Source organism: Comamonas endophytica, assembly GCF_023634805.2.
In the GTDB taxonomy this organism is placed as follows: domain Bacteria; phylum Pseudomonadota; class Gammaproteobacteria; order Burkholderiales; family Burkholderiaceae_C; genus Comamonas; species Comamonas endophytica.
The window spans coordinates 1,910,526-1,967,079 of the sequence record NZ_CP106881.1 but is presented as its reverse complement, the minus strand read 5'-3'; the positions used below and the strand labels follow the sequence as shown (position 1 = coordinate 1,967,079).

The following is a 56,554-nucleotide window of genomic DNA, read 5'->3' as shown; positions in this document are numbered from 1 at the left end:
CAACGACCCGGCCTATATCGTCGCGCTGAACCTGGTGTCGCGCTCGCCGAACTGGCTCACGGCCATCGGTGCCAAGCCGATGTACCTGGGGCTGGACCTGCGTGGCGGCGTGCACTTCATGCTGCAGGTCGACATGCAGGCGGCGCTGACGAAGAAGGCCGAGTCCTTCACCGGCGACCTGCGCACCGGCCTGCGCGACCGCAACGTGCGCCACGGCGGCGTCACGCGCGAAGGCCAGAACATCGATATCCGCCTGCGCGACGAAGCCTCGCTCACGACCGCGCGCAACCTGATTTCCGACCAGTACCCCGACCTGCAGGCCACCAGCCAGCCCGACGGCGAGGGCTTCCGCCTGCGCGCCTCGATCCGCCCCGAAGCGCTGCGCAAGGTGCAGGAGCAGGCGCTCAAGCAGAACATCGTGACGCTGCACAACCGGATCAACGAGCTGGGCGTGGCCGAGCCCGTGATCCAGCAGCAGGGCCTGGACCGCATCGTGGTGCAGCTGCCCGGCGTGCAGGACACGGCCAAGGCCAAGGATATCCTGGGCCGCACGGCCACGCTGGAAGTGCGCATGGTCGACGAATCCAGCGAGGCGCGCTCCGCCGAGCTGGGCTCGGGCCCGGTGCCCTTCGGCTCGGAGAAGTACCTCGAGCGCAGCGGCCAGGCCGTGATCGTCAAGAAGCAGGTCGTGCTCACGGGCGAGAACCTGACCGACGCCCAGCCGGGCTTCGACAGCCAGACGCAGGAGCCGACGGTGAACCTGACGCTCGACGCCAAGGGCGCGCGCATCTTCAAGGACATCACGCGCGAGAACGTCGGCAAGCGCATGGCGATCGTGCTGTTCGAGAAGGGCAAGGGCGAGGTCGTGACCGCGCCGGTGATCCGCTCCGAGATCAGCGGCGGCCGGGTGCAGATCTCGGGCCGCATGACGACCATGGAAGCCAACGACACCTCGCTGCTGCTGCGCGCCGGCTCGCTGGCCGCGCCGATGGAGATCATCGAGGAATACACCATCGGCCCGAGCCTGGGCGCCGACAACATCGACCGCGGCATCAACTCCGTGGTCTGGGGCTTCGTCGCCATCGCCGTGTTCATGTGCATCTACTACCTGATGTTCGGCGTTTTCTCGACGGTGGCGCTGTCGGTCAACGTGCTGCTGCTGCTGGCCATCCTGTCGATGCTGCAGGCCACCCTGACGCTGCCCGGCATCGCCGCCATGGCGCTGGCCATCGGCGTGGCCATCGACTCGAACGTGCTGATCAACGAGCGCATCCGCGAGGAACTGCGCGCCGGGGCCTCGCCGCAGGCCGCGATCAACGCCGGCTACCAGCATGCCTGGGCCACCATCCTTGACTCCAACGTGACCACGCTGATCGCCGGCCTGGCGCTGCTGGCCTTCGGCTCGGGCGTGGTGCGCGGCTTCGCCGTGGTGCATTGCATCGGCATCCTGACCAGCATGTTCTCGGCGGTGTTCGTCTCGCGCGGCCTGGTGAACCTCTGGTACGGCAACCGCAAGAAGCTCAAGCAAATCTCCATCGGTCAGATCTGGAAGCCCGAGGACGCAACTGAAATGCGCTCGGTCGCGACCAAGAAGTAAGGAGGAAGAGCATGGAATTCTTCCGCATCAAAAAAGACATCCCGTTCATGAAATACGCGTTGATCCTCAACGCGATTTCCCTGCTGACCTTCGTGCTGGCGGTGTTCTTCCTGTTCACGCGCGGGCTGCACCTGTCGGTGGAGTTCACCGGCGGCACGGTGATGGAGGTGGCCTATGTGCAGAGCGCCGACGTGGGCAAGGTCCGCGAGACGGTCGCGGGGCTGGGCTACACCGAGGTGATCGTGCAGAACTTCGGCACTTCGCGCGACGTCATGATCCGCCTGCCGGTGCAGCAGGGCGTCACTTCGGCGCAGCAAAGCGAGCAGGTGCTGGCCGCGCTCAAGGCCGCCGACCCCGAGGTCACGCTGCGGCGCACCGAGTTCGTCGGCCCGCAGGTCGGCGAGGAGCTGGTGCACAACGGGCTGATGGCGCTGGGCATGGTGATCCTGGGCATCGTGATCTACCTGGCCTTCCGCTTCGAATGGAAGTTCGGCGTCGCGGCCGTCATCGCCAATCTGCACGACATCGTCATCATCCTGGGCTTCTTCGCCTTCTTCCAGTGGGAGTTCTCGCTGGCGGTGCTGGCCGGCGTGCTGGCGGTGCTGGGCTACTCGGTCAATGAGTCGGTCGTGATCTTCGACCGGATCCGCGAAGCCTTCCGCAAGTTCCGCAAGCTCAGCACGCCCGAGGTCATCGACCACGCGATCACCTCGACGATGAGCCGGACCATCATCACCCACGCTTCGACCGAAGCCATGGTGCTGGCGATGTTCTTCTTCGGTGGCCCGAGCCTGCACTACTTCGCGCTGGCGCTGACCATCGGCATCCTGTTCGGCATCTATTCCTCGGTGTTCGTTGCCGCCGCCATCGCCATGTGGCTGGGCGTCAAGCGCGAGGATCTGGTGAAATCCCCGAAGAAGGACCACGACGCGAACGACCCGAACGCAGGCGCTGCAGTGTAAAACGGGGGACCATGGTTTCCCCCGTCCCCTCCCCCGCCACGCCTGCTGCCGTTCCCGCAGCCGGGCTGGTGCGCCAGGCGCGCCGGCAGCTGGCGCGGGATCTCGCGCTGTCCCTGCCGGACCTGGCGGCGCGGATGGATGCCTTTCTCGGGCACCTTGCCGACCAGGTCGCCACCCAGCGTGAAATGCAGGCCCACCGCGCGGCGCTCGAGCGCTGGCGCGCGCACCAGGCCGACTGGATCGAGGGCTGCCGCAGCGCGCTGGAAGCCGCGCTGGAAGCTTCGGCCCTGCCCGCCGCGTCCATGCGCGCCAGTGCTGCGCTGCCTGACGCCTTCGAGCTGCTCAGCGACGACGCGGTAGAAAACCAGATCCAGGCGGCGCGGCTCGCACTGGCGGCCGACGAGCTCGCCGGCAGCAGCTTCGAGGCGCTGCGCCTGCGCAGCCAGTGGCTGCAGCACCAGGAGCTGGCGGCGGACGACCTGCTGCGGCCCGAAACCTTCTGCGAACTGCTGGTCGAGCAGTGGCGCCTCTCGGGCCTGCCGCGCTCCGACCTGCAGGGCGTGACGGCGCCGCTGCAGTCGGCGCTCGGCGAGCTGCTGCAGGCCGCCTATGAATCGCTGCACGCGCTCTATGACCACGAGGGCGTGCCCCAGCCGCGCGAGCTGGCGGTGCTGCGGCGCAATACTGACACCCCCCAGCCCTCGCAGCCGATGCCCCTGGTGCCCGCCAAGGCGCCCGCCTCCCATCCGCTGCTGCGCGCGCGCCACCGCGCCCAGGAGGTGGTGCAGCAGCTGCGCCACCTGCTGGCGCCGGGCGCGCGTGCCGCGAGTGCACCGGGTTCGCCCGTGCCCGGAGCCGCCGCGCCGGCACCGGTGCCGGGTGCCCCCACGCCGGCCGATCCCGGCCTGCTCCAGGCGCTGGCCCGGGAGGCGCCGGCCGAGGCCTCGTGGCATGCGGACCTGTCCGCGGGCACTGGCGGGGCCGCGGGCGTGGAGCTCGGCCAGCTGGCGCGCGCGCTGCGCCAGCGCTCCAGCAGCTGGAAGCAGCAGGCGACGGCGCCCAGCGACCGCGCGGCCATCGAGATCGTGGCGCTGATGTTCCAGAGCATCCTGGCGCAGGACCGCATTCCGCCTTCGGTGCGGGTGTGGTTCGCGCGCCTGCAGCTGCCGGTGCTGCGCGTGGCGCTGGCCGAGCCCGAGTTCTTCAGCAACCTGCAGCATCCGGCGCGCCTGCTCATCGACCGCATGGGCGCCTGCGTGCTGGGCTTCGATGCCGCCACCATGGGCGGCAGCGAGCTCGAGGCGGAGATCGCCCGCATCGTGCAGACCATCGAGCAGTTTCCGGAAACCGGCCAGCGCGTGTTCCAGCTCGCGCACGAGGAGTTCGAGAAATTCCTGGCCGGGTACCTGACGCAGGAGCAGTCCAAGGCGCGGATCATCTCGGTGGTGCAGCAGATGGAGGAGAAGGAAACGCTCACCATCCAGTACACGATCGAGCTGCGCCGGCTGCTCAAGGACATGCCGGTGCGCGCCGAGTTGCGCAACTTCCTGTTCCGCGACTGGGCCGAGGTGCTGGCGCTGTCGGCGGTGCGGGTGGGCGCGGCCCATGCCCAGACCCAGGCCTTCAAGCAGGCCGCCAGCGACCTGGTGTGGGCCGGCAGCGCCAAGCCCACGCGCGAGCAGCGCGCGCAACTGATCCGCAGCCTGCCCCAGTTGCTGCAGTGCCTGCGCGACGGCCTGACGCTGGTCGGCATGCCCGCGGGCACCCAGACCGAGCAGCTCAAGCGGCTGACCGATACCCTGGCCGAGGCCTTCGTCGCCAAGACCGCAGCCATTGCCCCCGAAGAGCTCGAGGCGCTGGCCCGGCGCCTGAGCCACCTGGAGGATTTCATGGCCGCCGACGGCCTGCCGGAGGGCACGCCGCTGTCGGCGCACAACATAGAGATCCTGCTGGGGGTGGAAATCGCCGGCCTGCAGGTGCTTGGCAACAGCGCGCAGCCGGTCGACCCGGCCCTGCTCGAATGGGCACGCACGCTGCAGCCCGGCAGCTGGTTCACGCTGGACCACAACGGCGCCAGCCTGCAGGTGCAATATGCCTGGCACAGCACCCAGCGCCAGCTGCACCTGTTTGCCACGCTGGACGGGCAGAGCTATCTGATGCCGTTGCAGCGGCTGGCCAGCTATCTGCAGTCGGGGCTGCTGGTGTGGCATGACGCGGAAGGGGTGACGCTGAGGGCAACGCGGGATGCGCTGGAGAAGATTGAAGCCAATCCGGAGAGATTGCAGAGTTAAAGAGCACCTACGGGCTATGGGCGGCGCATCGAAGGATCTACGGCCAAATCTTGAGCGCAGGCTGTTCATGGTTCGACAGGCTCACCACGAACGGTTTTAGACCGTTCGTCCTGAGCTTGTCGAAGGATGAACGGCCTGCCCTACAGAATCACCCCCGCTCCATCCTTTGGAACACGCCCCCCGCCAGCCTTGCCACCCGCCCCGCGAGCTCCAGCTCCAGCAGCGCCGCCTGCAGCTGCGCCGCGCTCCAGCCGGTGCGCGCCACCAGTTCGTCGAGCCCCAGCGGGTCATACCCCAGCGCCGCCAGCAGCGTCCGTTCGGCGGCCGTTTCCGGCGGACCTGCAGGCGCCTTGGCCGGAGCCGGGCGCTGCGGTGCCAGGCCCTGCAATTCCTCCAGCACGTCCTGCGCCGTCTCGACCAGCTTGGCGCCCTGGCGCAGCAGCGCGTGGCAGCCCTGCGACTGCGGCGCGTGGATCGAGCCGGGAATGGCGAACACCTCGCGCCCCTGCTCCGCGGCCAGCCGCGCGGTGATCAGCGAGCCCGAGGCCAGCGCCGCCTCCACGACCAGCGTGCCCTGCGCGAGCCCGGCGATGATGCGGTTGCGCTGCGGGAAATGCGCGGCCAGGGGCGGCGTGCCCAGCGGGTATTCGCTGACCAGCAGCCCGGCGCGCACGATGCGCTGGGCCAGCGCGGCATGCCGGCGCGGATAGGGCTGGTCCAGCCCAGTACCCCAGACAGCAATGGTGGCCGGGCCCGCATCGGGCGCGCGGGCGGCGCGCAGCGCTCCGGCGTGCGCCGCGCCATCGATGCCCAGCGCCATGCCCGAGACGATGCACAGTCCGGCCGCGCCCAGCTCGTGCGCCAGGCGCTCGGCGTCGAGCAGGCCCTGCGCGCTGGGGTGGCGGCTGCCGACCATGGCCAGCGCACGCTGCTGCGGAAACAGCGCCTGGCCCGGCGCAAAGGCCGAAGCCGGGCCGGCCACATACAGCAGCAGCGGCGGGTCCTCGGTGGCCAGCAGGCTGGCGGGATAGCGTGGATCGCCCATGGCGACGACCGCATGCGCCAGCCCGGGCGGCGGCGCCTGCAGCCATTGCCAGCAGGTGTCGATGGCGGCGCGCTGCGCGGGCGATACGGCCAGCAATGCCGCGCGTTGCGCGGGGTTCAGCAGCGCGCCCAGGTCCGCAGGAGATTGCTCGAACAGCGCCTGCACCGAGCTGCCGCAATGCCTGAGCAGGCGGCGTGCCAGCGCGCGGCCGATGCCCGGCGCCAGCGTCAGCCTGAGCCAGGCCGACAGCTCGTCCCGGTCCAGGCCCTGCGCTTGCATGGATGGCCGATCAGTGCGGCGTCACCAGATGGTCGCCGACCACGACGGGACGGCGCACCTCGAGGATCAGCGCGTAGGACACGCGGTCGAAGCTGCGGAACACCATCGCCAGGCCATTGTGCTCGCGCGGCAGCTGCACCTGCGGGCGCTCGGCATCGGTCTTGTCCTGGATCACATCGCCCTGGGTCACGATCTGCAGCACCTGGCCTGGGGCCATTGCATCGCGCGTGCCACGGTTGATGGCGATGACCTGGTTCTGCGCCGCGAAGCGGATGGCGGTGTCGCCATAGAGGGAGACCACGCGCGCATCGACCTCGCCGGCGGGCGCATGCGGCACATAGTTGGAAAAGCTGCGCGCGGGCGCCGGCAACAGCCGGTCGCCGGCATAGATCTCGCTCCTGGCATCGGTGATGTCGATGGTCGCCGGCACCTGGGTCTCGCGGACCTCGCCCTTGGCGTCCTGCACGCTGACCAGGGTCTCGCCCTCGACCAGTTCGGCCTGGCCCATGTACTGCGCCTCGTAGCCGAGGATCTCGCCGTTGTCCGGATCCTTGAGCTCGCGCACATCGCGGAAGACGCGCCAGGCGCGCGTTGCGGGCGAATCGGGCTGCGGCACCAGGCCGGTGCTGCCGCGCACATAGGCGCGGTCGCCGCTGGCCATGATCACGCGCTCGTCAGTCGTGGCGATGATGCGCGGCGCCTGCGCCAGCCGCTGCGCATCGACCACCAGCGGCTGCACCAGGAAGGGTTCGATCAGGTGCGCGGGCAGCGTCGGCAGGGCCATGTTGGCCAGGCTCTCGCTGCGCACGCGCGGCGACAGGCGCACCGTGGGCAGGCCCTGGGACCCATCCCTGGCTCCCATGCGCAGCCGGGCGTAGCCATTGCTCTTGTCGAGGTAGAGCACCTGGCCCGGGTAGATCAGATGCGGGTTGGCGATCGATGCGAGGTTCATGCCCCAGAGCTCGGGCCAGCGCCACGGCCGGCGCAGGAACATGCCGGAAATGCCCCAGAGCGTGTCGCCGCGGCGCACCATGTACTCGTCCGGCGCGGTGGGAGACAGTTCGCCGAGCGGCACGCCCTGCTGCGCCACCTGCTGGGCGGTGGCGCGCTGCACCGGCGTCACCGGGTAGTTCTGGGCGTGCAGCACGGGCAGGGCCGCCAGCAGCAGGGCCCCGGCGCTCCAGCTCCGCGCATTGGAAAATGCCGTCATCTCGCTCCCTCTTCTGGTCTGGCCGCAGCATGGCAACACGTAACAAAGCATCAAGGATTCTCGGCGCAAGGCCTTGATCAGGCAATGATTATTGGAGCGCCGCCCAGCGAATGAACGCAAAAGTGGCGAAAATAGCGAATCATTTTTTGGGCTGCCATGGCAATTCTTCCCATCCTCTGCTACCCCGATCCACGCCTGCACAAGGTGGCCCAGCCGGTCACCGTGGTGGATGAGCGCATCCAGGCCCTGGTGGCCGACATGCTCGCAACCATGTATGACGCCCAGGGCATCGGCCTGGCGGCCACGCAGATCGACGTGCACGAGCGCGTGGTGGTCATCGACGTCTCGGAGGATCGCGACCAGCCGATGGCGCTGATCAATCCCGAGATCGTCTGGGCCAGCGACGAGAAGCAGACCGGCGACGAAGGCTGCCTGTCGGTGCCGGGCATCTATGACGGCGTCGAGCGCTCGACCTCCGTCAAGGTGCGCGCGCTCGACGACAAGGGCCAGATGCGCGAGATCGAGGCCGAGGGCCTGCTGGCCATCTGCATCCAGCACGAGATGGACCATCTGATGGGCAAGGTGTTCGTCGAATACCTGTCGCCGCTCAAGCGCAACCGCATCAAGACCAAGCTGCTCAAGCAGCAGAAGCAGGACCGTCAATGACGCTGCGCCCGGTGCTGGCCCTGTCGGCGCGCTGGGCGTTCTGCGGCATGCTGGCCCTGGGGCTGACCGGCTGTGCCGTTGCCGAATGGCAGAAGATCGGCGCCCCGCGCGCCGAGGTGCTGCAGGACATGGGCCGGCCCACCCTGTCCTATGCGCTGCCCGGCGGCGGCGAGCGCCTGCTCTACAGCGGCCAGCCCGCGGGCCAGTTCGTCCACCACCTGGATTTCGATGGCCAGCAGCGCCTCGCGCGCGTGGAGCAGGTGCTGACCGTGGAGCAGTTCCACCGGCTGCGCAATGCGGTGGACACGCGCGAGACGGTGCTGCAGCAGTTCGGCCCGCCCGCGCTGGTCGAGGGGGTGGCCAGCTTCAAAGGCGACATCTGGACCTACCGTTTGCGGGAAAATGGGGCCTCGCGCCAGGCCCATGTGCACATCGACCCCGCGGGCGTGGTGCGCCGCGTGATGTTCACCGACGAAGTATTCAACGACCGCGACCCTTTCGATTGAGCCGCGGCGCCCTTTTCCCTGTGATTGCATGAATGTCATCTTTGCCGGTACGCCGGAATTCGCCAGCGTGGCCCTGCAGCGTCTGCTCGACGCGGGCTTTCGCGTGCCCCTGGTGCTGACCCAGCCCGACCGCCCCGCGGGCCGCGGCATGAAGCTGCAGGCCTCGCCCGTCAAGCAGTGCGCGCTGGCGCACGGCATCGCGGTGAGCCAGCCGCGCAGCCTGCGGCTCGACGGCAAGTACCCCGAAGACGCGGCCGAGGCGCAGGCCGCGATCGCCGCCGCGCAGGCCGATGTCATGGTCGTGGCGGCCTATGGCCTGATCCTGCCGCAATGGGTGCTCGACGCGCCGGCGCGCGGCTGCCTGAACATCCACGCCAGCCTGCTGCCGCGCTGGCGCGGCGCCGCGCCCATCCACCGCGCGATCGAGGCCGGCGACAGCGAGACCGGCGTTACCATCATGCAGATGGATGCCGGGCTCGACACCGGCGACATGTGCCTGGTCGAGCGCCTGCCGATTGCCGCCACCGACACCACGGCCAGCCTGCACGACGAACTGGCCACGCTGGGCGGCCGGTTGATCGTCGAGGCCCTGGAGATGAGCGCCTGCGGCGGTCTGCCGCGCATGCCCCAGCCCGCCGCGGGCGTGACCTACGCGCACAAGATCGAGAAGGCCGAGAGCTGGATCGACTGGCGTCAGACGGCTGCGGCCATCGACCGGCGGGTGCGCGCCTTCACGCCCTTCCCCGGCGCCGCCAGCCAGTGGCAGGGCGAGACCATCAAGTTCTGGGAAGGCCGGCCCGAACCGCGCGTGGGCGACGCCGCGCCCGGCACCGTGCTCGCGGCCGACGCCGAGGGCGTGGTCGTTGCCTGCGGCGAGGGTGTCATGCGCTTCAGCCAGCTGCAGCGCGCGGGCGGCAAGCGCCTGGCGGCCGCCGATTTCCTGCGTGGCTTTGCGCTGCCCGCCGGCGCGCAGCTCGAAGCCGCGCCATGAACCAGCCCGCACAAACGCCCACCCGGGTGGGCGCCCTGGCGCATCGCGCGCTGGGCATGGCGCGCGAGCCGGCCTTCCGCCTGGGCATGCGCGACCTGAGCGGCGTCTCGCTGGGCATTGCCGCCTGGGCGCTGGTCACGGGCGTGGCCATGGTCAAGAGCGGCATGTCCGTGTCCATGGCGCTGTTCATGTCCTTCGTGGTCTACGCCGGCAGCGCCCAGCTGGCGGTGCTGCCGCTGATGATCGCCGGCGCGCCGCTGTGGGTGATCTGGTTCACGGCCTTCTGCGTGAACCTGCGCTTCGTGATCCTGAGCAGCATGTGGCGCCAGTATTTCGCCCATCTCCCGCGCCGCCACCGGCTGGCCATCAGCTATTTCAGCGGCGACGTGATCTTCGTCGCGTTCTTCAAGCGCTACACGGGCGGCGAGCGCAACCCCGAGCAGGTGCCCTATTTCTGGGGCGCGGCCGCGACCAACTGGGGCGTCTGGCAGGCGTTCTCGGTGGCCGGCATCTTCCTTGCCGACCAGGTGCCGCTGTCGTGGGGCCTGGGCTTCGCTGGCGTGCTGGCGCTGCTGGGCGTGCTGTATTCCATGCTCAACGACCGCACCACCTGGGCCGCCACCGGCGTGGCCGCTGCCGTGGCGGTGGCGGCGTTCGCGCTGCCGCTCAAGCTCAATATCCTGGCGGCGATCGCGGCCGCCGTGGCCGTGGGCCTGATGCTGGAGAACACCGAGCGCCGGCTGCGCGAGTGGCGCGCGGGCCCGGCCACGCTGCGCGCGCCCGATCCGGCGCGCGGCGAACGGAACCCGGTGCTGCCGCTGGAAGAGGAGCAACGCCCATGATGGATTCCTGGTGGCTGTTTGCCCTGAACTGCCTGGGCCTGGGCGCGATCACGCTGATCACCCGCGCCTTCTTCATGTTTCCCGAGCGCGAGGTGCCGATGCCGCACTGGCTCAAGCGCGGCCTCAAATACGCGCCGCTGGCGGCGCTGGCGGCGGTGATCGCGCCGGAGCTGGTCATCACCCAGGGGGCGCTGATCGGCACCTGGCTGGATGCGCGGCTGCCGGCTTTCGTCTGCGCCACGGCCTATTACTTCTGGCGGCGGGGGATCCTGGGGACGATCGTCGTGGGGATGGCGGTTTATTTGCCGTTGCATATTGGCCTTGGCTGGTAGGACGCTGTAGGCCGTAACACCATGAAGAACCTGAATTGCGCCTCGAAGCGCCCTTCGACAAGCTCAGGGCGAACGGTGTGAGAGAGCTAGCAGGCAGCAAGCAGATAGCAGGCAGAAAGCGCAGCGGTTACTCACCGTTCGTCCTGAGCCTGTCGAAGGATGACGGGCCAAATCGACAGCAATCGCGCGCCCTACAATAGCGGCGCTCTTTCAATCCCACTCGCCCCCCAAGGCCACCCGCTCCCATGAACATTCTCCGCTTCTCCGACCTGTGCGACCAGGGCAAAGCCCAGGGCCAACGCGTCTTCATCCGTGCCGACCTGAACGTCCCGCTCAACGACGCGGGTGACATCACCGAAGACACGCGCGTGCGCGCCTCGGTGCCCTGCATCGAAATGGCGCTCGAGGCCGGCGCGGCCGTCATGGTCACCAGCCACCTGGGCCGCCCGACCGAAGGCCAGTTCCAGCCCGGCGACTCGCTGGCACCGGTGGCCAAGCGCCTGTCGGAGCTGCTGGGCCGCGACGTGCCGGTGGTGGCCGACTGGGTCGATGGCGTGCAGGTCGCGCCCGGCCAGGTCGTGCTGCTGGAGAACTGCCGCGTCAACGTCGGCGAGAAGAAGAACCAGGAAGCGCTGGCGCGCAAGCTCGCTGCGCTGTGCGACATCTTCGTCAACGATGCGTTCGGCACGGCGCACCGCGCCGAGGGCACGACCTACGGCATCGCCCAGTACGCGCCCGTGGCCTGCGCCGGCCCGCTGCTGTCGGCAGAGATCGACGCGCTGCAAAAAGCCCTGGCCGCGCCCGCGCAGCCGCTGGTGGCCATCGTGGCCGGCTCCAAGGTCTCGACCAAGCTGACGATCCTCGAAGCGTTGTCGCACAAGGTGGACCAATTGATCGTCGGCGGCGGCATCGCCAACACCTTCATGCTGGCCGCGGGTCTGAAGATCGGCAAGTCGCTGGCCGAACCCGACCTCGTGCCCCAGGCCAGGGCGGTGATCGACGCCATGGCCGCGCGCGGCGCGCAGGTGCCGATCCCGACCGATGTCGTCGTGGCCAAGACCTTTGCCGCCGACGCGCCCGCGACCATCAAGGCCGCCACCGACGTGGCCGATGACGACCTGATCCTCGACATCGGCCCCGAGACCGCGGCCCGCCTGGCCGGGCAGCTCAAGGCCGCCGGTACCATCGTCTGGAACGGCCCGGTCGGTGTGTTCGAGTTCGCGGCCTTCGAGAACGGCACGCGCACGCTGGCCCAGGCGATTGCGCAATCCCCGGCCTTCAGCATCGCCGGCGGCGGCGACACGCTGGCGGCGATCGCCAAGTACGGGATCGAAGACCAGGTGGGGTATATCTCGACCGGTGGCGGCGCGTTCCTGGAAGTGCTGGAGGGGAAGAAGCTTCCGGCGTTCGAGATTCTGGAAAAGCGCGCGAACGGCTGATTGCGCGCCGGTTTCCAGAGCAGCGGTCCGTCATCCTTCGACGCGGCCGGCCAGGCAGGCTCAGGACGAACGGAAGTTTGACCGCTCGCCCTGCGTAGTAACCGTTCGCCCTAGGCGGGCCCCCCTGAGCTTGTCGAAGGGTGGACGGCCTGCCCACAAGTTTTTCTGTGCCCTGCGAGAAGGCCCCGCTGGTTCTTGCGTACAGGCCCTTCACCCTTCGACGGCCTCGGGGGGGCCCGCCTAGGGCGAACGGTTTCGGGTCGTAGCCTGTGCTTGCTCTTCCATCAAGCCCGTCCCCGCACGGGCTTTTTGCATGGGCCCTTCCCCTGACCCCGTGCCTTAAAATCGCGCCCCATGACTTTCCTCGACATGCTGCGCAACGCCGGCTCGCAAAACCAATCCATGCTGTGTGTGGGTCTCGATCCCGAACCCGAGCGCTTTCCTGCCGCGATGCGAGGCGATGCCTCGAAGATCTACGATTTCTGCGCCGCCATCGTCGACTCCACCGCCGATCTGGTGAACTCCTTCAAGCCGCAGATCGCCTACTTCGCCGCCCACCGCGCCGAGGACCAGCTCGAACGGCTGATGGCCCACATGCGCGCCGTCGCGCCCCATGTGCCGGTGATTCTCGACGCCAAGCGCGGCGACATCGGCTCCACGGCCGAGCAGTACGCCAAGGAGGCCTTCGAGCGCTATGGCGCCGATGCCGTCACCCTGTCGCCGTTCATGGGCTTCGACTCGGTGGCGCCCTACCTGAAGTACGAGGGCAAGGGCGCCTTTCTGCTGTGCCGCACCTCCAACCCCGGCGGCGACGACCTGCAGGCGCGCACGCTGGCGGACGTGCCCGGCACGCCCAAGGTGTTCGAGCATGTGGCGGCGCTGGCCCAGGGCCCTTGGAACCTCAACGGCCAGCTCGGCCTGGTGGTCGGCGCCACGCGCCCGCACGAGATCGAGCGCGTGCGCGAGATCGCCCCTACGCTGCCGCTGCTGATCCCGGGCGTGGGTGCCCAGGGCGGCGATGCCGTGGCCACGGTGAAGGCCGGGCTGCGCACGCATGGCAGCATCATCGTCAATTCTTCGCGCGCGATTCTCTACGCGTCTTCGGACGTCGACTTCGCCGAGGCCGCACGCGCCCAGGCGCTGGCCACACGCGAAACGCTGCAACAGGCAGCGCTCGAAGCACAACGCTGACCGGACACCCGGCCATGCAGATCAAATGGCTGGAAGACTTCCTGATGCTGGCCCAGGAGCGCAGCTTCACGCGCGCGGCCGAGCTGCGGCATGTGACGCATCCGGCCTTCGGGCGGCGCATCCGCGCCCTCGAGGCCTGGAGCGGCACGGCGCTGGTCGTGCCCGGCAGCAGCCCGGTGCGGCTCACGCCCGCGGGCGAGGCCTTCCTGGAGACCTGCGCGCTGACGACGCGCACGCTGGCGCAGTCGCACGAGGAGCTGCAGGCGATTGCCGGGCGGCAGGCGCAGTCCATCCTGCTGGCGACAGGCCGCACGCTGGCGCGCACCATCGTCGCCGACTGGCTGCTGCGCCTGGGCCCGCTGCTGCAGACCAGCCCGCTCACGGTGTACACGCGCACGCTGCATGAGGCTGTGACCATGCTGGAGCAGGACGAGATCCACTTCTCGCTGATCTACCACCACCCGGCCATCGCCGTGCGCTGGGACGCGCGCCAGTTCAGCTACGTGCAGATCGCCAGCGACCGGCTGGTGCCGGTGTCGCGCGCCAACCCCGAGGGCCAGGCGCGCCACAGCTTCGCCGCGCCCGGCAGCGTTCCTTACCTGGCCTATCCGCACCGCATGGCGCTGGGACGCCTGCTCGAGGACCACCTGTCGCAGAACCCGAATGCGCCGCGGCTGCAGCGCATCCTCGAATGCGACTCGGCCGATGCGCAGTACGAATACGTCCACAAGGGCCTGGGCGTGGCCTGGCTGCCGTGGTCGATGGTGCATGCGGACTGCAAGGCGCGGCGCCTGGCGCTGGCCGGCGGGCGCAACATGGAGGTGCGCTTCGATGTGCGCATGTACCGCGCCAAGCGGCGGCTGAGCCCATCGGCAGAGGAATTCTGGAGCCGCGTGACGGAACGATGACAGGGCTCTGGTCGTGCCATAAAGGCACGTGCTGGTGCCGCGATGGCACCAAACCATAGCGCTGGAGTCCTAACAATCGGGGTTATTCAGAAAAGGAATCGCCCCATGCAAAATCGTTCTATCCTGCGCCGCACCGCCCTGGCTTGTGGCGTTGCCCTTCTGGCGGCGGGATCGGCCTTCGCCGATGCGTCGTACCCCAACAAGGCCATCACCATGGTCATCGGCTACCCGCCGGGCGGCAGCACCGACCTGGTGGGCCGCATGGTCGGCACCGAGCTCGCCAACCGCCTGGGCCAGCCCGTGGTGATCGAGAACCTGGGCGGCGCCGGCGGCGCCATCGCGGCGCAGAAGGTCGCCAAGGCGGCACCCGATGGCTACACCATCATGGTCGGCGCCAACAACGAACTGGCGATCGCGCGCCTGATCAACAAGAGCCTGAAGTACACCATCAAGGACTTCACCGCGATCGGCATGGTGGCCTCGCAGCCGCTGGTGCTGGTGGCCTCGCAGAAGGCCGGCGTGAAGAACACCGCCGAATTCATCGCCGCCGTGTCCAAGGCCCCGGGCCAGACCAGCTACGGCAGCTCGGGCGTGGGCACCTCGCTGCACCTGGCCGGCGAACTGGTCAAGGAACAGGGCGGCCTGCAGATGATGCACATCCCCTACCGCGGCGTGGCGCCCCTGACCACCGACCTGGTCGGCAACAACATCGAGTACGGCATGTTCGTGCTCTCCAGCGGCCTGCCGCAGATCCAGTCGGGCAAGGTGATCGCCCTGGGCACGACCGAAGCCAAGCGCTCGCCGATCACGCCGAACATTCCCGCGCTGGCCGAGAACCCGGCCTTCAAGAACGTGGACATCAGCGTCTGGTTCGCGCTGATGGCGCCGGCCAACCTGCCCAAGCCGGTCCAGGACAAGCTGAAGAAGGCCCTCACCGACACGCTGGCCTCGCCCGACTTCCGCAAGAAGCTGGCTGCCACGGGCTCGGTGGTCTCGGACCCCAAGCTCGACTCCGACAAGTACATCGCGTCCGAGATCGCCAAGTACACCAAGATCGTCGAATTCGCCAAGATCGAAGAGTAAGCATGAGCACACTGCAATTTGACCTGCCGGCCCCGGACATCAGCGCCTGGCGCGCGGGCAATACCGGTACCGAGGGCGTCTGGCGCTTCGACTCGGGCGTGCCCGGACGCAACGTGATGATCACCTCGCTGGTGCACGGCAACGAGCTCAGCGGCGCCTGGGCCGTCAAGGGCCTGCTCGAGGCCGGCCTGCGCCCGCAGCAGGGCACGCTGACGCTGGTGTTCGCCAACCTGCAGGCGTTCGACCGCTTCGATGTGAATTCGCACGATGCGTCGCGCTTCACCGACGAGGACCTGAACCGCCAGTGGAGCGACGAGCGCATGGACGCGGCCGACAGCAACGAGCGCCGCCGCGCCGCCGCGCTGCGCCCCTTCGTGCGCCAGACCGACTGGCTGCTGGACCTGCATTCGATGCACGAGCCCTCGGCGCCGCTGCTGCTGACCGGCGTGCAGCCGCGCAACCTGCAGCTGGCCAAGCAGATGGGCGCGCCCACGCACATCGTGATCGACGCGGGCCACAAGGACGGCACGCGCCTGCGCGACTACGGCCGCTTCGGCCTGCCCGACGAGGAAGCCGGCGACTCGCGCACGCTGCTGATCGAATGCGGCTTCCACGGCGATCCGGCCAGCCGCGGCGTGGCGCAGGACCAGTGCCTGCGCTTCCTGCTGGCGTCCGAGATCATCGACGAAGCCGAGGCCGAGCGCCTGCTGCCCGGCTGGCGCCTGCCCGACCCCGCGCCCCAGATCGCGCTGACGGTGACCGGCCCGGTGGTGGCGAAGAGCGCGAATTTCCGCTTCAACGCGCCCTTCACCGGCCTCGAGCACTTCCCCAAGGCCGGCACGGTGATCGGCGACAACGACGGCGAGCCCGTCGTGACGCCCTATGACGACTGCGTGCTGGTGATGCCTTCGGTGCGCCAGGCCCTTCCCGGCGTGACCGTGGTGCGCTTCGCGCGCTCGGCGCCGCTCTGACCAGTCCGCCCGCCGCTGGCGGCCGCCTGTGCATAACTCCTGCGGCTTCCCTGCGCGGGACGAAAAAAGGCCCCCATGCCGCAAGCATGGGGGCCTTTGCATTGCATTGCGCCGCGCCGCTGGGCGCGCCCCGCTAGGTGCGCCCCGCTAGGTGCGCCCCGCTAGGCGCGCCCCGCTCAGCGCACCGTCACCGTCATCGGCTTGCCGAAGATGGTGTAGCTGTAGGTGCCGTCACCCATCCTGTAGCTGTAGCCCGGCAGCACGGTGGCCGTGCCGGTGGCCGTGAAGGTCACCCGGCCGTCCGCCGCGACGCTGTGCGCAGGGGAGCCGTCCAGCACCACCAGCTGGTTGCTGGCGGCGGTGCTGGTGGCGCCGACCTGCGTGGTCAGCGTGAGCGCCGCGCTGAACGGGCTGCCGGCCGTGGCGCTGGCCGTGGCGGCCGTCGCGATGGCTACCGGGAAGTCCTTGGCCAGGTACGCGTGGTCGGTGGTGATGCCGTGCGTGCCGTAGCTGTAGAAACGGTAGAAATCGTTCGCGTTGTTGACCGTCCACGGCCAGAAGGTGATGCCGCGGTGCTTGGCGGCTTCCATCGTCGGCTGCTTCAGGACCTGGTACGCCGGGTTGTAGGTCGACGAATACAGCTGCGTGGAGTTGAGGATGGTGCGCACGCCGGCGCCGACATCGCCGTTGTCGAGATTGGAGTTGAGGAAGCCGCCGCTGATGTCCGGCAGCGTGGTGCCCATGCGCTTGAGCTGGTCGCCCAGGAAGGAGATGGTGACCACCTGGTCCTTCACGCCAGCCTGCTCGAGCTCCTGCTTGAGCAGCGGCACGATGCCCGCGGAAGCGCTCTTGAGCTCGACAATGTGGCTGAGGTTGCGGCCCTTGAATTCCGTGAAGAACTCCTGCAGCGTGGGCACCGAGTAGCCGCCCGGACGGGTCTTGAGCGCCTTGACCTCGGCCAGCGTCATCTCCTCGATCTTGCGCGGGCCGCCGTCGGTGGTGCGCTCGACGGTGGTGTCATGCATGATGACCAGGTGGTTGTCCACGGTCATGTAGATGTCGTTCTCGATGCCATCCGCGCCCACGGCGGCGGCGGCCCTGGCGCCCTCGAGCGTGTTCTCGTCGGCGAACTGGCCCGTGAGATTGGCCCGGTCCCCGGGCATGCCGCGGTGGCCGATGACCAGCGGCTTGCGCAGCAGCGTGCCGGCGGGCAGCTTCTTCAGCACCGCGCTGTAGATGTCGGCATGCGCCGTCACCACGCCGTTGACGCCGGTGGTCAGCACTTCGGCGGCCGCGGCGGCATTGGTGGCCGTCGAGCTGGCCCAGGGCGTGATCAGCAGGCGCTGCAGATGGGCGACCGTCGTGCGGTTGGTCATGGTGGCCGGCAGCACCGCGATCTTGGCCTTGGCGCGGTTGGTGGCACTCACGACCTGCAGGATGTCCTGCGAGGTGTTGCCCAGGAATGCGGAACCCGAGAAGTCCACTGCTGTGCGCACTGCGGGGATGGCGGTGCGCGCACGCGCCAGCAGTTCGATGTCGCCGGACAGCAGGGTCACGTCGCTCAGGTCGTTGTCCACCGCGAAGGCCGCCAGCGCGCGCACCGTGGCGTCGTCGGCGATGCGCAGCACGGGGATCGTGGCGCGGTCGGCCGGGGCAAGGTATTGCGCCAGCGAACCCAGGCTTTCGCCGTTGGCGCTGCGCAGGTTCAGGGTGGCGTCGATATGGAACAGCGCGTTGCTGGCGCCGCTGCCGGCCAGCCGGGTCTGCGCCGTCATGGACTGCACCAGCGTCGGCGCCATGGCTGCCAGTGTGCCCGTGTCCTGAACGGTGATTACCTTGCTGACGTCGGGCAACGCCGTCAGCTGCTGCGTCACCTTGATGCTGTCGACGCGCATGATCGCGCCGGCCGTCTGCAGGCCGATGCCGCCCTTGGCCATGGCGGCGTCGAGCGCCATGTCATGCATCAGGGTGTTGTCCAGGTACTGGCGCACGCGGTTGCCGTGGACGATCACGGTGGCGGTATAGACCTTGGCCGGGTCGATGGCCTCGCTGTACGCCTTGGTGCCCGCGACGGTCCAGGCGCCGCCCTTGCGCAGCGCGAACTCGGTGCCGTTGCTGGCCGTGGCATCGGCGCGGATGGCGAACTGGTAGTAGGGCTCGTGGGGAATGGCGCTGTCCGCGCTCGAGGTGCGGTACATCACGCTGCCCCAGCGGCCGGTGTTGTTGGGCGACTCGAGCGTGAACTGCACGTCGATGCGGTAGTTGCCCAGCTCCTGCAGCGAGGCCGGCAGCGCCACCGCGGTCATCTGCGTGCTGTGGGCGCGGCCGTCGATGTACAGGCTGCCGTTACGCACCGACACCGTGCCCTTGTTGGCCGCCAGCGTGGTCCAGCCGGCGGGCAGCGCCGACAGGCCTTCGAAGCTTTCGTCGATGTAGACCTCGGCCACGGGATCGGGGGTCTCGGGCGTGGGCTCGCCGGGCGCCGGGGTTTCGGGCGTGGGCGCGGGGGTCACGGGAATTTCGGGCGTGGGCAACGTGGGGGTCGTGGGATCGGCCGGGACCGAAGTGTTGTCATCGCCGTCTCCGCCGCAGGCTGCCAGGCTGATCGCCAGGACGGCTGCCGCCACTGTCTTCGACTTGTTCATCGTATTCTCGGGTTGGGGAAAAACCTGAATCTACGCCCCGTCCATGACAGGCGTGTGGCGCGCGGGTGACAGATCGCACGCGAAAGTTCCCTGCCCCCTGTGGATGAAAATGTGGACAAGTCCGAATGGCGTCAGCGCAGCCGCGCCGGCGACAGTCTTTCGGCCTGCACGCCCTGGGCCTGCAGTTGCATGTCCAGCGCCTCGCCCAGCAGCAGGTTGCGCGCCAGCAGGCCGGCGGCGTAGGCGGTCTGGATGCCATAGCCACCCTGTGCCGCCAGCCAGAAAAAGCCCGGCCGGCCGGGCTCGGGCGGCGCGTCCCAGCCGATCACCAGCTCGCCATCGGCCACGAAGGAGCGCAGGCCGGCCCAGGTATGCGAGGGCCGGCGGATCTGCAGCGTGGTGTATTGCTCGATGTGGAAAATTCCCGTCGCCACGTCGATTTCCTCGGGCACCACGTCGTGCGGCGTGGTCGGGTCGGCATTGGCCGGCGAGCCCAGCATCTGCCCCGCATCGGGCTTGAAATAGAAGCTGTCGTCCACCCCCATCACCGCCGGCCAGTGGCGCGTGTCCACGCCCGCGGGCGCGGCGAAGGTGAAGGCGCTTCGGCGCTTGGGCACCAGCCCCAGCGGCGCGATGCCGGCCAGCGCCGCCAGCGCGTCGGCCCAGGCGCCCGCGGCATCGACCACATGGCGCGCCGCGATGCGGCTGCCATCGGCCAGGTCGATCCGCCAGCAGCCCTGGGCCGGGTCCGGCGCCAGCGACACGACCTCGGCAGCGCAGCGCAGATGCCCGCCTTGCAGACGCAGGCCGCGCAAGAAGCCCTGGTGCAACCCATGCACCTCCATGTCGCGCGCGTTCTCGTCCAGAAAGCCGGCCTCCACCACCTGCGCGCGCAGGCAGGGCACCAGCGCCAGCAAGCCATCGCGCTCCAGCCAGCGCACGGCTTGCGAATGCAGCCGCGCCTCGGCATACGCCGCCTCGAGCTGCGCGCGCTGGTCGGCGCGCGCCACATACAGCGCGCCGCGCGGGCTCAGCACCGGTCCGGGCATGAAATCCGCGGGCGGGGAGGAATAAAAAGCGCGGCTGGCGCGCGTCAGCGCCTGCACCTGCGAGGGGCCGTAATGCTCGAGAAACAGCGCCGCCGAGCGTCCCGTCGAGTGATAGCCCGGCTGGCTCTCGCGCTCGAGCACCAGCACCGAGGCGCGCCCGGCCAATTGCCAGGCCACGGACGCGCCCGCGATGCCGGCGCCGACCACCACGAAATCAATGGGTGCCATGGAATCTCCTTGGCGGGAAAACTCTGTCCATTGACTATGGTTGTACGCGGGGGCCGGCTTGCCTGTCGGTGCGGGGGTGCGGGGCAAGCCAGTGGTGATCCTGCGGCAGGACGTTCGCATACCCGTTCGTCCTGAGCTTGTCGAAGGATGAACGGCCCGCCCTCTAGTGAAGGGCAGGACGTCCATGGTTCGACGGGGCCGCCCAGGCAAGCTCACCACGAACGCAACAACCGTTCGTCCTGATCCTGAGCTTGCCGAAGGACGAAGGATGACGGCCAGCCCTCCAGAAAGGCCCCCGCCCTACCCCAGATACCTCTTCAAATAATGCCCCGTATGGCTCCCCTCGTGCGCCGCCAGCTGCTCCGGCGTGCCCGTGGCCACCACGTTGCCGCCGCCCGCGCCGCCCTCGGGGCCCATGTCGATCAGCCAGTCGGCGGTCTTGATCACATCGAGGTTGTGCTCGATCACGACGATGGTGTTGCCCGCGTCGCGCAGTTGGTGCAGCACCTTGAGCAGCAGGTCGATATCGGCGAAGTGCAGGCCCGTTGTCGGCTCGTCGAGGATGTAGAGCGTGCGCCCGGTGTCGCGCTTGCTCAGCTCCTGCGCCAGCTTGACGCGCTGCGCCTCGCCGCCCGACAGCGTGGTCGCGCTCTGCCCCAGGCGGATGTACGACAGCCCCACGGCCAGCAGCGTCTGCAGCTTGCGCGCGATCGCCGGCACGTCCTGGAAGAAGGCGTATGCATCCTCCACGGTCATCTGCAGGATCTGCGCGATGTTGCGGCCCTTCCACTGCACCTCCAGCGTCTCGCGGTTGTAGCGCTCGCCGTGGCAGACATCGCAGGGCACGTAGACATCGGGCAGGAAGTGCATCTCGACCTTGACCACGCCATCGCCCTGGCAGGCCTCGCAGCGCCCGCCGGCGACGTTGAAGCTGAAGCGCCCGGGGCCGTAGCCGCGTTCGCGCGCGGTGGCGGTCTCGGCCATGAGATCGCGTATCGGCGTGAACAGGCCGGTGTAGGTCGCGGGGTTGCTGCGCGGCGTGCGCCCGATCGGCGACTGGTCCACATTGATGACCTTGTCGAAATACTCGATGCCGACCACCTCGTCATGCGGCGCGGGCTCCTCGCTGGCGCGGTAGAGCTGGCGCGCGACCTCGGCGTACAGCGTGTCGTTGACCAGCGTGCTCTTGCCCGAGCCCGAGACCCCGGTCACGCAGGTCAGCAGCCCCACGGGAAACTCCACCGTGACGTTCTTCAGGTTGTGCCCGCGCGCGCCGACCACGCTGATGGCCTGCAGCGCGCCCTGGCGCGCGACATGCTCGGCCTGGCGCTCGGCGCGCCGCTGCGCCGCGGCGGAGACCGGAAAGCGCGATTTGGCCGGCGCCGCCGCGGGCTCGGCCGACTTCACCACCGGCAGCCAGGGCGTGCGCCTTTTGGGCACCTCGATGGTCTGCGTTCCGGCCAGATAGCGCCCGGTGGGCGAATCGGGGTTGGCGCGCACCTCGTCATAGCTGCCCTGCGCCATGACGCGCCCGCCGTGCAGCCCCGCGCCCGGGCCCATGTCGATGATCTGGTCGGCGGCGCGCATCATGTCCTCGTCGTGCTCGACCACGATCACGCTGTTGCCGATGTTGCGCAGGTGCTGCAGCGTGGCGATCAGCCGGTCGTTGTCGCGCTGGTGCAGGCCGATGCTGGGTTCATCCAGCACGTACATCACGCCCGTGAGGCCGCTGCCGATCTGGCTGGCCAGCCGGATGCGCTGCGCCTCGCCGCCGGACAGCGTCTCGGCGCTGCGGTCCAGGCTCAGGTAGCTCAGGCCGACGTCGTTGAGAAACATAAGCCGCGCGGTGATCTCGCGCACCACCTTGTCGGCGATGTCGGCCTTCGCGCCCTGCAGCTTCAGCTGCGCGAACCAGGCATGGGCCTCGGCCAGCGTCGCGCGGCTGACCTCGTAGATCGCGCGCTGCTGCTCGCCCTCGCCGATGCGCACCCAGCGCGCCTCGCGCCGCAGCCGCGTGCCCTCGCAGTCGGGGCAGCAGCGCGTGCTGCGCAGGCGCGCCAGGTCGTCGCGCACCACGCTGGAGTCGGTTTCGCGGTAGCGCCGCGTGATGTTGGGGATGACGCCCTCGAAGGGGTGGTGCTTGATCAGCGGCTGGCTCTTGTTCTTGCCGCTGTCGGTGAAATAGGCAAAGGCGATGGCCTCCTCGCCCGAGCCCCAGAGCACGGCGTTGCGCACCGGCTCGGGCAGCTCCTCGAAGGGCTGCTCGATGTCGGCGCCGTAGTGCTTGAGCACGCTTTCCAGCAGCGTGAAGTAATAGGCATTGCGCCGGTCCCAGCCGTTGATCGCGCCGCTGGCCAGGCTCAGCGAGGGAAAGGCCACCACGCGCTCGGGATCGAAGGTCTCGGTCTGCCCCAGGCCGTCGCAGGTCGGGCAGGCGCCCTGCGGCGAGTTGAAGGAAAACAGCCGCGGCTCGAGCTCGGGCAGCGAGTAGCTGCAGATCGGGCAGGCGAACTTGGCGCTGAACCAGTGCTCCACGCCGGTGTCCATCTCCAGCGCGATCAGCCGCCCGCCCGCCTCCTGGCCGCCGGCGCGCAGCGCGGCCTCGAAGCTCTCGGCCAGGCGCTGCGCGGCGTCGGGCCGCACCTTGAGCCGGTCGATGACCACGTCGATCGAGTGCTTCTCGTTCTTCTGCAGCTGCGGCAGCGACTCAACTTCATGGATCTTTCCGTCGATGCGAAAGCGCACGTAGCCCTGCGCCTGCAGCTGCGCGAACAGCTCGCTGAACTCGCCCTTCTTCTCGCGCGCCAGCGGCCCGAGCACCATCAGCTTGGTGTCCTCGGGCAGCGCCAGCGCGGCATCGACCATCTGGCTGATGGTCTGCGACTGCAGCGGCAGATGGTGCTCGGGGCAGTACGGCGTGCCCGCGCGCGCGTAGAGCAGGCGCAGGTAGTCGTTGATCTCGGTGACCGTGCCGACGGTGGAGCGCGGGTTATGGCTGGTGGCCTTCTGCTCGATGCTGATCGCCGGCGACAGGCCTTCGATCAGGTCCACATCGGGCTTGTCGAGCCTTCCGAGGAACTGGCGCGCATAGGCCGACAGGCTCTCGACATAGCGCCGCTGCCCCTCGGCATAGAGCGTGTCGAAGGCCAGGCTGGACTTGCCCGAGCCCGACAGGCCGGTGATGACCACCAGCTGGTTGCGCGGGATGTCGAGGTCGACGTTCTTCAGGTTGTGCGTGCGCGCTCCGCGGATGCTGATGCGCGCCTGGGCCAGCGCGTGGCCCAGGTAGCGGCCGGAATCGGCGCCGCCGGCCAGCTCGGAAGAGGAAGGAGTGGGGTCGTTCACGGGCGCGGGCGTTCCATGCGGGGAAACCTAGCATGATAGTGAGCCTGGCCCCTGGCGAGTGCCGGACTTGCAGATCACGGACAATCGGGGCTGTTATTGCAGGCCGCGCGCGGCCGCTGCCTTTCCCCAATCACTTGCCCATCCATTGCATTTGTTGCGCGTGCCACAAACGACCTCCCCCCTTTCCGCGGCTGCACCCGCCCTGGACTCCTCCACCATGACGCCGCTCGAGCGCCGTGCCAGTGGCAGCCTGGCGCTGATCTTCGCGCTGCGCATGCTGGGGCTGTTCCTGGTGCTGCCGGTCTTCGCGCTCGAGGCCCGCCGCTACCCGGGCGGCGACGATCCGGCGCTGGTCGGCCTGGCCATGGGCATCTATGGCCTGACGCAGGCGCTGTTCCAGTTGCCGCTGGGCCTGGCCTCGGACCGCTTCGGCCGCAAGCGCGTGATCGTCATCGGCCTGCTGGTGTTTGCCGCCGGCAGCCTGGTCGCAGCGCTGGCGGATTCGCTCACCGGCCTGCTGCTGGGCCGCGGCCTGCAGGGCGCGGGCGCGGTCTCGGCCGCCGTCACGGCGTTGCTCGCCGATCAGACGCGCGACGCGGTGCGCACCAAGGCCATGGCGCTGATCGGCGCCTCGATCGGGCTGATGTTCGCGCTGGCGCTGGTGGCCGGCCCGGTGCTGGCCGCCTGGGCGGGTCTGTCGGGCGTGTTCGGCTTCACTTTCGCGCTGGCGCTGGCCGGCGTGGCGGTCGTGCTGTGGGTGGTGCCGCCCGAGCCGCAAAAGCACAAGGACATGCCGCGCGGCCGGCTCGTCGAGCTGCTGCGGCAGCCCGATCTGCTGCGCCTGAACCTGGGCGTGTTCATCCTGCACACGGTGCAGATGGCGATGTGGGTCGCGGTGCCGGCGCTGCTGCTGCAGTCCGGGCTCGCCAAAGGCGCGCACTGGCAGATCTACCTGCCCGCGGTGCTGCTGTCGTTCATTGCCATGGGCGGCATGTTCTCGCTCGAACGCCGGGGCAAGCTGCGCATGGCGCTGCTCGGCGCCATCGCGCTGGTGCTGGTCGTGCAGCTGGGCCTGGGCGCCGTGGCGCTCAGCGGCGCCGCCCCCTCGCTGTGGCTCATGGGCCTGCTGATGCTGATCTTCTTTTGCGGCTTCAACATCCTCGAGGCCAGCCAGCCCAGCCTGGTCTCGCGCATGGCGCCCACGCCGCTGCGCGGCGCGGCGCTGGGCAGCTACAACACGCTGCAGTCGCTGGGCCTGTTCGCCGGCGGCGCGCTGGGCGGCGCGATCGCCAAATGGGCCGGCATGCCGGGGCTGTTCGTGGTGACGGCGGCGCTCACGGCGCTGTGGCTGACCGTGACCTGGCCGCTGCGTCCCGTAGGTAAAACCGGCGGCCACTGAGCGCCCACCCATTGCAAGATCACGGGTTTGCCCGAAGTCTTGGACAACAGGATATGCTCTCCATCTGCGGCGTTTCCGGGGGGAACGGCGCAATCCAAGCATCTGGCGCGGGCCCCCTCATCTTCTGGTTCGCGCTACCTATCTTTCGAGGTTTTTCATGGCATCCGTCAACAAAGTCATCATCGTCGGCAATCTGGGCCGCGATCCCGAAATGCGCACCTTCCCCAGCGGTGACCAGGTGGCCAACGTGACCATCGCCACCACCGACCGCTGGCGCGACAAGAACACCGGCGAGAACAAGGAAGCCACCGAATGGCACCGCGTGGTGTTCAACGGGCGCTTGGCCGAGATCGTCGGCCAGTACCTGCGCAAGGGCTCGCAGGTCTACGTCGAGGGCTCGCTGCGCACGCGCAAGTGGACCGACCAGGCCTCGGGCCAGGAACGCTACGCGACGGAAATCCGCGCCGACACCATGCAGATGCTGGGCAGCCGCCAGGGCATGGGCGGCGGCCAGCAAGGCGGCGGCTACGGCGACGACAGCGGCTATGGCGACAACGGTGGCGGCAACGGCGGCTACGAAGCCCCGCGCCGCGCGGCGCCCCCAGCCGCTCCCCGCGCGCCCGCACCTGCCCAGCGCATGGCTCCTCCGGCACAGGCTCCGGCACCGCAGCGCGCGGCTTCGGGCTTTGACGACATGGATGACGACATCCCGTTCTGAAGCCGGTTCTTTCCGGACCGCACCAATGCCCGAAGCGCCTGCCGCTTCGGGCATTTTTCATGGGCCGGCGGTTTGCGTGGCTCGTGCGCTCAGGCCTGCGGCACCGCTTCGCGCGCCGCCGGCCGCCGGTGCGCCGCCAGGCACGACAGCACCCCCAGCACCACGCAGACAAAGGCGGCCATCTCCGCCAGCGTCGGCATGCGCTGCTCCCACAACAGCCCATAGAACAGCGCGAAGACGGTTTCAAACAGGATCATCTGTCCCACCAGCGTCAGGGGCAGCAGGCGGCTCATGCGGTTCCACAGGGCGTTGCCGATCACCGAAGCAAATACCGCCACAGCCACCGACACCGCGGCAAACCGCGCCCATTCATGCGCGCCGTGCTGCGTGCTCTCCAGCAGCAGCGCCAGCGGCAGCAACAGCAGGCTCTGCGCGCCGGTGACCAGCCCGGTCAGCAGGTTCCACTCATGGGCCGTGACCTGCTGCAGCCGCCCGAGGCAGCGCGCATTGCCGACCGCAAAGGCCGTCCACGACACCAGCGCGCCGACGGCGCAGGCCAGGCCCAGCAACTGCTGGCTGGCATCGCCCGCCACGGGAGCCGCAACCGCCTGCCAGCCAATGCACAGCGCGCCCAATGCGCACAGCAGCATCGAGGGCAGCATGCGCCGCAGCGGCACGGCGCCATGGTCGCGGCTGCCGATCAGCGTGACGGCGACGGGCAGGAAGCCGATGACCAGCGAGGTCATGGCAATGCCGCCGATCTGCACCGCGGCCGACAGCAGCACGTAATACAGCGTGTTGCCGGCCAGCGCCAGCCAGCACAGCTGGCCCCACTGGCGGCGCGAGACATGGGCGCGCAGCCCGCGCCAGCGCGGCGCGATCAGTGCCAGTGCGATCAATCCGTAGCAGAGATAGCGTCCCACGCTCAGCTGCAGCGGCCCGAATTCCCCGGCCAGCTCCGGTGCCAGGAAGACCAGTCCCCAGAGCGCTCCTGCGCCTGCGCCATAGGCGATGCCGGTGGCGGTGCGGTTGCGGGATGGAGCGGGTATGGACGGGGACATCTGGGACATGCGCAATGCTATGCGCGCCAGCAGTTCGATCAGCCCTATCGATGGCTGCCGGAACGCAAAAATCCGCCGGCAGGCCACGACGCCTGCAAAAAAGCGGCCACAAGCAGCCGGCGCTCCGTCCGACGCAACGGACTGGGCCTCCTCCCTACAGTCGATTGGTCCACACCATTCGAGAAAGTCAACGTCATGAGCAACGACCAGCACGGCGAACCCAACCCCATCATCGATGCGCTGTCCAACGCAGTGGCTGCGATCCGTGCCGACGAAGACCAGTTGGAGCTGGCCAAGGCCCATGATGCGCTGCACCCCAAGGCCATCGAGAAGCTGTCCGCCGAGGAAGCGCGCCGCCAGCCCACGGCGGCCGATGCGGTGCACCACCTGCTGACGCTGCAAGGACGCTCCACCGACCCCGAGGTGCTGGTGCCGGGCGTGCGCGCCATGCCGCTGTCCATCGACACCGGCAGCGTGGTGCTGCCGGCCACGGTCTACACGCCGCACGATTCCGCGGCCTCGCCCGCCGGCCTGCCCGTGATCCTCTACTTCCACGGCGGCGGCTGGGTCATCGCCAGCAAGGAAGTCTATGACGGCGGCGCGCGCGGCCTGGCCAGGCAGGCGCATGCGATCGTGGTCTCCGTCGACTACCGCCAGGCGCCCGAGCACAAGTTCCCCACCGCCTGGGAAGACGCGCTGGCCAGCTACCGCTGGCTGACCGAGCATGCGGCGCGCATCGGCGGCGACCCCACGCGCCTGGCCCTGGCCGGCGAAAGCGCGGGCGGCAACCTGGCCGTGGCCACCGCCTTTGCGGCGCGCAACGCCGGCCTGCCCATGCCGCGCCACATCCTGAGCGTCTACCCGGTGGCGCAGACCAGCCTCAACACCGAGTCCTATCTCGAGAACGCGATCGCCAAGCCGCTGAACCGCGCGATGATCAAGTGGTTCGTCGACCACCTGATCCGCACGCAGGAGGACCTCAACGACCCGCGCCTGTCGCTGATCGACGCCGACCTGCGCGGCTTGCCGCCGGTGACCATCATCAACGCCCGCCTGGACCCGCTGCGCAGCGATGGCGCCAAGCTGGAAGATGCGCTGCGCAACGCGCAGGTACCCGTCGAGCGCCGTGAGTACGAGGGCGTGGCGCATGAATTCTTCGGCGCCGCGGCGGTGCTGGAGAAGGCGCGCGAAGCCCAGGCCTATGCGGGCGAACGCCTGCGCCAGTCGCTCAGCGGCTACTGAGGCATCGCACCCCGGCCGGGGCCATTGACCATCGGCCTGATGTGGTCTGCAGCCGCATCAGGCCGTTGTCTTCTGCGAGCATGGGCCTCCTTTTGCAGGAGCCTCGCCATGAAATACGTCGATGGATTCGTGGTCGCCGTGCCGGCCGCCAACAAGCAGCAATACCTGGAACTCGCGGCCCGCGCGGCCCAGGTCTTCAAGGACCATGGCGCCACGCGCGTCGTGGAGTGCTGGGGCGACGATGTGCCCGAAGGCAAGCTGACCGACTTCCGCGGCGCGGTCAAGGCCGAGGACGGCGAGATCGTCGTGTTCTCCTGGATCGAATACCCGTCGCGCGAAGTGCGTGACCGGGTCAACCAGGAGGCCATGAAGGACCCGCGCTTCGAGGGCATGGACAAACAGATGCCGTTTGACGGCAAGCGCATGATCTTTGGCGGTTTCGTGCCGCTGCTCGACGAATAGGCGCAGCCGGCGCAAGACTCCGGGGATGGGTTGCCCTGGGCCGGCCCTCGAAAACAGACGGGCCGCGTGGCGACAGGGCGCGCCCGGGCTCAGCCCTGTGCTGGCTCCGAATACGCCGCCACCGCGGAAATCATCCCTCCGCCCAGGCAGACCTCCCCGTCATACAGCACGGCCGACTGCCCCGGCGTGACCGCCCATTGCGGCTCGGGGAAGTCCAGGCGGAAGGTGGCCTCGCCCGCCTGGCTGATCACGGCTGGCGAATCCGGCTGGCGGTAGCGCGTCTTCGAGCCATAGCTTCCCGCGGCCGGGGGCTCGCCCGCGACCCAGCTGGCGTTGTCGGCATCGAGTTGCTGCGTCAACAGCCAGGGGTGGTCATGGCCCTGCACCACGCGCAGCACGTTGCGGTCGAGCTCCTTGCGCGCAACGAACCATGGCTGGTGCTCGCCGCCGCCGCGTTGCGCACTCTTGTCCTTGATGCCACCGATGCCCAGGCCCTGGCGCTGGCCCAGCGTGTAGAACGACAGGCCCTGGTGGCGCCCCAGCCGGCGGTCGCGCTCGTCGAGGATCCAGCCCGGTTCCTTGTTGATGTAGCGGTTGAGGAAGTCGCGGAAGGGCCGCTCGCCAATGAAGCAGATGCCGGTCGAGTCCTTCTTCTTCGCGTTCGGCAGGCCGATTTCCTCCGCAATGCGCCGCACCTCGGACTTGTGCAGCTCGCCCACGGGAAACATGGTCTTCGACAGCTGTGCCTGGTTCAGGCGGTGCAGGAAATAGCTCTGGTCCTTGGACGGATCCAGCCCCTTGAGCAGCTCGAAGCGCTGCGTTTCGAGGTTCTGACGCACGCGCGCATAGTGGCCGGTGGCGATCTTCTCGGCGCCCAGGCGCATCGCGTGGTCGAGGAAGGCCTTGAACTTGATCTCGGCGTTGCACAGCACGTCGGGGTTGGGCGTGCGCCCGGCCTGGTATTCGCGCAGGAACTCGGCGAACACCCGGTCCTTGTACTCGGCCGCGAAGTTCACGTGCTCGATCTCGATGCCGATCACGTCGGCCACGGCCGCCGCGTCGACGAAGTCGATATTGGACGAACAGAATTCGCTGTCGTCGTCATCTTCCCAGTTCTTCATGAAGATGCCGACCACGTCATGGCCCTGCTGCTTGAGCAGATAAGCGGTCACCGCCGAATCCACGCCGCCCGAAAGGCCCACCACCACCCGATGTTTTGTCATAGGGGGGCGATTATCCCAGCCACCGCGCGCAGCCGTGTGGTGGGGGCAAATACCGCCTTCCCGCGCGCGGGGAGCGCACGGATCAGCGGCCTGTGCCGTCCTTCACCTGGTCCGCGGCGCGCCGGTCCGGCCCGCGCTGGGCGGCCCCGCGGCTGGAGGGCACCGGCCCCTCGTAGACGCTTGCGTCCACATGCAGCATGGACAAATCGAAGCGCTGGCCTGCGAGATAGTCGCGCACCGACTCCAGCACGACCGGGCTGCGGTGGCGCGCGGCGCTGGACTCGAGCTCGGCCAGCGTCATCCACACCGTGCGCAGGATGCCGTCGTCCAGCGCGCGCTGCGCATGGTGCGTGCCCAGCTCGCCCGTGAACGCAAACCGCAGGTAGGTGATGTCGGCCCCGCTGCGCGTGCGCGTGAAACGGTTCATGTACACGCCCACCAGCGCCGTGGGCGTGAAGCCGAAGGCGGTTTCCTCCAGCACCTCGCGCACGCAGGCATCGAGGGGGGATTCCGCAGGGTCCAGATGGCCCGCGGGCACGTTCAGCTTCAATCCGTCGGCGGTTTCTTCCTCGACCAATAGAAAGCGGCCATCTCGTTCGATGATGGCGGACACGGTGACATTGGGTTTCCAGCGATCAGGCATAACACGCATTATCGCCTGCGGCTTTCGTTAGGCACTGCATATGCAACGCGCATATCCATGCCGCAGGCTATGGACATGTTCCATCCAATCAATTGGACCATGGCAATGGGAATCAATATCATTTGACTCAGTTCCAGACTTCAGAAAATTCCATGCTCCGCCTTCGCCAACTGCTTCGCGCCAACCAACCCACCCTGCTGAAGACCGCCAGCTATTACATGATCCATATCATGGTGGCGGCCTGTGTCGCCTATGCGGTCACGCGCAATTTCTGGGCTTCGCTGACGCTGAGCCTGCTGGAGCCCTCGGTGCAGGCCGTGGCCTATTTCTTCCATGAGAAGGCCTGGAACCGTGCCCAGGCACGCCAGGCTCCGCAGCCGGCACTGGGAGCCGCGCAATGAATGCGCAGAGCTTGCCCCAGTGCTTTGCAGCCTGGGCCGCCCAGCGGCTGGCGGCCTGGGCGCAGGTCAGCTGAGGCAGCGCCGGATCATTGGCGGCTGGCTCCCGACCCACTGTTCTTGCCGCCATCGAGCTCGTGCCTGTCGCCATCGCCGCGGGCATCGGTGATGCCGCTGGCATAGCCCGCCGCCGGGCTGGAGCCGCCATTGGCCTGGTTGCTGTCCTGCGCGCCGCCGGAAGACTGGATCACCGGACGCGGCGGCAACGGCACCGCGGCGGGCAACGGCTGGCTCGAAGCATGCTGTGTCTCGAGATGCGGGGTGGGCACGGGATTGGAATCGGCCAGCACCGGGGCGCGCGGTGCGGGTTGGTCGAAAGCCGAGGGCTGGGCCATCGGCATGCCATCGGAGCCGGAACGGGAATCGCAGCCCGCGAGGGCAAGTGCGGCCACGCAGGCAGCCGCCAGGGAAAATGAAAAACAGCGCATCGGGGTACCTCCATTGACAGGGCCTGCGGCGGCTAGGTCGTTTTCATCTCGACCGCCCCGCCCTGAAACGCCATTCGACAGGCTCAGGGCGAACGGTGGGGGTGATCCGTTCGTCCTGAGCCTGTCGAAGGATGACGGGCTGCTGGGCACGAAACTGCCTTTGCACCGCCAGGCCAGGCTCCCATCATGGCGCCAAGCGGCGATGCGGTCTGCAGGACAAAGGCGCCGTTAGTCCAGCGTGATGTTGGCGTTCTTGATCACAGCGCGCCACTTCGCCACTTCGACCTTGTGGAACTCTTCCGATGCCGCGGGGTTGAGCGCCGAAGGCAGCACGCCCATGGCATCGAGCTTGGCCTTGACCTGTGGATCGGACAGCGCCTTGGCGATCTCCGTGTACAGGCGGTCGATGACGGGCTTGGGAGTGCCTGCGGGCACGGAGGCCATGAACCAGGCATCGGCCTGGAAGCCCTTGAGGCCCTGCTCGTCCATGGTCGGCACATCGGGCATCGATGCCAGGCGCTCGTTGTGCGCCACCGCCAGCGCGCGCAGCTTGCCAGCCTTGAGCTGGGAGTCGATGGTCACGGCCGTCAGGAAGCCGAAATCGGTCTCGCCGGCCACCAGCGACACCACCGAAGGCGCGCTGCCCTTGTAGGGGATATGGCTGATCTTGACCTTGGCCTGCATGGCGTAGAGCTCGCCGCCCAGGTGGTTCGGGCCACCGGTACCCGACGACGGGTAGTTGAGCTTGCCCGGCTGGGCACGCGCGGCGGCCGTCAGGTCGGCCAGCGACTTGAACGGGCTCTGCGTGCCCACGGTGAGCACCAGCGGGCTGCGCGCCACCAGGCTCACGTCGGCGAAGTCCTTGAGCGGGTCATAGGACAGCTTGGTGTAGAGGCCGACGGCCATGGCCATGCAGCCCACATCGCCCAGCACCATGGTGTAGCCGTCGGCGGGCGACTTGGCCAGCTGGTCGCAGCCCAGCGTGCCATTGGCGCCGGGCTTGTTTTCCACCACCACGGTGGCATTCATGTTCTCGCCCATCTTCTGCGCCAGCAGGCGGCCCAGGATGTCCGTCGAACCACCGGCCGAGAAGGGCACGATCAGGCGGATGGGCTTGGTGGGATAGGCCGCAGGGCTCGCCGCCTGCGCCAAGGGGGCAGCAAACGCCGCGGCGGCGACGGCAATGCCCAGAACCACGCGCATGGACGCGCGGCGGGTGGCACGGAAAGCGGGAAAAGCACGGGAGCGGGACAGAGACATGAATTCCTCTTAATGCGGGTTAGCGTTATTGCCGGCGCCAAGCATAACGCCGTTTCCCGTCCGGCAAATCAGGTCAGATCTGCATCGACGCGACAGTTTCCGCCCCATCGTGGTGCACTGCTGCAGGCCGGGCATGGGTTGCGCCCCGGTTACCGCTTTTTGTCCCCTGCCGCGCAAGCCGAGCTGCGTGCCATGTATGGCACTGAGCCTACAATGAGGCGCCTACGAAGCGCCCACACGCAGGACAACCGGCCCGGGCCGCCGCAGACACGGCCTGCATGGATGCGGGCCACCCCCATAAATAAGCAATCCGCTGGCCTGCTCGAGCTTTTGCCGCGGATTGGATTCACCCTCGAGCTGGAGACGCTTGATGTCCGACACTACGGTTTCTTCTACCCTTGCCACCCCTACCGACAAACGCGCGCTGCTGCGCCGTGCAGCCCTCGAATACCACGAGTTCCCCAAGCCAGGCAAGGTAGCCATCGCGGCCACCAAGCCCATGGCCAACCAGCACGACCTGGCGCTGGCCTACTCCCCGGGCGTGGCAGCCCCCTGCGAGGAGATCGTCAAGGATCCCAACGCCGCCTTCAAGTACACCAGCCGTGGCAATCTGGTCGGCGTCATCTCCAACGGCACGGCCGTGCTAGGCCTGGGCGACATCGGCGCGCTGGCTTCCAAGCCGGTCATGGAAGGCAAGGGCGTCCTGTTCAAGAAATTCGCCGGCGTCGACGTCTTCGACATCGAAATCGATGAAAAGGACCCGCAGAAGCTGGTCGAGGTCATTGCCGCGCTCGAGCCGACCTTTGGCGCCATCAATCTCGAGGACATCAAGGCGCCCGAGTGCTTCTATGTCGAGCGCGAGCTGCGCAAGCGCCTGAAGATTCCCGTGTTCCACGATGACCAGCACGGCACGGCCATCACCGTGGCCGCGGCCATGATCAATGCGCTCAAGGTCGCCAACAAGAAGATCGAGGAGGTCACGCTCGTGGCTTCGGGCGCCGGCGCGGCGGCCCTGGCCTGCCTGAACCTGCTGCTGGAGATCGGCCTGCGGCGCGAGAACGTGTTCGTGACCGACCTGGCCGGCGTGGTCTATACCGGTCGTACCGAGCTGATGGACGACGATAAAGCCATGTTCGCGCGCGATACCGACATGCGCAAGCTGTCGGAGGTCATCGTCGATGCCGATGTGTTCCTTGGCCTGTCCGCTGGCGGCGTGCTCAAGCCGGAAATGGTGGCACGCATGGCCGCCCGTCCCGTGATCTTCGCCCTGGCCAACCCGAACCCGGAGATCACGCCAGAAGACGTCAAGAGCGTGCGCGATGACGCCATCATGGCAACGGGACGGACCGATTATCCGAATCAGGTCAACAACGTCCTGTGCTTCCCCTATATCTTCCGCGGGGCGCTCGATTGCGGCGCGACCACCATCACGCTGGAGATGGAGATCGCCGCGGTGCATGCCATTGCCGACCTGGCGCAGGCCGAGCAGAGCGAGGAAGTGGCAGCCGCCTATGTGGGCGAGCCGCTGGTCTTCGGGCCCGACTACCTGATCCCCAAGCCCTTCGACCCGCGCCTGATGATGAAGATCGCGCCGGCAGTGGCGCAGGCAGCGGCCGAATCCGGCGTGGCCCAGCGTCCGATCCAGGACATGGACGCCTACCGCGAGCACCTGCAGACCTTCGTCTATGCCTCGGGTTCGACCATGAAGCCGATCTTCGCCGCGGCCAAGCAGGGCACGCGCAAGCGCGTGGCCTATGCCGAAGGCGAGGAGGAACGCGTGCTGCGCGCCGCGCAGATCGTGGTGGACGAGCATCTGGCCCGCCCCACGCTGATCGGCCGTCCGGCCATCATTGCCCAGCGCATCGTGAAGTTCGGCCTGCGCCTCGAGCAGGGCCGCGACTACGACGTGGTGAACGTCGAGGACGACCACCGCTACCGCGACTTCTGGCAGTCCTACCACCGCATGACCGAGCGCAAGGGCATCACCGCGCCCATTGCCAAGATCGAGATGCGCCGCCGCCTGACGCTGATCGGCGCGATGCTGCTGCACAAGGGCGAGGTCGACGGGCTGATCTGCGGCACCTGGGGCCAGACCACGCACCACCTCAACTACATCGACCAGGTGCTGGGCAAGCGTGCCGGGGTGGAGACCTTCGCCTGCATGAACGGCCTGCTGCTGCCCGAACGCCAGGTGTTCCTGGTCGACACCCATGTGAACTACGATCCCACGCCCGAGCAGCTGTGCGAGATCACCATCATGGCGGCCGAGGAAATGATGCGTTTCGGCATCAAGCCCAAGTGCGCGCTGCTGAGCCATTCGAACTTCGGCTCGAGCGTGCAGCCCAGCGCCGTGAAGATGCGCGCCACGCTGGAGATGCTGCGGGTGCAGGCACCCTGGCTCGAGGTCGACGGCGAAATGCATGGCGACGTGGCGCTCAACGGCAAGGCCCGCGCGGCGCTGATGCCCAACAGCACCCTGGTCGGCGACGCCAACCTGTTGGTGCTGCCCAATATCGACGCGGCCAACATCTCCTACAACCTGCTCAAGACCGCAGCCGGCGGCGGCATTGCCATCGGCCCGGTGCTGCTGGGCGCCGCCCAGCCGGTGCATGTGCTCACACCCAGCGCAACGGTGCGCCGCATCGTCAACATGACCGCGCTGACGGTGGCCGACGCCAACGCCGCGCGCTGATCCACAAAGGCGGCAGGCCCGGGCAACGTCAGCCTGGCCTGCGCCGCCAGGCCTGCAGCGGCCCCGCCGGACACGGTCCTCCGCAAATGTAAGCGCCTGCCCAAAATTTGGGCAGGCGCTTGCTTTTTGAGGGGTGATACGGCACACTAGCAGGTCGAAATTTCAGGCATGACCTGGGTTTCTGAAAGGTTTTAGATGCCGAAGGCTGTCGCCGCCCGTTGTTTTCAGACTGGTCATGCGATTTTTTCAGGGACAGCCTTTGCCGTTGCGCCATGGATGGCGCCAGCGTGCAGGGCTGGCTCGGCCCTGCAATTGTCTGCTGTCGCACGGCCGGAGCGGCCCTTGCGGGGGCATGCGATGCATGGATCGATGCGCGCCGGCAGGCCTGTGGGCGGCAGCGTCTTTGGCCATCGCGGGCGCATCCCGTCCAGCTGCAAACGGGTCTATTGCCAGGAATATACCGTCAAGACGCCGCGCTTGCGAGATTGCGGTGGCCCGGAGCTGCGGGTGCCCGATGCCTGCGATGACACCCGCGACCGTTACGCCAGCTTTTACCAACATCATCGATGAAGACGCAACCAGTATTCGCCGGCCAGGGCCGCGAAGGGTGCCATGAGGGGCCCTTTGCCCCGTCTTATTTTTCGCAACCGGGCGACAGCATTCTTGCGCCCTCCCCGATTGTGGACAGTCCTGTCCAAGAAAGATCCGCGGAGATGGAAACACCACTTCGTAAGACCCCTGAGCTGCCGCTGCGTAACGTGCGCCAGAACATCGTGCAATCGATCCGCGCCTACCGCGTGCAGGACCTGCAGGAGGCCGCCAAGGTGCTGGGCAACCACTTCCTGTATGCCAATCTGGCGCATGCCCAGACCAAGCAGGACATTCTCGACCTGATTGCCACGCAGTTCATCTTTCCGGCGCATTTCGGCAAGAACTTCGATGCGCTCTACGACTGCCTCACGGATCCGCTGCACAAGGCCGGACCGCAGCCGGGTTTCATCCTGGTGCTGGACCAGATCCCGACCACCACGAAGTTCGACAAGGAAGTGCGCGAGCAGCTGCTCGACAGCTTCCGCGATGCGGCCGACTACTGGGCCGAGCGCAAGATCTCGTTCCGCTGCTTCTACTCGTTTCTATAACTTGGCGGACTCCAGCCGAGGGACGCCGAGGAAGGGCCGCCCCTAGGCGGGCCCCCTAGGCGGGCCCCCGCACCGAAGGCGTCGTCCCTGCGCGGGCCGCCCTAGGCGGGCCCCCCTGGCCGGGCGTCCCCCTCCACCGAAGGATGAGAGGGGAAGCGGGCTCGGCGCCTGCCGCAAAGCCGCTCAGGGGGTGCTGGCCAATTCTGCGGCAAGTGCCACATATTCCTCTACGGAGACTTCCTCGGCGCGGCGCTTCACATCGAAGTCGCCGCCGTAAGCCTTGTCCTCCAGCCAGCGGCCCAGCGTGTGGCGCAGCAGCTTGCGGCGCTGGCTGAAGGCCACCTGCACCATTTCCTCGAGCAGGTGCTTGTCCACAGGCGCGGGCGCGGCGCGCGGCACCATGCGCACCACGGCGCTGTTGACCTTGGGCGGCGGATCGAAGCTCTCGGGCGGCACGAACAGCACTTCTTCCATCGCATAGCGCCACTGCAGCAGCACCGACAGCCGGCCATAGGCCGCCGTAGAGGGCGCGCCCACCATGCGGTCGATGACTTCCTTTTGCAGCATGAAATGCTGGTCCTGGATCACATCCACATGCTCGAGCAGGTGGAACAGGATGGGCGTCGAGATGTTGTAGGGCAGGTTGCCGACCACGCGCAGCTGCTGCGTCTGCAGTTGCTGCGCGACGGCGGTGAAATCGACCTTAAGCACATCCGACTCGATCACCTCGAGCTGCTGGTGCAGGCGCAGCCGCAAGGCCAGGTCGCGGTCGAGCTCGATCACGGTGAGCCGGCCGACGCGCTCGACCAGCGGCTGCGTCAGGGCCATCAGGCCGGGGCCGATCTCGACCATCGGGTCGCCGGCTTTGGGGTCGATCGCGTCGACAATGGCATCGATGATGCCGCCATCGGTCAGGAAGTTCTGGCCGAAGCGTTTGCGGGGAATGTGTTTCAAAACTGGCTACTCTTATTGCGGGGGATCGCGGTATTCCACATAGGCGCGCCCGCGCACTTCCTGGACCCAGGTGCTGTAGGCCTTTTCGAGCTTCTGCTCGCGCACCACGTTGCGCAGCATGTCGCGCTGCTCGCGCGGTGTCAGCGTCGCCTGGCGGCGCTCGATCAGCTGGATCAGGTGCACGCCAAAGCGCGATACCACCGGAGCACTCACCTCGCCCGGCTGGAGCTGGTTCAGCGCCTCCTCGAACTCGGGCACATAGGCGCCGGGACCCGCCCAGCCCAGGTCGCCGCCCTGCTTGGCGCTGCCGTCCTGGGAATGGTCGCGCGCGAGATCCTCAAAGCGCGCCTGGCCGGCCTGCACGCGGCGGCGATAGTCGGCCAGGCGCTCGGCGGCCTGGCGTTCGTTGAGCTGTTCCGAAGGACGCAGCAGGATGTGGCGGGCATGGTTCTGCGTCACAACCGCGGGCACGCCCTGCTGCGAACGGTCCAGCACCTTCAGCAGGTGGAAGCCCGCGCCCGAGCGCAGCGGCCCGATCAGCGCACCCTTGGGGGAGCCGCCCACGGCGCGCATGAACAGCTCCGGATAGCGGTCCGCGGGGCGCATGCCCAGCGCACCGCCCTCGCGCGCCTCGGGCGCTTCCGAATATTCGCGCACCACGGCCGCGAAATCCTGGCCGGCGCGCAGCTTCCCGAGCGCCTCGTTCGCGCGCGCCTCGCGCTCGGCCACCACCGCGGGCGCCGCGTTCTCGGGCACGGGAATGAACACATGGCCGAGGTTCAGCGCAGTGGCGGACAGGTCGCCGCTGCTGCGCTGCTCCTTGATGTACTGGTCGATGTCCAGCTCGCTCACGCGCACCCGGCCGTCGACCTCGCGCTCGCGCAGGCGCTGCAGCAGCAGCTGGCTGCGCAGTTCCTCGCGAAAGCGCGTGGCACTGATGCCATCGGAAGCCAGCCGTGCCAGCATCTGCTCGAGCGACAGGCCGTTCTGGCGCGCCACGTTCTGCGCGGCCTGTTCAACGGCGTAATCGTCGACTTTCAGGCCCTGTTCGCGCGCGCTTTGCAGCTGGGCCTTTTCCACGATCAACCGCTCGAGCACTTCGCGTGCCAGCACGTCCTCGGGCGGCAGCTTCCCGCCCTGCTCCGAGACCGACTGGGCCACGCGCGCCATGCGGTTGCGCACTTCGGTATTGGTCACCGGCTCGGAATTGACCACCGCCACGATGTAATCCGCCGAGCGCACGCCGGTATTGCCGGGCACGGCGCGGACGCTGCTGTCCAGCGCCTTCGACAGGGAGGCACCCGTGCCGCCGGACGGGCGCAGGCCCTGCGCCTGGGCACCGCCAGCGGCGAGAGTGGCCAGGCACACGAGGCCCATGGCAAGGGTGCGGGGGTTGAGTGAGGAAAGACGCATGTTGGTTCAATCGTAATTGCTGAAGCGGCTGGGCACCGTGGTGGTCTGGCGCAGCGCCTGATAGCGGGGGATATTTTGCTGCAAGCTTTGCAGGGGGTTGGAGCCCAGGCTCAAACGCGTGAAACCGACGAACTCAACCTGGAACAGCAGCCGGGTGTTCGAGGTGTTCAGGCTGCTTTGCAGGCGTTCGAGCACGACGCGCCCGACCCAGCAGCAGCTGTCGTATTCAAAGCCCACGACCGTATCGACCAGCCTGCGGTCCTGCAGACTGTAGTTCAAACGGCCCACGGAGTACCAGCGCCCGCCTTCGCGGCCCTTCTCCTCGGACGCCCAGGGGTTGCGGATCGGCCATTGCCAGCCCACGTCGACCTGTTCGCTGGTGCCGCGCAGCAGGCGGTAGGCGGCGCTGATGGTGCGGTAGCTGCCCGGGCTGTAGCGCGCGCCAACGGTGGTGCGCTCGGAATGCCCGGTTTCGCGGTTGTACTGCACCGCCGCGTCCAGCGCCCACTGCGGCGTCCAGTTGATCGAGGCGCCGAACAGGATGTCCGAGAGCCGGTCGGTGGCGGGCACCTCGCCGGGCAGCGTCACACGCTGATCGGAGAAGCGCACGCGCTGGGCCACGCCGAAGCGCGCGGATTCGGCGCCGGTGTCGGCATCGATCAGGCGGGTGGTGAGGCCCAGGGTCAGCAGGTTGTTGTCGGCAAAGCGGTCCTGGCCGCTGTAGCTGTTTTCGCTGTAGATCGTCGCCAGGTTGAAGTCATTGAGCGCGGTGTCGTACACCGGCAGCATGTTCTGGCTGCGGTAGGGCGTGTAGGTGTAGAAGGCGCGCGGCTCGAGCGTCTGCAGCAGCTTGCGGCCGAAGAGCTGCGTGTCGCGCTCGAACACCAAGCCGCTGTCCAGGCTCACCGTGGGCAGCGTGCGCGAGGCCGAGCGCATGCCGTTGCTCAGCGGGTCGTCGAACTGGTACTGGGACGCATGCAGCTTGAGCTTGGGCGTGAAGAACGCGCCCGGCGAAACGAAGGGGCGGCTGATCTCCGCCGCCAGGTAGCTGCGCTGGGCGTCGGGCTGGCGCGTCAGCCGCGGGTCGCCCTCGAAACGCGTGGTGTCGGCCTCGATGCTCATGTCCAGGCCATGGCCCAGGTTCAGCGGCGTATAGCGCCACTGCAGCTGCGGCATGCGGTCATAGGGCGGCGTGATCGGTGCGGCCACGTCCTGCAGCGTCTGCCATTTGAGCGTGCGCAGCATCAGCGTGCTGTCCTCGCCCGCCCAGCTCAGGCTCGCGTCGCTGGCCAGCAGCCGGTTGTTGTTGAGCAGCCGGTTGGTGCCCCGGCGCGTGAAATCGCGCCAGTAGTCGTTGTCGCTGACGCGGTTGAGATTCAGGTTCAGCCCGAGGCCGCCCCAGGGCGAGGCGATCTGGGCCTGGTGCTGCAGACCATAGGACCAGCGGTCGCGGTCGCGCAGACGGTCGCCGGGCATGTAGTCGAGCTGCAGCTGGCCCTGGTAGGTGGGCTCCAGATAGCGGAACTCCGCGCCCAGCTTGACGCCGCGCTTGCTCATCAGCGTGCTGGACAGCGTCGCGTCGCGGTTGGGTGCGATGTTCCAGTAATAGGGCTGGGTGTATTCGAAGCCGCTGAGATTGTCCAGGCCCATGGTGGGAGGCAGGAGGCCCGACTTGCGCTTGTCCGACAGCGGAAAGCTCACGACCGGAATCGGCAGCAGCGTCACGCCCTTGAACTGCAGCTGGGCGTCGCGCGCATAGCCGACTTCCTCACCCTGGTCCAGATGGATGGAGCGCGCCTTGAGCATCCAGTCCGGCTCCCAGCTGGCCTCGTCGTCGCGCCGGCAGGTGGTGTAGGTGGCGTTGTGGATGATGGAGCGCTCGCGGTCCAGGAACTGGATCTCGCTGGCATCGCCATGCGCCTGCGTGGCCAGGAATTGGTAGCTCGCATCGGTGAAATTGCCGCGGAAGGCCTCGACCTCGAGGTCCAGCCGGCTGCCGTCGAAGACATTGCCCGCGCGATTGATGTGCACCTGCCCCTCGGCCTGCAGCCGGTCGTCGGCCACGGTGTATTCCATGCGGTTGGCGCGCACGATGGTGTCGCTGCGGCGCAGCTCGGCGTTGCCTTCGATCACGGCGCGCACATTGGCCTGGCCCGCGATCGAATCACCGGACACGTAGGCCGGCTGCAGTGCGCGCGCGTCCTCGGGAATCCGCTCCTGCAGCATCGGGCTGGAACGCAGCACCGGCGAAGGCAGCGGTTCCTGCGCGGCGTTCTGGGCCTGCGCCAGTGCCGGCAGGCCGGCCCAGGCCAGCGCCATCCACCACACCAGGGGACGGACGGCCGGCAGGCCGGACGGCAGTTGCCGCCGGGACTGCGGGCAGGACGTGGGCATGGCAAGGGAGGGCGGGCAAAAAGGCACGGTGGATGAAAGATGGAAAGCTTGGGGGCCGGAGCCAATGCTTGCACACGGGCAGACAGGCGACTTTAGAATCCCATTATCCATGAGCCACCCCATCTCCCCCATCGCCAGCGTTGATTGGCCCGATGCCGACCGCCAGGCCGCCTTTGCCGCCTGGCTCGCGCCCCTTGTCGGCTTGCACCAGCTGCAACCCCAGACCCTGCGTCCGGCCTCGGCCGATGCGAGCTTCAGGCGCTATCTGCGGCTGGACCGCCTTGGCGGCGACAGCCTGATCGTCATGGACGCGCCGCCCGACAAGGAGGACTGCGCGCCCTTCGTCAAGGTGCAGGCGCTGCTGGCCGAGGCCGGCCTGACGGTCCCCGAGATCCTTGCCTGGGACCAGGCCCACGGCTTCATGCTGCTCAGCGACCTGGGCAGCCAGACGCTGATCGAGCGCCTGGACCCGGCTTCGCCCGGCGAAGCCGAGCCCTGGTACCGCCAGGCCACCGACCTGCTGCTGCAATGGCAGCTGGCCTCGCGCCCCGGCGTGCTGCCCGTCTATGACGAGGCCCTGCTGCGCCGCGAGCTGGCGCTGTTTCCCGACTGGTACCTGGCGCGACACAAGGGCGTGACGCTGGCCGGCAAGCAGCTGGAAACGCTGAACAAGGCCTTCGACAGCATCGTCGCCCACAACCTGTCCGTGCCCAGCGTCTACGTGCACCGCGACTTCATGACGCGCAACCTGATGCTGCCGCGCGAGGCCGGCGGCCCGCTGGGCGTGCTGGACTTCCAGGATGCGGTCTACGGCCCGATCACCTATGACATCGCCAGCCTGCTGCGCGATGCCTTCATCAGCTGGGAAGAGGAGTTCGTCATCGACATCTGCGTGCGCTACTGGGAAAAGGCGCGCAAGGCCGGGCTGGTGGGCGCCACCAGCGCCACGGGCTGGGGCGACGACTTCGGCGAGTTCTACCGCGCCGTCGAGTGGATGGGCCTGCAGCGCCACTTCAAGGTGGCCGGCATCTTCGCGCGCCTCACGCTGCGCGACGGCAAGCCCAGGTACCTGGCCGACACGCCGCGCTTCATCCAGTACATCCGCGCCACGGCCCACCGCTACCGCCAGCTCGGCCCGCTGCTGAAGGTCATCGACGAGATCGAGAACATCCAGGTGGTCGAAGGCTACGCCTACGGCAGGATGTAAGCGAGGGCAGCATCTGCTTGCTGCTCTTGCCATTCCATACATAAAAAGTGCCGGCAGACCGCCTGCCGGCTTGATTTTCCAGCCCATGCCCCGTTTTCATTGCCCCATACCCCTGCAGACCGGCGCCACGCTGGAGCTGCCGCCCGGCGCGGCGCGCCATGTGCAGGTCTTGCGCCTGCAGCCCGGCGATACCATCACCCTGTTCGAAGGCCAGGCCGGCAAGGGCTTCGCGGGCGGCGAATTCGAGGCCACGGTGCTGCGCATGGGCCGCAGCGACGTGCAGGTGGAGGTCGGCGCGCACCGCGCGCTGGAACGCGAGCCCGCGCGCGAAGTGCATCTGCTGGCCGGCATCACGGCCAACGAGCGCATGGACTGGCTGGTGGAAAAGGCCACCGAACTGGGCGCCACCAGCATCACCCCGCTGCTGGCCGAGCGCAGCGTGCTCAAGCTCAAGGGCGAGCGCGGCGACAAGAAGCGTGCCCACTGGCAGGCGATTGCGGTGGCGGCCAGCGAGCAATGCGGGCGCAACCGGGTTCCGGTCATCCATCCGGCCACCGATCTTGCCGGCTGGATTGCCAACGCTCCGGCATTGGACCAGCAGGCGCGGCTGCTGCTGTCGCTGGGCGAAGGGACACAGCCGCTGCGTGCGGCGGCTGAACAGCATGCGCCGGCCCTCCAACCTGTAGTGTTCCTGTCGGGTCCGGAAGGCGGGCTAAGCCCCCAGGAAGAGGCGCTGGCGCGGGCCAACGGATTTGCGCCGGTGACTCTTGGGGCGCGCGTGTTGCGGGCGGAGACGGCGCCACTGGCGGCGTTGGCGACATTAACTCTGGATTGAGGGCAGGACGTCCACCCTTCGACAAGCTCAGGGCGAACGGTTAATACCTGCTTCAGGTTTTACCGTTCGTGGTGATCCTGAGCTTGTCGAAGGATCGAACCATGGACGGGCTGCCCTATAGAAATCCGGCGGCCTACTCAGCCGCCACCGGCAAACTGGCAATGACTTGCGCCACAGCCGCCGTCAATTTCTTCGCATACGGCACATGCAGGAACTCATTCGGCCCGTGCGCATTGCTCTTCGGCCCCAGCACCCCGCAGACCATCATCTGCGCCTTGGGGAAGCCCTGGCTCAGCAGATTCATCAGCGGGATCGTGCCGCCCTGCCCCACATAGCCGCAGGCGGCGCCGAACTGCGCCTGGCTGGCGCTTTGCAGCGCCTGCTCGAACCAGGAATCCATGGGCGGCGCGTTCCACCCGCTCGACGAGCTCAGGCCATCCCAGGTGACGCGCGCCTGGTAGGGCGCGTTGTCCTCGAGCAGGGCCTTCATTTCCTGCACGCAGGCCGCGGCATCGACCACGGGCGGCAGGCGCAGGCTCAGCTTGAAGGCGGTGTAGGGGCGCAGCACATTGCCCGCGTCCTGCATTGCCGGGAAACCGTCGGCGCCGGTCACGCTCAGCGTCGGCTCCCAGGTGCGCTTGAGCAGTGACTGCACCGGATCGGTGGTGGTGGGCAGCGCGAAGGTCGTGGCGCCGCCACAGTCGTAATGCGCCCAGGGGAAGCGCTTGGTGACCTCCTCGCCCAGGATGGCCGCCGTGGCGCGCGCCTGCGCCAGCCGATCCGCCGGTACCTCGCAATGGAAGCTGGCCGGCAGCAGCCGGCCGGTGGCGCTGTCTTCCAGCCGGTCGAGCACCTGGCGCATGATGCGGAACGACGAGGGCACGACCCCCGAGGCATCGCCCGAGTGCACGCCCTCGGTGAGGATCTCCACCTTGAGCGTGCCGCTGGCCATGCCGCGCAGGCTGGTGGTGAGCCACAGCTGGTCGTAGTTGCCGGCACCGCTGTCCAGGCAGATCACCAGCGCCACCTCGCCCAGGCGCGGGCGCAGCGCGTCCACATAGGGCAACAGGTCGCGCGAGCCGCTTTCCTCGCAGGTCTCGATCAGGCCACAGATGCGTGGATGCGGCACGTTCTGGCGCTTGAGCTCCTGCACCGCGGCAATGCTGGCATAGACCGCATAGCCGTCATCGGCGCCGCCGCGGCCGTAGAGCTTGCCGTCCTCGTACTTGGGCGTCCACGGCCCCAGGTCGCTGCGCCAGCCCTCGAACTCGGGCTGCTTGTCCAGGTGGCCGTACATCAGCACGCTGCCCTGGCCCTGCGACTGCGCCCGCGTGGCCTCGACCTCGAAGAACAGCACCGGCGTGCGGCCCGGCAGGCGCACGATCTCGAGCATCAGGCCCGGCACCTTCTGCGCTTCGACCCAGGTGGCCGCGTTGCGCAGCACGGTGTCGAGGTAGCCCTGCTGCTCCCAGTCGGGCGCGAACATCGGCGACTTCGCCGGAATGGCGATGTATTCAGTCAGTTGGCCGACGATGTCCCGGTCCCACTGGGCGCTGACGCGCTCCAGGGCAAGGGCCGGATCGAGGGCGGTGGCGGGGATGCGTGCATTCATGGCGATAGCTCCTTCGTCGGTGCCACGGCCGGCCGTGGCGATGCCCTATTGTCCGCGCAGCCGCCCCACCTGTCTGCAGTGCGGCTCGCCTCAGGCTCGCCTCAGACGTGTTCCAGACAGAAGACCGCGGTGCCGGCGCGCAGATTCGGCAGCAAACGCACCTCCTGCCCGCCCTGCAGGCCGAAGGCATCGCGCACGCTCAGCCGGTTCTTGTGCGCCAGCACCTCGAAGTCCTTGAAGGTGCCGACGCGGATGTTGGGCGTGTCGTACCACTGGTAGGGCAGCCGGCGCGTGACCGGCATGCGCCCGCGCAGCACCGACAGGCGGTTCGGCCAATGCGCGAAATTGGGAAAGGCGACGATGCCCAGGCGGCCGATGCGCGCGGTCTCGCGCAGCATGACCTCGGCATTGCGCAGATGCTGCAGCGTGTCGATCTGCAGGACCACGTCGAAGCTGTTGTCGCCGAACATCGCCAGCCCGTCCTCGAGATTGAGCTGCAGCACGTCGACGCCGCGGCGCACGCAGGCCAGCACGTTGGCGTCATCGAGCTCGACGCCATAGCCGCTGCAGCCGCGCTCCTGCTGCAGGTACGACAGCAGGGCGCCGTCGCCGCAGCCCAGGTCCAGCACACGCGCGCCCTCGGGCACGAGGCGGGCAATGGCCTCGATGGTGGATTTCTCGCTCATGCGAACTCCTTTGCGATGCTTTCGAAATAAGAGCGCATGACGCCCAGGTAGCGCGGATCTTCGAGCAGGAAGGCATCGTGGCCGTGGGGCGCGTCGATCTCCGCGTAGCTCACGCGGCGCTGGTTCTCCAGCAGCGACTTGACGATCTCGCGGCTGCGCGACGGCGCGAAGCGCCAGTCGGTGGTGAAGCTCACCAGCAGGTACTTCGCCCGGCTCGCCGCCAGCGCCCGCGTCAGGTTGCCGGCATGCGCGCGCGCCGGGTCGAAGTAGTCGAGCGCGCGCGTGATCAGCAGATAGGTGTTGGCATCGAAATAGTCGCTGAACTTGTCGCCCTGGTAGCGCAGGTAGCTCTCGATCTCGAACTCGATGTCCTGGGTGCTGTACTTGAGGTCCAGCCCGTCGCGCAGCTGACGGCCGAACTTCTGGTTCATCACATCGTCGCTGAGATAGGTGATGTGGCCGACCATGCGCGCGATGCGCAGGCCGCGGCGCGGCACGACGCCATGGTCGTAGAAGTTGCCGCCGTGGAAATCCGGGTCGGTGACGATGGCGCGGCGGGCCACCTCGTTGAACGCGATGTTCTCGGCGTTCAGGTTCGGCGCGCTGGCCACGACCACCGCGTGCGCCAGGCGCTCGGGGTGGCGCAGCGACCAGCACAGCGCCTGCATGCCGCCCAGGCTGCCGCCGAGCACGGCCGCGAGCTTCGAAATGCCCAGCCGGTCGAGCAGCCGCGCCTGCGCATCGACCCAGTCCTCGACGGTGACCACGGGGAAATCGGCGCCGTAGACCCTGCCGGTATCGGGATTGGTGTGCATCGGCCCGGTGGAGCCGAAGCACGAGCCCAGGTTGTTGACGCCGATCACGAAGAAGCGGTTGGTGTCGACCGGCTTGCCCGGGCCGATCATGTTGTCCCACCAGCCCTCGCTCCTGGGCTGGTCGGCATACACGCCGGCCACATGGTGCGAGGCATTGAGCGCGTGGCACACCAGCACCGCGTTCGAACGCTCGGCGTTGAGCTCGCCATAGGTTTCGTAGGCGAGGTCGTAATGGTGGATCGAGGCGCCGCCCTGCAGCGGCAGGGGCTCCTCGAAGTGCATGGACAAAGGGGTGGCGATGAAGGACATGAAAAAACCCGGCATCGCTAAAAACGAGGCCGGGTCGAGATGTCGTCGGACGGGTCTTTAGCTGGATTTATAAAGCGCCCGCAAGCATTGGCAAATCGGCGCGTGAAGTGGCCATTATGCCAAAACGCCGGCGCCCGGTGCCCACAGCGCCAGCACGCCCAGCACCAGGAAGATCGCCGCCGACACCAGGTGCACGATGCGCAGCGGCACCAGCCGCGTGATGCGCTCGCCCAGCCAGACCACGGGCGCATTGGCCAGCATCATGCCCAGCGTGGTGCCGGCCACGACCCACAGGTAGGCGTTGTACTTGGCGGCCAGCACGACGGTGGCGATCTGCGTCTTGTCGCCCATCTCGGCCAGGAAGAAGGCGATCAGCGTGGTGCCGAAGACGCCCCAGCGCGACATGGCGGCGGTCTCGCCCTCCTCGAGCCTGTCGGGAATCAGCATCCACACGGCCATTGCAATGAAGCACGCGCCCAGCACCCAGCGCAGGACCTCGGGGCCGATGAAGGTGGTCACCCAGGCGCCGACGGCGCCGGCCAGTGCGTGGTTGGCCAGCGTGGCCGCGAGAATGCCCAGCACGATGGGCCAGGGCTTGCGAAAACGGGCGGCCAGGACAAGTGCCAGCAGTTGCGTCTTGTCGCCCATCTCGGCGATGGCAACGATGGCGGTGGAGAGGAGAAAGGCTTCCATGGGGGACGAGTGACAGCAGGCCGGAGACGATGCGAACGCATTGGCTGCGCACCGACTCCGGCCATGTGGATCGGCACCCAGCCAATGGTCTCGCCCAGAAAAGGAATCCGCGAAACGGCTTCCTCGAACCGCATGCACCATAGGTTGTGGGAACCCAAGCTTGTTGATGCATGCCTTCGGTGCGTTGCACACCGAACGGGCTACTCCCCAAAGACAAGCCGCGATTCTAGCCAGCCTGGCGGGAGGGTGCCGGATGGCGGGTAAATACCACCCTTAAAAGTGTTGTAGCCATACCGAAAGTCGAATCCAGAGCATTTTGTGTGGGTATATATGACTCATAATGTCCAAGCCTTTCCGCGAAGCAATGAGTAGTAGGCAGGTGCGTTTCGGTCTCTAAAGTTGTCACGGGTAGTTGACTCCCTAGGGCTCCATCGCGTTTTCAAGTGTTTTTTCAGGAGTCCTCCATGGGCAACAAACTTTACGTCGGCAACCTGCCGTACTCTTTCCGTGATGGCGACCTCGAGCAAGCTTTCAGCGAATTCGGCAACGTCAACAGCGCCAAGGTCATGATGGAACGTGACACCGGCCGTTCGAAGGGCTTCGGCTTCGTCGAAATGGGCAGCGATGCGGAAGCACAAGCCGCTATCCAGGGCCTGCATGGCCAGAACCAAGGCGGCCGTGACCTCGTGGTCAACGAAGCCCGTCCCATGGAACCCCGCCCTCCCCGTAGCGGTGGCGGCTTCGGCGGCGGCGGTTACGGCGGCGGCAATGGCGGCGGCTTCGGCGGCGGCCGCAGCGGTGGCGGTGGTTTCGGCGGTGGCCGCAACAGCTACTAAGCACTGACTCAGGGTTTACCGTAATCCAATGTCAAAAAAGGGCCTTCGGGCCCTTTTTTTTCGTCTTTTTCCTGCAAATGCGGCTTTGGCTGGCTTTTTTTTTGCATTTCTTTTCCCGCATAATTTGTTATCGGGGTCCCCGATATCAGTGCAGGTGATTTGCAATGCGTGCGCAGGTTTTCTTTCATGGATCGCTGGCAACATGTGAGCACCACAGCAATTGTGTTACTTGAGGAGTTTAGGAGTCTCTAATGGGCAACAAGCTGTATGTTGGCAATCTCCCTTACGGAGTGCGCGACAACGACCTGGAGCAGGCATTCAGCCCGTATGGTTCGGTGACGAGCGCCAAGGTGATGATGGAACGCGACACCGGTCGTTCCAAGGGTTTTGGTTTCGTCGAGATGGGCAGCGATTCGGAAGCACAGGCAGCGATCCAGGGTATGAACGGCCAGTCGCTCGGCGGCCGCAGCGTCGTCGTCAATGAAGCACGTCCCATGGAGCCACGTCCTCCACGCAGCGGCGGCTTCGGTGGCGGTGGTTACGGCGGTGGCGGCGGTGGCGGCTACGGCGGTGGTGGTTATGGCGGCGGCCGCGAAGGTGGCGGCGGCTATGGCGGCGGCCGTGAAGGCGGCGGCTACGGTGGCGGCCGCGAAGGTGGTGGCGGCTACGGCGGTGGCCGTGGCGAAGGTGGCGGCGGTTATGGCGGCGGCCGTGACGGCGGCTACGGCGGTGGCCGCGAAGGCGGCGGCCGCAATGATGGCGGTTTCCGCAGCCCCTATGGCTCGGGCCCCCGTGGCGGTGGCCGCGGCGGTTACAACCACGGCGAATAATCCCGGCGCAGAAATGAAAAAGGCTTCCACGGAAGCCTTTTTTGCGTCTGGCATAAACCGCGCATCGCACCATTAATGTGCGCAGCGCGGATTTTCAGGGCTCGAGCCGGTGCCGGTGCTTGGTTTGGCGTCCCTGCAGCAGGCGGTCGAATAAGGCATTGGGCAATACCCGCAGCAGTTTGGCGACGATGCCCATCTGCCAGGGAATGACCGCATAGCTGCTTTGGCGCAGGATGGTCCGGCAGGCGCGCCGTGCGAAGTCCTCGGCGCTCAGCAGAAAGGGCATCGGATAGCGGTTGCCTTGCGTGAGGGGCGTGGCCACATAGCCGGGCAGCAGCGTCACCACGCGCACCCCGCTGGCGCGCATCTCGCCGCGCAGGCTCTCGCAGTAAGCCACCACGCCAGCCTTGCTCGCGCAGTAGGCGCCATGCCCGGGCAGCCCGCGGATCGCGGCCACGCTGGCCAGCCCGACCAGCGTGCCCGAACCGCGCGCCTGCATGGCGCGCAGGAAGGGGTGGAAGGTCGCGGCCATGCCCAGGTTGTTGGTGGCCAGCAGCTGCGCCATCACGTCGAGGTCTTCGCGCTCGGCGGTGTCCACGCCCCAGCTCACGCCCGCGTTGGCCACCACGATCTGCGGCAGGCCCTGGCGTACGATGCACTGCGTGCCGGCCTCGACGATGCTGTCGGCCTTGGACACATCGGCGCCGTAGATGGCGTAGCGCGCCGGCTCCAACCCCCGGACCGCGGCCCAGTCGTGCATGGCCTGGGTGTTGCGCGCCACCAGCGCCAGGTCATGCCCCTCGGCATAGAAGCGTGCCGCAAGCGCCTGGCCGATGCCGCTGGAGGCACCGGTGATGAAGACCAGGGGACGCGCCGACGCTGCCATGGTCAGCGCGCCGGCCCGGGCTGCAGTACCCCGCGGACCCGGCCGTCCAGCTGCAGTACCTGGTCCAGGTTGTCGTAGCGCAGGCGGTCGGCCGTGAAGCGGTCCGCGCCGCGCCACAGCACCACCGGCCTGTCCGAGACGACGCGCTCCTCGCTGGTCCAGGCATGCAGGAATTCGCCCTCGAAGCGCAGCTCGGGCGAGAGCGTGCCATCCGGCAGCCGCACGGCCTCGCGCGTGACGCGCGCATCGCCGGACAGCTGCACCTCGGAGCCATCGCCATTGCTCAGGCCGTGCAGCGCGGTGGCCCGGGTGCGCCGCCCGTCCGGGGCCTGCGCATTCAGTTGCACGCCATCGATCTCCAGCGTATCGGTGTCGGGGTAGTGGCGCGCCATCTCGCCCTGCAGCTGGCGCGTCATGCGGCCCGCCGCATCGAAGCTGCGCACCGAGAAATCCTTCATGAAGTAGTCGGGCTCATGCACCGGCGCGCGCGCGGGCGCGTCGGGCAGCGCCGAAGGCGCGTTGCGCACCAGCCACCAGCTGGCAAGCGCCATCAGCCCCATCAGCACCACCGGCAGATAGAGCGTGAAACCGTCCCAGCCACGGCGCCATCGGCTGCGCATCATGCATAGCCTTCCAGCAGCGCTGCATAGCGGCCCGACGCCACCAGCAGCAGATCGCAGAATTCACGCGCCGCACCCTGCCCGCCCGGGCGTTCGGTGACGTAATCGGCCGCGGCCAGGGCCTCGGCCTGTGCATTGACGGGCGCGCAGGCGAAAGCCGCGCGGCGCATGACCGGCAGATCGGGCCAGTCGTCGCCGATGGCAGCGGCCTGGCTCCAGTCCAGGCCCAGCGCCTGCAGGAATTCCTCGGCCGCGGGCCGCTTGTCCTCGGTGCCGAAGCGCGCATGCTCCACGCCCAGGTTCTTCAGGCGCAGGCGCAGCGGCGCCGAATCCCGCCCCGTGATCACCACCGGGGTGATGCCCGCCTTCTGCAGCAGCTTCAGGCCATGGCCGTCGAGGGTATTGAAGCGCTTGATCACCTCGCCCTCGTGCGTGAAATACAGCCCGCCATCGGTGAGCACGCCGTCGACGTCGAAGAACGCCACGCGCACCCCCTGGGCCTTGAGCAGCAGCTGCGGCGCGAATCCCAGCGCCGGGGACAGAGCGGGACGCTGCATCAGATCACCTTGGCGCGCATCAGGTCGCGGATATGCACCACGCCGACCAGTTCGTCGGTGCCCTCGACCACGAGCACCGAGGTGATGCCGTGCTGCTCCATCAGCCGCGCGGCATCGACGGCCAGCGCCCGCGCCTCGATGGTGTGGGGCTTGGCATGCATGACCTCGCCGGCCGTGGTGCTCAGCAGGTCGGCGCCGCGCTCGATGCGCCGGCGCAGGTCGCCGTCGGTGAACACGCCGAGCAGCCGGCCGTCGGCGCCGACGACGGCCGAAGCGCCCAGGCCCTTGGCGCTCATCTCGCGCATCAGCAGCAGGAAGGGGGCGTCGGCCGGCACGCGCGGCACGTCGCTGCCCGAGCGCATGACGTCGCCCACATGGGTCAGCAGCTTGCGCCCGAGCGCGCCGCCCGGGTGGGAGCGCGCGAAATCCTCGGCCTTGAAGCCGCGCGCATCGAGCAGCGCCACCGCCAGCGCATCGCCCAGCGCCAGCTGCGCCGTGGTGCTGGCCGTGGGGGCGAGGTTCAGAGGGCAGGCCTCGCGCTCCACATAGGTATCGAGCACCCAGTCCGCATGGCGCGCCAGCGTGGAGCGCGCGTTGCCGGTCATGCCCACGACGGGCACGCCCTGGCGCCGCAGGGCGGGCAGCAGGGCCGCGATCTCGTCGCTCTCGCCGCTGTTGGACAGCGCCAGCACCAGGTCCTTTTCCGTCACCATGCCCAGGTCGCCATGGCTGGCTTCGCCCGGGTGCACGAAGAACGACGGAGTGCCGGTCGATGCCAGCGTGGCGGCGATCTTGCGGCCCACATGGCCGCTCTTGCCCATGCCCATGACCACCACCCGGCCCTGGATCTCGAGGATGCGCTCGACCACCCGCGCGAACACGGGGGACAGACGGTCGGACAGGGCCAGCAGGGCCTGGGCCTCGATGCCAAGGGTGTCGCGCGCCAATTGCAGGGCCTGGGGGCCGTCGAACGCGCGCGCGGAAGCGGATGCAGAATTCATGCCCGGATTTTATGCGCCCTTCCCGGAAGGCGCGCAGCGCGGGGCCGCAGCGTGCGGGAACGGCCGCATTGACCTGGGTAACAGCCTGTATACACTCCTGCAGCCGCTGGCCCCGCCCGGCCCCGATCCCGAACACCGTTTCCCATGCTCCACACCACCATCAACGAATATCTGCGCCAGTACATCCGCACGGTGCCCGACTGGCCCGCGCCCGGCGTGCAGTTCCGCGACATCACGCCGCTGCTGCAGGACCCGAAGGTCTTTCGCGTGCTGATCGATGCCTTCGTGCACCGCTACATGGACGCGGCGCTGCGGCCCGACGTCGTTGCCGGCCTGGACGCGCGCGGCTTCATCCTCGGCGCCGTCGTGGCCTATGAGCTCAACGTCGGCTTCGTGCCGATCCGCAAGAAAGGCAAGCTGCCCTTCACGACCGTCGAAGAGACCTACGAGCTGGAATACGGCAGCGCCACCGTGGAGCTGCATGCCGATGCCGTCAAGTCCGGCGACCGGGTGCTGCTGATCGACGACCTGATCGCCACCGGCGGCACGATGATGGCCGGCAAGAAGCTGCTGGAGAAGCTCGGCGCCGAGGTGATCGAGGGCGCGGCCATCGTCGATCTGCCCGAACTGGGCGGCTCCGAGCGCCTGCGCGAAAGCGGGCTGCCGCTCTACACGCTGGTGGACTTTGCCGGCCACTGAGCACCCGATGCCACCCGTTCCCGTTCAACCCCGGCGGCTGCTGGGGCGCGTCGCCGGCATTGTCGCCCGCGCCCTGGGCCTCCTGCTGGCCCTGGGCCTGGCAGCCTTTGGCGCGCTGGCGCTGTGGAGCCATGCGCCGGGCGGGCGGCTGGCTGCCGCGGCGCTCGCCGGCCTGTGGGTGGTCTGGGTTGGCGCCGGCGGCCTGCTGGCCAGCGCCGATCCACGCTCCTGGCGTGCCTGGGGGCTGCTGGCGGCGGGCTGCGTGCTGCTGGGCCTGTGGTGGAGCTCGATCACTCCGTCCAACGACCGCGTCTGGGCCGCCGACGTGTCCCGCACGCTGCGCGCGGAACGCAACGGCTCGGAGGTACTGCTGCACAACGTGCGCAATTTCACCTGGCGCAGCGATGACGACTACACCGCGCGCTGGGAAACCCGGCGCTACGACCTCGACCGCCTGCGCTCGGTCGACATGGCGCTGTCCTATTGGATGGGCCCGGCCATCGCCCATACCCTGGTGTCCTTTGGCTTCGATGACGGCCGCCAGCTGGTGTTCTCGGTCGAGGTGCGCAAGGAGCGCCACGAGCGCTATTCCGCGCTGGCCGGATTCTTCAAGCGCTACGAGCTGGCGCTGGTCGCGGCCGACGAGCGCGACATCCTGGGGGTGCGGGCGCAGGTGCGCGGCGAGGACGTCTATCTCTACCGCGTGCACATGCCCGCGCCGGCCATGCGCGCGCTGTTCGAGCAATACCTCGGCGAGGCCGAGGAACTGCACGCCACGCCGCGCTTCTACCAGACGTTGACCGCCAACTGCACGACCATCGTCTATGCGATGATGCAGCGCATCGTGCCCGGCCTGCCGCTGGATTGGCGCCTGCTGCTGTCGGGCTATCTGCCCGGCTATGTGCAGGAGGCCGGAGCGCTGACGCCGGGCTATTCGCTGCAGGAACTGCAGGCGCGCGGGCGGATCACCGAGCGCGCGCAGCATGCCGGCAGCGATGCCGATTTTTCCGCCGCCATCCGGCAGGGGTTGCCGGTCCATCCACGTTGAGGTCCCATGGCTTCATTGACCCGCCTAGCCGCCCTGTTCACCCTGTGTACCGCCGCGCTGCTGGCGGGTTGCGCGGGTGTCCGGGTCAGTTCCATCCAGCCATCGGAATACCTGTCGCAGCGCCGCTCCGACATCCTCACCGCCGGCCGGCTCAGCGCCGCCACCCAGGAGGCGCTGCGCGTCATCGGCCTGCAAGGCGAGCACTGCGCGCAGCTGCCTGCCCAATGCCGCGCCACCATTGCCGACACACCCGGGCTGACCGACGAGCAGCGCCTGTCGTCGCTGGCCGAGCTGTGGACGCAGGCCGCGCTGCAGTCCCAGCGCAGCGCGCCCGGCAGCCATGGCAGCGACGAGATCGAGGCCTGGCTTGAAACCGCGCGCCATGCCTATGCCTACCTGTTCTTCTCTTCGCGCAAGCCCGGCGAGCGCGTCTTCGAGGACCGCCAGACCCAGGTGCGCGACTATTACAACCACGCGGTGGAGCAGGCCATCACCGGACTGTTCCGCCACAGCCCTGAGCAGCATCTCGCGGCGCTGGAATCCTCGGTGCTGCCCTGGCACGGCTGGAACCTGCATCTGAGCCTGGACGGTATCGTGCGCCCGCGCACGCAGCAGATGCCGCGCGAGCTCATCACCGCCGCGTCGCTGAGCTTCTCGGGCCTGCGCAACCTCTACCGCCGCGAGGGTTTCGGCGGCGAGCTGGTCGCGGTCTTCCCCATCGATGACAAGCTGCAGGACAGCAGGCCCGGCGGCACGCCCCGGGCCGAGGGAGCGGGCCAGCCATTCCGCGAAGCGCCCTTCCCGGCGCTCACCGCGCTGCTGCGCTTCGAGGGAAAGTCGCTGGCCGAGGTGCTGCAGACGCGCGCCATCCACGTGCAGATGTACGACCCCTACCGCTTCAGCCGGGTGGAGCTCGCGGGCGAGCAGGTGCCGCTGGCCGGCAACTTCACCTCGGGCTACGGGCTGTGGCTCGCGCGCTCGGGCTTTTCCGTGCATGCCGTGCGCTCGCTGCTGGGCCTGGGCCACGGGCTGCAGCGCCCGCGCATCTACCTGATGCAGCCCTACGACCCAGACCGGCGCGTGGTGCTGATGCTGCACGGCCTGGCGAGCAGCCCCGAGGCCTGGATCAATGTCGCCAACGAGGTGCTGGGCGACGAGACGCTGCGCAGGAACTACCAGATCTGGCAGGTCTACTATCCGACCAGTGCGCCGTTGGCGCTCAACAACCGCGCGATCCGCGACGCGCTGCAGGCCACCATCGCGCATTTCGACCCGCAGCGCCAGGCTCCGGCGTCGCAGCGGATGACCGTGGTGGGCCACAGCATGGGCGGCGTGCTGGCGCGGCTGCTGGTGTCCTCCAGCGGCAGCCAGGCCTGGGACCGGTTGCTCGAGGATTACCAGCTCGAGCCCGGGCAGCGGGTGGAGCTGCAGCAGCGCATGGCGCCGCTGCTCGATTTCGAGCCGCTGCCGCAGATCACCGATGCCATCTTCATCGCCTCGCCGCACCGCGGCACCTCCTATGCCAACAACCGGGTGGCGCGCTGGGTGGCCCAGCTGATCACGCCGCCCTCCCCCATGCTCGAGCAGGTCGACGACGTGCGGCGCGCGCTGGCCCGGCTCCAGCCCCGGCCGGGCCGCCAGGGCCTGCTGCGCATTCCCAACAGCATCGACAACCTCAGCGACGAGGACCCTTTCGTGCGCCTGACCTCGAACCTGCCGCTGGCGCCGCAGCTGCGCTACCACTCGATCATCGGCGACACCGCACCCGCCCGGCCGCTGGCCGATTCCAGCGACGGCTGGGTCCCGTACGCCAGCGCGCACCTGCCCGGCGCCGCGTCGGAGCTGGTGGTCGAAGCCGGCCACAGCGTGCAGGAGCATCCGCAGGCGATCATCGAGATCCGGCGCATCCTGCACGAGCAGCTGCGGCGGTCCGGAGGGAATTGCGCACGGAGGCCGGCATCGTTCGATCCGCTGCCCTGCCCGAGGGTTGGGGCAAGCGGGGGGTGATGCTTTTGTCCTGGGCTCGGGGTCCATGGGCGGACTCCCCAGGCAACTTCACTTCCCGATGCAGAAACTCGAGAAGATCACCCCCAGCAGATCATCCGAAGTGAACTCCCCGGTGATGGCATTGAGCGCGTTCTGCCCCAGACGCAGCTCCTCGGCCAGCAGATCGAGATGCGGGCCGGCGGCGCGCAGCTGCGCGGCGGCCTGGTCCAGGTGGGTGCCCACGGCCTGCAGCGCCTCGACATGGCGCGCGCGCGCCAGGTACAGGCCCTCGGGCGCGGATTGCCAGCCCGCGACCTCGAGCAGGCGCCGGCGCAGCGCGTCGAGGCCGTCGCCGGTGCGCGCCGACAGGCGCAGCCCCTCGGCCTGCAGATCGGCACCGGCCGAATCGGTCTTGTTCCAGACATCGATCACCGGCACCTGCGGCGGCAGGCGCTCGGTGAGCGTGGCGCGGATCGCGTCGTCGGCCGCGCGGTAGTCGTCCAGGCCCTGGCGCGTGAGGTCGTGCAGGAACAGCACCGCGTCGGCCGCGGCGATCTCGTCCCAGGCACGCGAGATGCCGATGCGCTCGACCGTGTCCTCGCTCTCGCGCAGCCCGGCGGTGTCGATCACGTGCAGCGGCACACCCTCGATCTGGATGGTCTGCTGCACCTTGTCGCGCGTCGTGCCCGCGATCTCGGTGACGATGGCGAGTTCCGCGCCCGCCAGCGCGTTGAGCAGCGAGCTTTTTCCGGCGTTGGGCTGGCCGGCGATCACCACCTTGATGCCCTCGCGCAGCAGCGCGCCCTGGTGCGCGCGCGCCAGCACGCCGTCAAGCGACTGCTGCAGCCGCTCGAGCTGGCCGCGCGCG

At 68.2% G+C, this 56,554-nt stretch carries 50 protein-coding genes (2 of these 50 only partly in view); 27 read left to right on the top strand and 23 right to left on the bottom strand.

Features of this window, described 5'->3' with window-relative positions; genetic code table 11:
* The 3 genes in view from secD to M9799_RS08785 are tightly spaced (at most 11 nt apart) and all read left to right on the top strand, a layout consistent with a single transcriptional unit that may run on beyond the window.
* A protein-coding gene (gene secD / locus M9799_RS08795; protein WP_231042823.1) for a protein translocase subunit SecD crosses the window boundary here: on the top strand, nt 1-1,597 show its 3' portion. It extends 296 nt beyond the left edge of the window; 1,597 of the gene's 1,893 nt are visible here — the last part of the coding sequence; its start codon lies beyond the left edge, outside the window; its stop codon occupies nt 1,595-1,597.
* 11 nt (nt 1,598-1,608) lie between these two features.
* On the top strand, nt 1,609-2,559 hold the full coding sequence (secF, locus tag M9799_RS08790; RefSeq protein WP_231042824.1) for a protein translocase subunit SecF: 951 nt from the start codon (nt 1,609-1,611) through the stop codon (nt 2,557-2,559).
* An 11-nt stretch (nt 2,560-2,570) separates the two neighbouring features.
* Entirely contained in the window at nt 2,571-4,850 is a 2,280-nt protein-coding gene (locus M9799_RS08785; RefSeq protein ID WP_231042825.1) for a DUF1631 family protein, read from the top strand.
* A 148-nt stretch (nt 4,851-4,998) separates the two neighbouring features.
* On the opposite strand, the gene dprA is transcribed toward M9799_RS08785, so the two are convergent.
* Together dprA and M9799_RS08775 are read right to left on the bottom strand one after the other, a co-directional pair.
* Nucleotides 4,999-6,159 carry a DNA-processing protein DprA gene (gene dprA, locus M9799_RS08780; RefSeq protein ID WP_231043228.1) on the bottom strand — a complete coding sequence of 387 codons (1,161 nt, stop codon included), beginning with the start codon at nt 6,157-6,159 and terminating at the stop codon, nt 4,999-5,001.
* Between the two features lie 25 nt (nt 6,160-6,184).
* Nucleotides 6,185-7,384 (bottom strand): LysM peptidoglycan-binding domain-containing protein, encoded by a 1,200-nt coding sequence (locus M9799_RS08775; RefSeq protein WP_231042826.1) that lies wholly within the window; start codon nt 7,382-7,384, stop codon nt 6,185-6,187.
* 156 nt (nt 7,385-7,540) lie between these two features.
* Here M9799_RS08775 and def point away from each other — a divergent pair, with 156 nt between their 5' ends.
* The 10 genes from def to M9799_RS08725 all read left to right on the top strand — a co-directional run bounded on the left by def (nt 7,541) and on the right by M9799_RS08725 (nt 16,313).
* Nucleotides 7,541-8,050, top strand: coding sequence for a peptide deformylase (gene def, locus M9799_RS08770; RefSeq protein WP_231042827.1), 510 nt, complete (start codon nt 7,541-7,543; stop codon nt 8,048-8,050).
* Nucleotides 8,047-8,556 (top strand): hypothetical protein, encoded by a 510-nt coding sequence (locus tag M9799_RS08765; protein WP_231042828.1) that lies wholly within the window; start codon nt 8,047-8,049, stop codon nt 8,554-8,556. Before def ends, M9799_RS08765 begins: the two co-directional genes overlap by 4 nt.
* A gap of 28 nt (nt 8,557-8,584) precedes the next feature.
* Nucleotides 8,585-9,547, top strand: coding sequence for a methionyl-tRNA formyltransferase (gene fmt, locus M9799_RS08760; protein WP_231042829.1), 963 nt, complete (start codon nt 8,585-8,587; stop codon nt 9,545-9,547).
* The gene (locus tag M9799_RS08755; protein ID WP_377007791.1) at nt 9,544-10,389 is read left to right on the top strand and encodes an AzlC family ABC transporter permease; all 846 of its coding nucleotides are present in this window, start codon (nt 9,544-9,546) and stop codon (nt 10,387-10,389) included. The genes fmt and M9799_RS08755 overlap by 4 nt, the downstream gene beginning before the upstream one ends.
* Nucleotides 10,389-10,721 (top strand): AzlD domain-containing protein, encoded by a 333-nt coding sequence (locus M9799_RS08750; RefSeq protein WP_231043230.1) that lies wholly within the window; start codon nt 10,389-10,391, stop codon nt 10,719-10,721. The genes M9799_RS08755 and M9799_RS08750 overlap by 1 nt, the downstream gene beginning before the upstream one ends.
* 245 nt (nt 10,722-10,966) lie before the next feature.
* Nucleotides 10,967-12,160, top strand: a complete 1,194-nt coding sequence (locus tag M9799_RS08745; protein ID WP_231042830.1) for a phosphoglycerate kinase — start codon at nt 10,967-10,969, stop codon at nt 12,158-12,160.
* 354 nt (nt 12,161-12,514) lie between these two features.
* A complete protein-coding gene (gene pyrF, locus M9799_RS08740; protein ID WP_231042831.1) occupies nt 12,515-13,351 on the top strand; it encodes an orotidine-5'-phosphate decarboxylase in 837 nt (278 codons plus the stop codon).
* Between the two features lie 14 nt (nt 13,352-13,365).
* Nucleotides 13,366-14,259, top strand: coding sequence for a LysR family transcriptional regulator (locus tag M9799_RS08735; RefSeq protein ID WP_231042832.1), 894 nt, complete (start codon nt 13,366-13,368; stop codon nt 14,257-14,259).
* A gap of 105 nt (nt 14,260-14,364) precedes the next feature.
* Entirely contained in the window at nt 14,365-15,342 is a 978-nt protein-coding gene (locus M9799_RS08730) for a Bug family tripartite tricarboxylate transporter substrate binding protein (protein ID WP_231042833.1), read from the top strand.
* A gap of 2 nt (nt 15,343-15,344) precedes the next feature.
* Entirely contained in the window at nt 15,345-16,313 is a 969-nt protein-coding gene (locus tag M9799_RS08725; RefSeq protein ID WP_231042834.1) for a M14 family metallopeptidase, read from the top strand.
* A gap of 176 nt (nt 16,314-16,489) precedes the next feature.
* Here the strand turns inward: M9799_RS08725 and M9799_RS08720 are convergent, their stop codons facing one another.
* From M9799_RS08720 to uvrA, 3 genes are all read right to left on the bottom strand, one after another.
* On the bottom strand, nt 16,490-18,958 hold the full coding sequence (locus tag M9799_RS08720) for a glycerophosphodiester phosphodiesterase family protein (RefSeq protein WP_263724882.1): 2,469 nt from the start codon (nt 18,956-18,958) through the stop codon (nt 16,490-16,492).
* Between the two features lie 131 nt (nt 18,959-19,089).
* The gene (locus M9799_RS08715) at nt 19,090-20,235 is read right to left on the bottom strand and encodes an NAD(P)/FAD-dependent oxidoreductase (protein WP_231042835.1); all 1,146 of its coding nucleotides are present in this window, start codon (nt 20,233-20,235) and stop codon (nt 19,090-19,092) included.
* 300 nt (nt 20,236-20,535) lie between these two features.
* On the bottom strand, nt 20,536-23,580 hold the full coding sequence (gene uvrA, locus M9799_RS08710) for an excinuclease ABC subunit UvrA (RefSeq protein WP_422688832.1): 3,045 nt from the start codon (nt 23,578-23,580) through the stop codon (nt 20,536-20,538).
* A gap of 217 nt (nt 23,581-23,797) precedes the next feature.
* Between uvrA and M9799_RS08705 the strand changes: the two genes are divergently transcribed.
* Nucleotides 23,798-24,979 (top strand): MFS transporter, encoded by a 1,182-nt coding sequence (locus tag M9799_RS08705; protein ID WP_231042836.1) that lies wholly within the window; start codon nt 23,798-23,800, stop codon nt 24,977-24,979.
* 157 nt (nt 24,980-25,136) lie between these two features.
* Nucleotides 25,137-25,697 (top strand): single-stranded DNA-binding protein, encoded by a 561-nt coding sequence (ssb, locus tag M9799_RS08700; RefSeq protein WP_231042837.1) that lies wholly within the window; start codon nt 25,137-25,139, stop codon nt 25,695-25,697.
* Nucleotides 25,698-25,786: 89 nt separating this feature from the next.
* Here ssb and M9799_RS08695 read toward each other — a convergent pair whose 3' ends face one another.
* Nucleotides 25,787-26,767, bottom strand: coding sequence for a DMT family transporter (locus tag M9799_RS08695; protein ID WP_231042838.1), 981 nt, complete (start codon nt 26,765-26,767; stop codon nt 25,787-25,789).
* Between the two features lie 186 nt (nt 26,768-26,953).
* On the opposite strand from M9799_RS08695, the gene M9799_RS08690 reads away from it, so the two are divergent.
* Together M9799_RS08690 and M9799_RS08685 are read left to right on the top strand one after the other, a co-directional pair.
* Nucleotides 26,954-28,000: an alpha/beta hydrolase gene (locus M9799_RS08690; protein ID WP_231042839.1), complete on the top strand. Its 1,047-nt coding sequence runs from the start codon at nt 26,954-26,956 to the stop codon at nt 27,998-28,000.
* Nucleotides 28,001-28,108: 108 nt separating this feature from the next.
* Entirely contained in the window at nt 28,109-28,462 is a 354-nt protein-coding gene (locus tag M9799_RS08685; protein ID WP_231042840.1) for a DUF1428 domain-containing protein, read from the top strand.
* A gap of 89 nt (nt 28,463-28,551) precedes the next feature.
* Here the strand turns inward: M9799_RS08685 and mnmA are convergent, their stop codons facing one another.
* Both mnmA and M9799_RS08675 read right to left on the bottom strand, forming a co-directional pair.
* Complete coding sequence (gene mnmA / locus M9799_RS08680) at nt 28,552-29,685, bottom strand: tRNA 2-thiouridine(34) synthase MnmA (protein WP_231042841.1); 1,134 nt, start codon at nt 29,683-29,685, stop codon at nt 28,552-28,554.
* 82 nt (nt 29,686-29,767) lie between these two features.
* Nucleotides 29,768-30,337, bottom strand: coding sequence for an NUDIX hydrolase (locus M9799_RS08675; protein WP_231042842.1), 570 nt, complete (start codon nt 30,335-30,337; stop codon nt 29,768-29,770).
* Between the two features lie 143 nt (nt 30,338-30,480).
* Here M9799_RS08675 and M9799_RS08670 point away from each other — a divergent pair, with 143 nt between their 5' ends.
* Entirely contained in the window at nt 30,481-30,729 is a 249-nt protein-coding gene (locus M9799_RS08670; RefSeq protein WP_231042843.1) for a DUF2061 domain-containing protein, read from the top strand.
* An 86-nt stretch (nt 30,730-30,815) separates the two neighbouring features.
* On the opposite strand, the gene M9799_RS08665 is transcribed toward M9799_RS08670, so the two are convergent.
* The gene (locus M9799_RS08665) at nt 30,816-31,178 is read right to left on the bottom strand and encodes a hypothetical protein (RefSeq protein ID WP_231042844.1); all 363 of its coding nucleotides are present in this window, start codon (nt 31,176-31,178) and stop codon (nt 30,816-30,818) included.
* Between the two features lie 264 nt (nt 31,179-31,442).
* Nucleotides 31,443-32,474: a Bug family tripartite tricarboxylate transporter substrate binding protein gene (locus M9799_RS08660; protein ID WP_231042845.1), complete on the bottom strand. Its 1,032-nt coding sequence runs from the start codon at nt 32,472-32,474 to the stop codon at nt 31,443-31,445.
* Nucleotides 32,475-32,844: 370 nt separating this feature from the next.
* Between M9799_RS08660 and M9799_RS08655 the strand changes: the two genes are divergently transcribed.
* Together M9799_RS08655 and M9799_RS08650 are read left to right on the top strand one after the other, a co-directional pair.
* Complete coding sequence (locus M9799_RS08655; protein WP_231042846.1) at nt 32,845-35,166, top strand: NADP-dependent malic enzyme; 2,322 nt, start codon at nt 32,845-32,847, stop codon at nt 35,164-35,166.
* Nucleotides 35,167-35,879: 713 nt separating this feature from the next.
* Entirely contained in the window at nt 35,880-36,305 is a 426-nt protein-coding gene (locus tag M9799_RS08650) for a barstar family protein (RefSeq protein ID WP_231042847.1), read from the top strand.
* Between the two features lie 183 nt (nt 36,306-36,488).
* On the opposite strand, the gene rsmA is transcribed toward M9799_RS08650, so the two are convergent.
* From rsmA to M9799_RS08635, 3 genes are read right to left on the bottom strand one after another with little or no spacing between them, the layout of a single operon-like run.
* Nucleotides 36,489-37,259: a 16S rRNA (adenine(1518)-N(6)/adenine(1519)-N(6))-dimethyltransferase RsmA gene (gene rsmA, locus M9799_RS08645; RefSeq protein WP_231042848.1), complete on the bottom strand. Its 771-nt coding sequence runs from the start codon at nt 37,257-37,259 to the stop codon at nt 36,489-36,491.
* 12 nt (nt 37,260-37,271) lie between these two features.
* Nucleotides 37,272-38,672, bottom strand: a complete 1,401-nt coding sequence (locus M9799_RS08640; RefSeq protein WP_231042849.1) for a peptidylprolyl isomerase — start codon at nt 38,670-38,672, stop codon at nt 37,272-37,274.
* A gap of 6 nt (nt 38,673-38,678) precedes the next feature.
* Nucleotides 38,679-41,066: an LPS-assembly protein LptD gene (locus M9799_RS08635; protein WP_422688838.1), complete on the bottom strand. Its 2,388-nt coding sequence runs from the start codon at nt 41,064-41,066 to the stop codon at nt 38,679-38,681.
* A 109-nt stretch (nt 41,067-41,175) separates the two neighbouring features.
* Here M9799_RS08635 and M9799_RS08630 point away from each other — a divergent pair, with 109 nt between their 5' ends.
* Entirely contained in the window at nt 41,176-42,273 is a 1,098-nt protein-coding gene (locus M9799_RS08630; RefSeq protein ID WP_231042850.1) for an aminoglycoside phosphotransferase family protein, read from the top strand.
* An 85-nt stretch (nt 42,274-42,358) separates the two neighbouring features.
* A complete protein-coding gene (locus M9799_RS08625) occupies nt 42,359-43,108 on the top strand; it encodes a 16S rRNA (uracil(1498)-N(3))-methyltransferase (protein WP_231042851.1) in 750 nt (249 codons plus the stop codon).
* Nucleotides 43,109-43,241: 133 nt separating this feature from the next.
* Here M9799_RS08625 and M9799_RS08620 read toward each other — a convergent pair whose 3' ends face one another.
* From M9799_RS08620 to M9799_RS08605, 4 genes are all read right to left on the bottom strand, one after another.
* Nucleotides 43,242-44,720 carry a M20 family metallopeptidase gene (locus tag M9799_RS08620; RefSeq protein ID WP_231042852.1) on the bottom strand — a complete coding sequence of 493 codons (1,479 nt, stop codon included), beginning with the start codon at nt 44,718-44,720 and terminating at the stop codon, nt 43,242-43,244.
* Nucleotides 44,721-44,821: 101 nt separating this feature from the next.
* Entirely contained in the window at nt 44,822-45,406 is a 585-nt protein-coding gene (gene metW / locus M9799_RS08615) for a methionine biosynthesis protein MetW (protein WP_231042853.1), read from the bottom strand.
* Nucleotides 45,403-46,530, bottom strand: a complete 1,128-nt coding sequence (gene metX / locus M9799_RS08610; RefSeq protein WP_231042854.1) for a homoserine O-succinyltransferase MetX — start codon at nt 46,528-46,530, stop codon at nt 45,403-45,405. Before metX ends, metW begins: the two co-directional genes overlap by 4 nt.
* Nucleotides 46,531-46,644: 114 nt before the next feature.
* Nucleotides 46,645-47,223, bottom strand: a complete 579-nt coding sequence (locus M9799_RS08605; RefSeq protein WP_231042855.1) for a TMEM165/GDT1 family protein — start codon at nt 47,221-47,223, stop codon at nt 46,645-46,647.
* 464 nt (nt 47,224-47,687) lie between these two features.
* On the opposite strand from M9799_RS08605, the gene M9799_RS08600 reads away from it, so the two are divergent.
* Complete coding sequence (locus tag M9799_RS08600) at nt 47,688-48,059, top strand: RNA recognition motif domain-containing protein (RefSeq protein WP_255662523.1); 372 nt, start codon at nt 47,688-47,690, stop codon at nt 48,057-48,059.
* Nucleotides 48,060-48,067: 8 nt separating this feature from the next.
* Here the strand turns inward: M9799_RS08600 and M9799_RS08595 are convergent, their stop codons facing one another.
* A complete protein-coding gene (locus M9799_RS08595) occupies nt 48,068-48,247 on the bottom strand; it encodes a hypothetical protein (protein WP_231042856.1) in 180 nt (59 codons plus the stop codon).
* A 63-nt stretch (nt 48,248-48,310) separates the two neighbouring features.
* Between M9799_RS08595 and M9799_RS08590 the strand changes: the two genes are divergently transcribed.
* Complete coding sequence (locus M9799_RS08590) at nt 48,311-48,889, top strand: RNA recognition motif domain-containing protein (protein ID WP_231042857.1); 579 nt, start codon at nt 48,311-48,313, stop codon at nt 48,887-48,889.
* Nucleotides 48,890-48,983: 94 nt separating this feature from the next.
* Here the strand turns inward: M9799_RS08590 and M9799_RS08585 are convergent, their stop codons facing one another.
* Genes M9799_RS08585 through M9799_RS08570 form a run of 4 tightly spaced genes read right to left on the bottom strand, consistent with a single transcriptional unit; the run spans nt 48,984 to nt 51,953 of the window.
* Nucleotides 48,984-49,775: an SDR family oxidoreductase gene (locus M9799_RS08585; protein ID WP_231042858.1), complete on the bottom strand. Its 792-nt coding sequence runs from the start codon at nt 49,773-49,775 to the stop codon at nt 48,984-48,986.
* Between the two features lie 2 nt (nt 49,776-49,777).
* Entirely contained in the window at nt 49,778-50,395 is a 618-nt protein-coding gene (lptC, locus tag M9799_RS08580; RefSeq protein WP_231043234.1) for an LPS export ABC transporter periplasmic protein LptC, read from the bottom strand.
* Nucleotides 50,395-50,952, bottom strand: coding sequence for a KdsC family phosphatase (locus M9799_RS08575; protein ID WP_231042859.1), 558 nt, complete (start codon nt 50,950-50,952; stop codon nt 50,395-50,397). The genes lptC and M9799_RS08575 overlap by 1 nt, the downstream gene beginning before the upstream one ends.
* Complete coding sequence (locus M9799_RS08570) at nt 50,952-51,953, bottom strand: KpsF/GutQ family sugar-phosphate isomerase (RefSeq protein ID WP_231042860.1); 1,002 nt, start codon at nt 51,951-51,953, stop codon at nt 50,952-50,954. The genes M9799_RS08575 and M9799_RS08570 overlap by 1 nt, the downstream gene beginning before the upstream one ends.
* A gap of 144 nt (nt 51,954-52,097) precedes the next feature.
* On the opposite strand from M9799_RS08570, the gene M9799_RS08565 reads away from it, so the two are divergent.
* Genes M9799_RS08565 through M9799_RS08555 form a run of 3 tightly spaced genes read left to right on the top strand, consistent with a single transcriptional unit; the run spans nt 52,098 to nt 55,707 of the window.
* Nucleotides 52,098-52,652, top strand: a complete 555-nt coding sequence (locus tag M9799_RS08565) for an adenine phosphoribosyltransferase (protein WP_231042861.1) — start codon at nt 52,098-52,100, stop codon at nt 52,650-52,652.
* A gap of 7 nt (nt 52,653-52,659) precedes the next feature.
* Nucleotides 52,660-53,700, top strand: a complete 1,041-nt coding sequence (locus M9799_RS08560; RefSeq protein WP_231042862.1) for an Lnb N-terminal periplasmic domain-containing protein — start codon at nt 52,660-52,662, stop codon at nt 53,698-53,700.
* A 6-nt stretch (nt 53,701-53,706) separates the two neighbouring features.
* Nucleotides 53,707-55,707, top strand: coding sequence for an alpha/beta fold hydrolase (locus M9799_RS08555; RefSeq protein WP_231042863.1), 2,001 nt, complete (start codon nt 53,707-53,709; stop codon nt 55,705-55,707).
* 48 nt (nt 55,708-55,755) lie between these two features.
* Here the strand turns inward: M9799_RS08555 and mnmE are convergent, their stop codons facing one another.
* Nucleotides 55,756-56,554 carry the 3' portion of a tRNA uridine-5-carboxymethylaminomethyl(34) synthesis GTPase MnmE gene (mnmE, locus tag M9799_RS08550; RefSeq protein ID WP_231042864.1) on the bottom strand. 605 nt of this gene lie beyond the right edge of the window, so only the last 799 of its 1,404 coding nucleotides appear in the window; the start codon falls outside the window, past its right edge; the stop codon is at nt 55,756-55,758.

Coding starts and splice junctions, on each gene's coding strand:
- M9799_RS08635 (WP_422688838.1), bottom strand. CDS start 41,066: ATGCCCACGTCCTGCCCGCAGTCCCGGCGGCAACTGCCGTCCGGCCTG.
- secF (WP_231042824.1), top strand. CDS start 1,609: ATGGAATTCTTCCGCATCAAAAAAGACATCCCGTTCATGAAATACGCG.
- M9799_RS08620 (WP_231042852.1), bottom strand. CDS start 44,720: ATGAATGCACGCATCCCCGCCACCGCCCTCGATCCGGCCCTTGCCCTG.
- M9799_RS08755 (WP_377007791.1), top strand. CDS start 9,544: ATGAACCAGCCCGCACAAACGCCCACCCGGGTGGGCGCCCTGGCGCAT.
- def (WP_231042827.1), top strand. CDS start 7,541: ATGGCAATTCTTCCCATCCTCTGCTACCCCGATCCACGCCTGCACAAG.
- M9799_RS08570 (WP_231042860.1), bottom strand. CDS start 51,953: ATGAATTCTGCATCCGCTTCCGCGCGCGCGTTCGACGGCCCCCAGGCC.
- M9799_RS08590 (WP_231042857.1), top strand. CDS start 48,311: ATGGGCAACAAGCTGTATGTTGGCAATCTCCCTTACGGAGTGCGCGAC.
- M9799_RS08595 (WP_231042856.1), bottom strand. CDS start 48,247: ATGAAAGAAAACCTGCGCACGCATTGCAAATCACCTGCACTGATATCG.
- metX (WP_231042854.1), bottom strand. CDS start 46,530: ATGTCCTTCATCGCCACCCCTTTGTCCATGCACTTCGAGGAGCCCCTG.
- M9799_RS08555 (WP_231042863.1), top strand. CDS start 53,707: ATGGCTTCATTGACCCGCCTAGCCGCCCTGTTCACCCTGTGTACCGCC.
- M9799_RS08630 (WP_231042850.1), top strand. CDS start 41,176: ATGAGCCACCCCATCTCCCCCATCGCCAGCGTTGATTGGCCCGATGCC.
- M9799_RS08675 (WP_231042842.1), bottom strand. CDS start 30,337: ATGCGTGTTATGCCTGATCGCTGGAAACCCAATGTCACCGTGTCCGCC.
- lptC (WP_231043234.1), bottom strand. CDS start 50,395: ATGCGCAGCCGATGGCGCCGTGGCTGGGACGGTTTCACGCTCTATCTG.
- M9799_RS08600 (WP_255662523.1), top strand. CDS start 47,688: ATGGGCAACAAACTTTACGTCGGCAACCTGCCGTACTCTTTCCGTGAT.
- M9799_RS08725 (WP_231042834.1), top strand. CDS start 15,345: ATGAGCACACTGCAATTTGACCTGCCGGCCCCGGACATCAGCGCCTGG.
- M9799_RS08585 (WP_231042858.1), bottom strand. CDS start 49,775: ATGGCAGCGTCGGCGCGTCCCCTGGTCTTCATCACCGGTGCCTCCAGC.
- M9799_RS08730 (WP_231042833.1), top strand. CDS start 14,365: ATGCAAAATCGTTCTATCCTGCGCCGCACCGCCCTGGCTTGTGGCGTT.
- M9799_RS08715 (WP_231042835.1), bottom strand. CDS start 20,235: ATGGCACCCATTGATTTCGTGGTGGTCGGCGCCGGCATCGCGGGCGCG.
- fmt (WP_231042829.1), top strand. CDS start 8,585: ATGAATGTCATCTTTGCCGGTACGCCGGAATTCGCCAGCGTGGCCCTG.
- M9799_RS08640 (WP_231042849.1), bottom strand. CDS start 38,672: ATGCGTCTTTCCTCACTCAACCCCCGCACCCTTGCCATGGGCCTCGTG.
- M9799_RS08655 (WP_231042846.1), top strand. CDS start 32,845: ATGTCCGACACTACGGTTTCTTCTACCCTTGCCACCCCTACCGACAAA.
- metW (WP_231042853.1), bottom strand. CDS start 45,406: ATGAGCGAGAAATCCACCATCGAGGCCATTGCCCGCCTCGTGCCCGAG.
- M9799_RS08670 (WP_231042843.1), top strand. CDS start 30,481: ATGCTCCGCCTTCGCCAACTGCTTCGCGCCAACCAACCCACCCTGCTG.
- M9799_RS08750 (WP_231043230.1), top strand. CDS start 10,389: ATGGATTCCTGGTGGCTGTTTGCCCTGAACTGCCTGGGCCTGGGCGCG.
- M9799_RS08720 (WP_263724882.1), bottom strand. CDS start 18,958: ATGAACAAGTCGAAGACAGTGGCGGCAGCCGTCCTGGCGATCAGCCTG.
- M9799_RS08565 (WP_231042861.1), top strand. CDS start 52,098: ATGCTCCACACCACCATCAACGAATATCTGCGCCAGTACATCCGCACG.
- M9799_RS08690 (WP_231042839.1), top strand. CDS start 26,954: ATGAGCAACGACCAGCACGGCGAACCCAACCCCATCATCGATGCGCTG.
- M9799_RS08685 (WP_231042840.1), top strand. CDS start 28,109: ATGAAATACGTCGATGGATTCGTGGTCGCCGTGCCGGCCGCCAACAAG.
- M9799_RS08560 (WP_231042862.1), top strand. CDS start 52,660: ATGCCACCCGTTCCCGTTCAACCCCGGCGGCTGCTGGGGCGCGTCGCC.
- M9799_RS08625 (WP_231042851.1), top strand. CDS start 42,359: ATGCCCCGTTTTCATTGCCCCATACCCCTGCAGACCGGCGCCACGCTG.
- M9799_RS08765 (WP_231042828.1), top strand. CDS start 8,047: ATGACGCTGCGCCCGGTGCTGGCCCTGTCGGCGCGCTGGGCGTTCTGC.
- ssb (WP_231042837.1), top strand. CDS start 25,137: ATGGCATCCGTCAACAAAGTCATCATCGTCGGCAATCTGGGCCGCGAT.
- M9799_RS08775 (WP_231042826.1), bottom strand. CDS start 7,384: ATGACGGCATTTTCCAATGCGCGGAGCTGGAGCGCCGGGGCCCTGCTG.
- M9799_RS08785 (WP_231042825.1), top strand. CDS start 2,571: ATGGTTTCCCCCGTCCCCTCCCCCGCCACGCCTGCTGCCGTTCCCGCA.
- M9799_RS08575 (WP_231042859.1), bottom strand. CDS start 50,952: ATGCAGCGTCCCGCTCTGTCCCCGGCGCTGGGATTCGCGCCGCAGCTG.
- mnmA (WP_231042841.1), bottom strand. CDS start 29,685: ATGACAAAACATCGGGTGGTGGTGGGCCTTTCGGGCGGCGTGGATTCG.
- M9799_RS08695 (WP_231042838.1), bottom strand. CDS start 26,767: ATGTCCCAGATGTCCCCGTCCATACCCGCTCCATCCCGCAACCGCACC.
- M9799_RS08660 (WP_231042845.1), bottom strand. CDS start 32,474: ATGTCTCTGTCCCGCTCCCGTGCTTTTCCCGCTTTCCGTGCCACCCGC.
- M9799_RS08605 (WP_231042855.1), bottom strand. CDS start 47,223: ATGGAAGCCTTTCTCCTCTCCACCGCCATCGTTGCCATCGCCGAGATG.
- M9799_RS08650 (WP_231042847.1), top strand. CDS start 35,880: ATGGAAACACCACTTCGTAAGACCCCTGAGCTGCCGCTGCGTAACGTG.
- M9799_RS08745 (WP_231042830.1), top strand. CDS start 10,967: ATGAACATTCTCCGCTTCTCCGACCTGTGCGACCAGGGCAAAGCCCAG.
- M9799_RS08735 (WP_231042832.1), top strand. CDS start 13,366: ATGCAGATCAAATGGCTGGAAGACTTCCTGATGCTGGCCCAGGAGCGC.
- pyrF (WP_231042831.1), top strand. CDS start 12,515: ATGACTTTCCTCGACATGCTGCGCAACGCCGGCTCGCAAAACCAATCC.
- M9799_RS08705 (WP_231042836.1), top strand. CDS start 23,798: ATGACGCCGCTCGAGCGCCGTGCCAGTGGCAGCCTGGCGCTGATCTTC.